The following is a 56925-nucleotide window of genomic DNA, read 5'->3' as shown; positions in this document are numbered from 1 at the left end:
CAAGGCAGCTGTGGAGCGGACCTTGAGGCTCATGCCGATGACCGCAAGGCTCAAGCCGTAGGTGAGCGCGTCGCCGAGAAAATCGAGCGCATCGGCCTGCAGCGCCTGCGAGCCCGCCAGCCGGCCAGCCGACATCTCGACCACGAACATCGCCGCGTTGATGGCGATCACGGTCCACAGGATGCGCTTGTAGGACCGATCCATGCCGTCAAATCTGGGATTGCCGGCGCATCCGCACGCAGAGGTGTCGGCGTTGCATGACTGCTCGGCGGCGGGGTGTTGATGTGTCATTTCATTGTCCTTGCCTGTCGGTTCGGAACAAATATAATCTCTCTAGCGGCTATAGGTTCAAGGGGTATTCTGCATGTTTTCCATCGGCGAGCTTTCCAAACGCACCGGCGTGAAAATTCCGACCATCCGCTACTACGAACAGATGGGGCTGATCGCCGCGCCGGAACGCTCCGAAGGCAACCAGCGCCGCTATTCGAAGGACGGTCTCAAGCGCCTGTCCTTCATCCGCCATTCCCGCCAGCTGGGATTTTCCATCGACGACATCAGGGGGCTTCTGGAACTGAGCCAGCACCCGGAGAAGCCGTGCCGCGACGCCCACAACATGGCGGCGCGCCGGCTTGAGGACGTGCAGGCCAGGATCGCGAAGCTCAAACGACTGGAGCACGAGCTGAAGCGGATTTCGGGCTGCGATGCCGACAACATTGCGGACTGCGCGGTGATCGAGACACTGGCCGACCACGGCCTGTGCGAAACGGACCACTGAGCCAGAAGGCATCGGATCCGTCTTTGCGGCGATCCCTAATCGTCCCGGATCGCCTGAGGCCCATCGGCCGCTGGCCGCCGGCCTGTTGATGCACATCAAGGAAAAGCAGCCCGGCGCAGGACATGCTGAGAAGCGGCAATCCGGGTGGCCGCAGGAGATGCAATGGACAGGACATCATCGGCGCGCAGATGGCTCGTGACCGGTCTGGCCGGTGCCGCTATCGCGGTGGCAGCGGGCCTGACCGCCTGCATCGCAGACATGAACCGCATCACTGAACGCCTTGCCTCAGGCAGCGATCTGGTCGCGACGCGCCACGGTCCGATCGAGTTCACAGCCTGGGGCGACGGCCCCGCCGTGCTTGTCGTGCATGGAGCGGGCGGCGGTTACGACCAGGGCCGACTGCTGCCGATGATGTTCGGCGGCGACGGATACCGGTGGATATCGGTGTCCCGGTTCGGCTATCTGCGCTCGCAATTGCCTGAAGACGCCTCAACAGTGTCGCAGGCGGAGGCCTTCGCCGATCTCATCGATGCGCTGGGCGTCGACAAGGTCGCGGTGCTGGCGATGTCCGGTGGGGTTCCGCCGGCACTCCAGTTCGTCCGGCTATTCCCGGAGCGGACGTCCGCACTGGTGCTGTTGTCCGCGGCGCCCTATACGCCGCTGACCGCTGCGGACCAGGATCTCGCCATCCCGGCCTGGGTGTACCAGGCGCTGTTCAGCTCGGATTTCATTTTCTGGACCGTTGTCAGGCTGTTCCCGTCCCAACTGGATGCGTTCTTCGACGTCAGCGCGGAGGCGCGCGCGCATCTGAGCAAGCAGGACCAGGCCTTCGTTTCGGGACTGGTCGACGCCTTCCTGCCCGTCACCGGACGGGTTGCAGGCCTGCGCAACGAGGGAGCGGCAATCGATCCGTCGACCGGCTACGATCTCTCGGCAATCAAGGCGCCGACGCTGGTGGTGCACGCGCAGGATGATGGCATCAACCCGTTCGCGATCGGCGTCCAGACGGCTGAGAGCATTGCCGGCGCCGAGTTGATGGCGCTGCCGGATGGCGGGCATCTGCTGCTCGGACATGCGGACGAAATACGGGACCGCATCGGCACCTTCCTGCGCGCATCCTATACCGCGCCCGCGGAACTGGACCCGAAGGCGTCTCCCTGAGAGACGCCCGATCGCGGACTTGCAGCAGGACTTTGCGACGAGGAGACGGATGGCGCAGCCTGGCTACCGGATCGGCGCCGGCTCGCCCGGCGAGCCCTACGCTCCCGCGGCCTTCGCACTCACCACTTCATTGAACTTGGTGAAGAACTGGCCGGCGAGCTTTTTCGAGGTGGAATCGATCAGGCGAGAGCCGAGCTGGGCGATCTTGCCGCCGACCTGGGCGTTCACCACATAGCTCAGAACGGTTTCCGTGCCGTCCTCGACGAGCTTGACATCTGCACCGCCCTTGGCGAAGCCGGCGATGCCGCCCTTGCCCTCGCCGGAGATGGTGTAGCTTTCCGGCGCATTGATGTTTTCAAGCGTCACCTCGCCGGTGAACTTGGCGGATACCGGGCCGATCTTGATCTTGACCGTCGCCGACATTTCGGTGTCGGAGCTCTTTTCGAGGCTTTCGCAGCCGGGAATGCACTCGCGCAGCACATCGGGATCGTTGAGCGCCTCCCAGACCAGCTGGCGCGGGGCGGCAATGCGTTCTTCGCCGTTCATTTCCATCGGACATATTCCTCCCTGAATGCTGCCCTATCTATGCAAACCGAAAACGGCTTTGCCAAGTGCATATCGGATTGCTATGTCCAAACTCACTTGAAATCCACGGCCATGCCGCCGCCGAGGCGCTGACCGCAGACAACGACTGGACATTTCGGATTTTGGCCGACAAGCGCACCCAGAAGCTACGACGCGGCGGCCCCGGCCAACCGGGGGATGCCAGACCGAAGGGCGGCAGACCCGGAGGCGGCAAGCCGCGTGAGGACAAGCCCAGGGACGCCAAGCCGTGGTCAAAGCCGGCCCAGGCCGGGCCGCAGCAGGACAAGCGCGCGAGACCGGAGCGCAAACCGGCGGAGCGTCAGACTGCCGAACGGCGAATGGACACCCAGCCGCAAGCGCCGATCCGGCCGCTTAACAAGCGGCAGGGCGCACTGCCACGCCAGACCGCGCCGCTGATCCTGGAAACCGGCAACGAGGACGGCTACCAGCTGCTCGACATGGGGCTGAACGAGGCCGGCCAGGGCGAGAAGCTCGAACAATATGGCAGCCTCAGGATCGTCCGCCCGGAAGCGCAGGCGCTGTGGGGCCGCGGGCTTCCGGATGCAGAATGGAACAAGGCAGACGCGGTGTTTACCGGCGACACCGACGAGGACGGCATCGGCCGCTGGGCATTTCCCAATGTACCCTTGGGCGAAACCTGGCCGATGAAACTGCTCGGCGTCGACTTTCACGGCCGGCTGACCTCGTTCCGCCATGTCGGGGTGTTTCCCGAGCAGATCGCCCATTGGCGCTGGATGGCGGACCGGATCACGGAAGCCAAACGGCCGCTGAAGGTGCTCAACCTGTTCGGCTACACCGGCGTCGCCTCGCTGGTGGCGGCCAAGGCCGGAGCCGAGGTCACCCATGTCGACGCGTCGAAGAAGGCGATCGGCTGGGCGCGGGAGAACCAGGCGCTGGCGCGCCTCGAAGACAGGCCGATCCGCTGGATCTGCGAGGATGCGATGAAGTTCATCGCCCGCGAGGAGCGCCGCGGCAATCGCTACGACATCATTCTCACCGATCCGCCCAAATTCGGCCGCGGACCGAACGGAGAAGTCTGGCAGCTGTTCGAACACCTGCCGCTGATGCTCGACATCTGCCGCGAGCTGTTGAGCGACAAGCCGGTCGGGCTGGTGCTGACGGCGTACTCGATCCGGGCCTCGTTCTACGCGACGCACGAATTGATGCGCGAGACCATGCGCGGCGCCGGCGGACGGGTGGAATCGGGCGAACTGATCATCCGCGAGAGCGGCAAGCCGGACACCGACGAGTGCCGGGCGCTGTCGACATCGCTTTACTCAAGGTGGTTGCCGCAATGAGCGATCCTGAAGTTTCAAAAGGCGGCGCGGCGCGGGTCGGGCAGGTCAAGGACATCACCAGCCTCTCCAATCCGATCATCAAGGACATCCGTGCGCTGTCGATGAAGAAGCATCGCGACGAGAGCGGCACGTTTCTCGCCGAGGGGCTGAAGCTGGTGATCGATGCGATCGATCTCGGCTGGACCATACGGACGCTGATCTACGCCAAGGCACAGCGCGGCAAGGGCCAGGTCGAAAAGATCGCGGCGCTGACGGTGGCGCGCGGCGGGCTGGTGCTGGAAGTGAGCGAGAAGGTGCTGACCGCGATCACGCGGCGCGACAATCCGCAGGCGGTGATCGCCGTATTCGACCAAAAACTCGAAGCCCTCGGCGGCATTTCGCCGGCGCGGGACGAGACCTGGATCGCGCTCGACCGGGTCCGCGACCCGGGCAATCTGGGCACCATCATCCGCACCGCCGACGCGGCGGGCGCATCCGGGGTGATCCTGATCGGCGAAACCGTCGATCCGTTCTCGATGGAAACGGTGCGCGCCACCATGGGATCGGTGTTCGCGGTTCCGCTGGTGCGGGCCAGCGAGGCGGAGTTCCTGAACTGGACGAAGAAAACCGGCGCTCTGGTGGTCGGCAGTCACCTCAAGGGCAGCGTCGACTACCGGACGATCGGTTACAAGGGCCAGCCGGTGGTGCTGTTGATGGGCAACGAACAGCAGGGCCTGCCCGATACGCTGGCCGGCGCCTGCGGCAAGCTGGCGCGGATTCCGCAGACCGGACGGGCGGATTCGCTCAACCTGGCGATTGCCACAGGCGTCATGCTGTTCGAGGCGCGCAGGCATCTGCTCGAACTTGGCGAGCCCGGCGCATGAGCGGAAGCGTGAAGACTCCATCGGCGCTCAGCCGGATCGTGCCGATGATCTCGCTTGTCGGGGGCGCGGTTGCGATCGACCAGGCGATCAAGTGGCTGGTCGAGACCCGGCTGCCGTTTCACGAACTGGTGCCGGTGATCCCGATGTTCGCGCTCTACCGCACCTGGAACGAGGGGATCGCGTTTTCGCTGCTCAAGGGTCTGCCCGATTCTGGCCTGCTGGCGTTGACGCTGCTGGTGATCGTCTTCGTGCTTTATCTGTGGTGGCGGACACCTTCGGACCGCGGCATTGCGCATCTGGGCTTTGCGCTGATCATCGGCGGGGCGCTCGGCAACCTGATCGACCGGGCCGTCTATGGCCACGTGGTCGACTACATCCTGTTTCACACAGAGACCTGGTCGTTTGCGGTCTTCAACCTGGCCGACAGCTTCATCAGCATCGGCGCCACGCTGATCGTGCTCGATGAAGTGATCGCCACCATCAGCGAGCGCAAGAAAAGAACCTGACAATCCAGCCAGCACACTGCCCTTGATCTTGAGATCCGAGCGGGCCAGTCTGGACCAACATTAGTAGAGGAGCTTCCATGCAAGACCGTTTCAAGGGCATTCTGCTCACACGCGACGAAAACAAGGTGATGTCAGTCAATGTGACCGAGCTTAGCCTTGACGATCTGATGGAGGGCGACGTGGTCGTCGAGGTCGAATGGACCACCATCAACTACAAGGACGGCCTGGCGATCACCGGCAAGGGACCGGTGGTGCGGCGCTGGCCGATGGTGCCCGGCATCGATTGCGCCGGTACGGTGGTCAGTTCCGAAAACGAGCGGTTCAAGACTGGCGATAAGGTGATCCTCAACGGCTTCGGCGTCGGTGAAGTGCACACAGGCGCCTATGCCGCCTATGCGCGGCTGAAAGGCGACTGGCTGATCCCGATGCCCGAGGGCATGAACGGTCGTTCGGCGATGGCGATCGGCACCGCCGGTTACACCGCCATGCTGTCGGTGATGGCGCTCGAACGTCACGGCATCACGCCCGGTCGCGGCCCGGTGGTGGTCACCGGCGCCAATGGCGGCGTCGGCACCGTGGCGATCGCCGTGCTGGGCAAGCTCGGCTACGAAGTCATCGCCTCGACCGGACGCACCGAGGAAGCCGATTTCCTCAAGAGCCTCGGCGCCTCGGAGGTCATCCATCGCGACGAACTTTCGGGCCCGGCCAAGCCGCTCAACAAGGAGCGCTGGGCCGGCGCGGTGGACGCAGTGGGCAGCCATACGCTGGCCAACGTGTTGTCGATGACCTCCTACGGCGGCGCGGTGACGGCCTGCGGCCTGGCGCAGGGCATGGATCTGCCGACATCGGTGGCGCCGTTCATCCTGCGCGGCGTCTCGCTGCTCGGCATCGATTCGGTTATGGCGCCGCTGGCGCTCAGGCAGGAGGCCTGGTCGCGCCTTGTCGCGGACCTGGATCTCGACAAGCTCGAGGCGCTGTCGACCGAAATCGGCTTTGACGGCATCGTCGACGCCGCGCATTCGATCATCGACGGCAAGATCCGCGGACGCGTGGTTGTCGACATGAAGAAGAGCTAATGCGCAATCTCTAAAATTTGACGGTTTCGCTGAAGTCTTTGCTCACGGGGCCCGTGCTATCACGGGCCCATGATGACAGAACCGCTACGACTGCAACAAACCCTCCAGCAAGCCCTGAGCAATCAGACGGCCGCGCAGGCGAGCACGCTGCACGCCGATCCGGCGGCAAGGCATCCGGTTCCCGACGTGTTCGTGGACAGCGAGCGGGCACAGCAGCCCCCGGTCCATTCCGCCTCGAGGCCGCTGTTTGCGGTCGCCGCGGCGCTGACCGCGGCGGCGGTTTCCGTGGCTTTCAACGCACCGGCCCTGTTGCTCGCCTCGGTCGCGGGCATCGCCATCTACGCTGCAGTCCCCTTGCTGCAGCGTTCGTTCAACGGGCCTGCATCCGCGAGCCCGGCACGTTCAAGACCGGACGCAAGCGGCTTTTCCGAACACGAGATCGACCGCAAATGGGAACTGGGCGAGTTTTCGGACCAGCTCGCCGGACTCTTCGATGCGCTTGGCGACATGGTGGTCGTCTGCGGCCTGAACGGCCAGATCATCTATGCCAACGAGACATTCAAGGAAGCAACCGGGTTTGACAATCCGGTCGGCCTGACGCTGCCCATGGCCGGCATCGAACCGGCAAAGACCGAAGGCAACGGCGCTTCCGAACTGCTGCTCGGCGAAGGCGACGGACAGACGATCTGGACCTGGCATGAAACCATGGCCCGCGATCCGGTATCCGGCCAGATCACCCGGCAGTGTATCGGTCGGAACATCACCGAGGCCAGGCACACGGAAGCCGAGCTGGTCGAGGCACGCGAGAAGGCGGAGGCCGCCAACCACGCCAAGTCACGGTTCCTGGCCACCGTCAGCCATGAAATCCGCACGCCGCTCAACGGCATTCTCGGCATGACGCACCTGCTCGCACAGACCCAGACGACGCCGGAACAGGCAAGCTACCTGAAGACCGCGAGCGAATCCGGCATGGCGCTTCTGTCGCTGATCGAGGATCTGCTCGATGTGACGTCGATCGAGGCGGGCCGCCTGCACCTGCGGCACGAGGAAGGCAACCTCGAAGACCTGGTCAACGGCGTCTGCGAACTGATGGCGTCGCGCGCCCATGAAAAGGGCATCGAGATCGCGGTCCATGTTGCGCCCGAGGTGCCGCGCATGATCACCTCGGACATCGGAAGGTTGCGGCAGGTGCTGTTCAACCTCGTCGGCAACGCCATCAAGTTCACCGAAACCGGCGGCGTGCTGATCGAGGTGACGCGCGAGGACAAGCAACTGGCGTTCATCGTTTCCGACACCGGTCCGGGACTGAAGGAGGCCGACCAGGCCCGCATCTTCGGCGAATTCGAACGCGCCAACAACGGCCCCACCCGCAAGCATGGCGGAGCCGGCCTCGGGCTTTCCATCTCGGCCCGCATCGTCGAAGCGCTGGGCGGTGAAATCGGCGTGACCTCGACGCCGGGCCAGGGCAGCACCTTCCGCTTCACGGTGCCGGTCAGGGAACTGGCAGTGCCTGAAGGCGGCGCACCGGTGCGCGGCCCGCTTGCCGACCGCGCCGTGCTGGTGATCGCTCCGCGCGGCCCGGTTTCAACCGCACTGCTGTGGACAATCCGGGATCTCGGCGGGATTGCCGAGACCGCGGATGACTCCGAGAGCATGATTGCCGCGCTGACACGGCTCTACCGCTCCGGCGCGGGACTGAGCGACATCATCGTCGACCGCCGCATTGCCGAGCGCGCAGACACCCTGCTGGCGACGGCGCCAACCGAACTGCCGGCCGGCATCGAACGCACGCTGGTGATCGCCCCGGAAGACAGCCGAGACCTGGATAGCCTTGCTGGCCATGGCGCCAACGCCTGGCTGGTGCGGCCGGTCCGCCGGGCATCGCTGATCAATGTGCTGACCCGGCGCGACGACCGGGAGGATCGCGACCGGCTGCACTCAAAGCCGCGGCCGGTGATGCTGGAGCGGTCTTCCGACAATCCGACGCTCGACATCCTTCTCGCCGAAGACGATCCGGTCAATGCGCTGGTGGTGCGCACCAACCTCGCCCGCCAGGGTCACCGTGTCACCGTGGTCGTCAACGGCCGCGAACTCGTGAACGAGGCGATGGAGCGCCCCGGCGGCGTGGCGGGCTATGACCTGGTGATCACCGACCTGTCGATGCCGGAGCTTGATGGGCGCAGCGCCATCCAGATGATCCGTGCGGAGGAAGCCGCAGGCCAGCTCGCCCGGTTGCCGATCATCGTGCTGACCGCCGATGGCCAGGCCTCGACCGCCGACGAGTTGCTGGCCGCCGGCGCTGATGGACACGCGGAGAAACCGATCGATCCGGAGTGGCTTCTGCAACTGGTGACGATGACTGCAGGAAAGAAGTTGCGCGCAACGGGGTAAGGCCCGCGGCGCACGATCAGGCCTTGTCTTGCGGCCCGGCACCGGTTTTCCGGCTGTTCTGTTTCGATCCGAACACAGATTGACCTCCAAAATACCACATACGGGATGGCAAATGTCACTCGGATGTCGCAGAATCATGGTTGAACCCCGGCATCACCACTCGGGAGATTACCCATGGAAACGCAATTGCATCAGCCTTTGTCCACTCCATTCCTCGCTCCTATTGCCGGTTTCAAACCGACGAGCCAGGTTCTCGGCCGCATCGGATCACTGGAAGTCCGGCTTGCAGCAACGCGCAGCGAAGTCGAAGCAGCGCAGGCGCTGCGCTACCGGGTCTTCGTCGAGGAAATGGGCGCCCGGCTTCCCGAAGACGCCATGCGGCAGAAACGCGATTTCGACAGTATCGACCGCTACTGCGATCACCTTCTGGTGCTCGACACGGCGCTGACAGGCGATGTCGAGGAGCAGATCGTCGGCACCTACAGGCTGCTCAGGCAGGAGGTTGCCGCCCGCCATGACGGTTTCTATTCGCAGAACGAATTCGATGTGGTCGACCTGGCCGCGCGCAATTCGGACAAGCGGTTCCTGGAGCTCGGCCGGTCCTGCGTGCTGAGCACCTACCGCACCCGCCGCACGCTGGAAGCGCTATGGCAGGGCAACTGGGCCTATGCGCTTGCCCACGGCATCGACGTGATGTTCGGCTGCGCCTCGTTTCCCGGCGACAGGCCTTATGCGCATGCGCTGGCGCTGTCGTTCCTCAACCAGACCGCCTCGGCCACTGTCGACTGGAAAGTCCGGGCAATCGCCGGCCGCGGCCTGTCGATGGACATGATGCCGGTCGAGGCGATCAATCCGCGGGCGGCGCTTGCGGCAATGCCGCCGCTGGTCAAGGGCTATCTCAGGGTCGGCGCGCTGGTCTCGGACGAGGCCGTGGTCGATACGGCCTTCGGCACCACCGACGTGCTGGTGATCCTGCCGGTCAAGCAGATCAACGGCCGCTACATCAATCACTACGGCGCCGACGCCTCACGGTTTGCCGCCTGATCAGAACAACGATCTCTGGGCGAACCCGGCTGAGTTAATCCCCGATTGATCAGGTCGGCACGCGGTTGCCGCAAACTTTCCATTTGCCTTTAGCCTCCCGCAAAGGGTAGGGCAAAGCACGTCGAAGGGTTGGCCCGGGCCAACCTTAATTATGCCGTGCCATTGCGAGGGGCCAATGGGCTACAATATCCTGCAGTTCTTTCTGCCTTTCACAGCCTATCCCTACAAGGGCGAGGCGGTGCCGTGCCCTGCCTGCGGACATGAGGCGAGCAAACCCCTGGTCTCGCTCGACCGGCGGCTGAAGCGGTTGCCGACCTGCATGTGCGGGCATTGCGGGCTGCTCTACACAAATCCGATGCCGACGGATGCCGAGCTCGCGACCTACTATCAGGATTACTACCGCTTCGACTACCAGGCGGCCACGACCGAGCCGAAGGAACGGCATCTGCGCAAGCGTCGGGCCGAGGCCGCCAGGCGCATCGCGCAACTCGAAGGCCTGCTGGATCCCGGTGCGCGGACGCTGGATTTCGGCTGCGGCTCCGGCGAATTTGTCGGCGGCATGCTGGAGAAGGGATACGATTCCCACGGTTTCGAACCCGGCGACACCTATGGCAGCTATGCCAGGTCGCTGTATGGCGAACGGATCACCGTGGCCGGCTGGCAGGACATGAAGTTCGACACGCCCTTCGATCTTGTTACCTGTTTTCATGTGGTGGAGCACCTGCGTGACCCGGTTGCCGCCATGCGGCAGATGGCGGAGTGGACCGTTCCCGGCGGGCTCGTCTATGTCGAGGTCCCGGATCTCGGGACCACCGACCCCAACAAGGGATTTGGCGCACTGCACTTCGCCCACCTGACAGGCTTCAACCGGCACAACCTGGTGGTCGCCGCCGCCCGCGCCGGATTGAAACCGGAACGGATCATCGATCCGACCGGCATCATTTTCCGGCGGGCTGAAATGGATGCGGACATCGTCGAGAACGAGGCGCGCCAGGGCCGTGAGCTGTCAGAGCAGCTCTATGGCAGCGGACGCATTGTTTCGAGCTATCTCAGGTATCAGGCCAGCAAGCTGACCGGCTCACGCCGGTCGAGACGGTAAGCCGGCGATCACGCCTTCCGGCCGACGGCTTTCTTCCAGAGCAAGCGCAGGCCACGGCGGATGAACCGGTTGATCTCGAGATGGGCACGATAGGGGAATACAGTCAGGTAACGGGCGGGTGAGAGCTTGACGCGCTTGGCCGTGACCTGGATCTGGGTTTCCATGCCGGTGTTCTGATCGATCGGCACCGGCTCGACGAAGACCGATCTCAACCCCATCAGGTATTCGATGTCGAATGCGATATCCCAGGCCACCCGTATCGGCAGCAGTTTCTTGAGGAAGACTTCGGCGCAGCGGCGGTTGACCACGTAGCCGCCGGCGCCCTTCTCGCGCGTCAGCGCAATCGCCAGGGAATGCGTCCCGTCGAGCTTGCGATAGGGGACCCGGATACCGGAATTGACCGTGGATAGTCGCAGAATGTCCCATTCGCCTCCATCGGCGATGGCAGCCTTGATGAGGGCGGACAGATCGGCGGGAAGACGGCAATCATCTTCGAGAATCAGCGCGTAGTCGGCGGAGCTGGCAAGGAAGGCCCGCAGGCAGGCGATATGGCTGAGATAGCAGGCAATTTCACCGTCGTGGAAGCCGCGGCCATGCAGCAGCCTGTAACCGGTGGCATCGAACTCCGGAACCGATGCATCGATCTTCATCCGGTCGACGGCCGCGATGCGTTCATAATCGATCCCGAGATCGCGAAGCTGCGCATCCATGAACCTGAACCGGTCGACCGCGCGATCAAGATTGATCAGGTATGTCTTGAATGGCTTTTCACCGTGCATTGCCAAGCCTTGTCCCCGGGCCGCCGATCTTTCGGGCATCCCGCTGTTTGTCTCCGCGCCCGAACCGCGATCCCTGGTTCAATCCCGCCCCACGGGATCCAAGGGGTGAGATACCAAAATCGGGCAACCGGGGCTAGGGCCGATCATCTTTAGCTAAAAGCGATTTGATGGACAGGATTATTCGTGTCCGCCGGGAAAAACAGCAAGTGCGATACAGCGCATTGTGCGAGGATTCTGACGACGCTGGCGCGGAAATGACGTCCAAGCCCTACGAAGACGGTCAGTTAGACCAAGCTCAGGCGATTCCAGCTAAAGATGATCGCTTCTGGAGCTACACCCCGGTTATCGACTGACTGTGCGCGAACGATGCGCTGACAGGCACTCGTCCTGGGCCGGACATCCGCCGCTGACCAGCTGTATTTAAAGGATAATTAACCATAAACAGCCAGTCTGGGGCGTCATAGCGTACGCGAACCAGCGTGGAGCCAATCCGCTGCGTCTGCTGCAAGTCAAGAAATGCGATGTGAAGGTTTGAGTTCGTGCAGCAATTGCGAGAGATCCGGCAGCCAGAAGACTGGCGTGCGCCAGCTGTGGACCGACCATGAAGCGGGTTGACCGGTTGCGGATCCGCAAGGACGAAGAAATCGCCACGCTTATGCAGACCGAGGCAGGCCAGGCCGAGTACTGGCGCCGGCTCGATGCGGAGTGCAGCGAGAGCCCGCTTATCGAGCTGCTGGAAGAGAGCCTCGGGCTGGAAGGCGACGTGATCGAGTGCGGCGTCTACCGTGGCGCCACTACGCGGCTGATGGGCCGCAGGATGCGTGACCTGGCGCCATCAAAGAAACTCTTCGCCTGCGACAGTTTCCAAGGGTTTCCCCAGGACCGGATACTCGACGCCGACCTCGGCCCGTTCCGCTTCCGCTTCAAGGTCCGCCGCAAGTTCAGGCACGCCTCCGACGTGCCCGAGCGGCTGATCGCCTATTTCGACGCCTACCGCATCAACGGCTACGTGGTGAAGGGCTTCTTTTCCGACACGCTGCCGCAAATGAAGCCGCGCAAGTACTGCTTCATGTTCATCGATTGCGACATCTACGAATCGCATCTCGACTGCCTCAACGAGCTTTACGAGCAACTGGTGCCGGGCGGTATCGTGGTGTTCGACGACTACGCCGAGCCGAAATGGCCCGGCGCCTCGCGCGCGGTGGACGAGTATTTTGCCGATCAGCCGGTCAAGCCGGAGCTGATCGATGGCGGCCGGAAGCCGCTCTGGTTCGTGCGCAAGCCGCTGGCCGAGGAAGAAGTTTACTCGATCCCGGAGCCGCTGCGGCTCTGCGGCTGAGACGAGCGCCATTCACCGAGCGGTATCTGTCCCGCGCTCGACAACCTTTCTAGCCGGGTGCGAAACCCGGCAGGTCGATGCCGAAGACCTGCGCCAGCAGCACGAAGTTGAGCAGCAGCACTATCGTGGCGCCGAGAATTGCCAGCACCCGCAGCAGAGGTCCGCTGGCGAATTCTCCCATGATGTCCCTGCGCCCGGCGAACAGGATCAAGGCCACCATCGGCACCGGCAGCGCGATGCTCAGCACCACCTGGCTCATGACAAGTGCATTGGTGGCGTTGACGCCGAGCGCCACCACGACGAAAGACGGGATCATCGTTATCAGACGGCGGAACCAGATGGGCAGGCGCCAGGTGGTGAAACCCTGCATGATCATTTGCCCGGCCATCGTGCCCACCACAGAACTCGAAACGCCCGAAGCAATCAACGAGACGAGAAAGACGCTGGCTGCAGCGCTTCCCAGCAACGGGGTAAGCAGGTGATAGGCGGTCTCGATCTCGGCCACTTCGCTGTGGCCGGAATGGAATGCGCTCGCCGCCATCATCACCATCGCCATGTTGACCATCCCGGCGATCGAAAGGGCCACCACGACTTCGATGTTGGAAAAGCGCACGACCTTGCGGCGCGCTGCCTGATCCGGAATGATCACCCGGTCCTGCATCAGCCCTGAATGCAGATAGATCGCATGCGGCATGACGGTGGCCCCGATGATCCCCACTGCGATGGTAACGGCATTGATATCGGCGAGCTCCGGCGTCACGACGCCATAGGCGGCGTCACCCCATGCAATCGGCGCGATGAAAATCTCGATGACATAGCTCAGGCCGATGATTGCCACGAGGGTTCCGATGATCAGCTCCATGGTCCTGAAACCGCGGGCCTCGAACAGCAGGATTCCGTAGGTGACGATTGCGGTGACCACCATGCCGGCCATTAGCGGCATGCCGAACAGCAGTGCCAGCCCTATCGCTCCGCCGAGAAACTCGGCGAGATCGGTGGCCATGGCGGCAATTTCACTCACCACCCACATCACCCAGACAACCGGCGCAGGGAAATGTTCCCGGCACAATTCGGCAAGATTTCTCCCGGTGACGATGCCGAGGCGGGCCGAGAGCGCCTGAAACAGCATCGCGATCAGGTTGGCGACAAGCACCACCCAGAGCAAGCCATAGCCATAGCCGGCGCCGGCCTGGATATTCGTGGCGTAGTTGCCCGGATCCATGTAGGCGACCGAGGCCACAACAGCCGGCCCAGCGAACAGCAAAGCTCCGCGCCCACGCCGGCCCTTGCCGGCGAGAACGTCCGCGAACGCCGCCTGCGTCCGTCCCGACAAGGTCGAATCCATCATTCAAGTCCTCAATCCGGTGCGCAGGTCATGAATATAGTGCTTCATGGTATTTTTAAAGCCTTGGCTACATTCTTGTCAACAAGGTTCAATTGAACGGCGCGATGTCAGAATCCTGGAGACAAAGGTTGCACCAACTTTTCAAAGTGTAGCCGTGTCTGTATTCTGTTTTTGCGATTTCAAACCCGGCAGACAGACGTGGGAGCAGATGGAATGACAAAGGACCCGGAAGACAACGATGCTCCTCCGAACCAGCCTGAGCGGTTCCAGCAGGCCCGCGCGGCGCAGGCCATGGCGATCCTTGAAGACTATGCCGAAATGATCAGCGACCTGATCGAGGAAATGGGCGAAGCGCGGATAACCGACATTGCCAGCCGGATGGGGGTCACCCACCCGACCGCCACCAAGGCCGTGGCCCGGCTGAAGCGCGAGGGCCTGGCGGTATCCCGACCCTATCGCGGCGTCTTCCTGACCGATGAGGGCGCCGACCTCGCCGAGCGTGTCCGGGCGCGGCATCGCACGGTTGTCGACCTGCTTGTTGCCGTGGGCGTGCCGCCGGAAACGGCGGAAATGGATGCCGAGGGACTGGAACACCATGTGTCGGAGACAACGCTCAAGGCGTTCGAGCGTTATCTCGATGCCGCCGCGGCGAAGTGAGCTTGCCGCGGCTTAATCCAGCTCTACAAACTCAGTTCGACGCGTTGTAGGCGGCGATGGCCGCCATGTTGACGATGTCGGAATCCTTGGCGCCCATCGAGACGATCTGGATCGACTTGTCGAGGCCGACGAGCAGCGGGCCGATCACGGTGGAACCGCCGAGTTCCTGCAGCATCTTGGTCGAGATCGAGGCCGAGTGGAAGGCCGGCATGACCAGCACGTTGGCTGTGCCCGACAGGCGGCAGAACGGGTATTGCTCCATCACCGTGGCGTTGAGCGCCACGTCGGCGGCCATCTCGCCATCATACTCGAAATCAACCCGGCGCTTGTCGAGGATCTTGACCGCGTCGCGCACCCGCTCCGAGCGCTCGCCGGTCGGGTGGCCGAAGGTGGAATAGGCCAGCATCGCCACCCGCGGCTCGTAACCGAGGCGCCGCGCCATTCCGGCTGCTTCCTCGGCGATGTCGGCCAGTTCCTCCGAATTGGGCATGTCGATGACCGCGGTGTCGGCGACAAACACGGTGCGGCCGCGGCAGAGCGCCAGCGACACGCCGATCATGCGATGGCCCGGCTTGACGTCGACGCAGCGGCGGATGTCCTCGAGCGCAGTCGAGTAGTTGCGCGTGGTGCCGGTGACCATCGCGTCGGCATCGCCGAGTGCGACCATGCAGGCGCCGAAATGGTTGCGGTCGGTGTTGATCAGCCGCTGGCAATCGCGATGCAGATAGCCTTTGCGCTGCAGGCGTGCGTAGAGATAATCGGTGTAGGCGTCCACCCGGCGCGAGACGCGGGCATTGACCAGTTCGATGCCGGGACGGTCGAGATCGATGCCTGCGAGCTTGGCGGTTTCGCGCATCTGCTCCTCGCGGCCGAGCAGGCAGGCGGTGCCGAGCCGCTGGTTCACATAGGACACGGCGGCGCGCATGACCTGTTCTTCCTCACCCTCGGCGAAGACGACGCGGCGCGGATGGCGGCGGACGCGCTCGTAAAGCCGCTGCAGCGTCGAGGCGATCGGATCGCGCCGGGCCGAGAGTTCCTGCGCGTAGGCATCCATGTTGAGGATCGGCTTCTGCGCCACGCCCGAATCCATCGCGGCCTTGGCGACGGCGACGGGAATCGCCGAGATCAGCCGCGGATCGAACGGCACCGGGATGATGTATTGCGGGCCGAAGCGCGGACGCACGCCCTGGTAGGCGGCGGCGACATCGTCAGGCACATCTTCCCTGGCGAGGGCTGCCAGCGCATTGGCGGCGGCGATCTTCATGTCCTCGTTGATGGTGGTGGCGCGGACATCGAGCGCGCCGCGGAAAATGTAAGGGAAGCCAAGCACGTTGTTGACCTGGTTGGGATAGTCCGAGCGGCCCGTCGCCATGATCGCGTCGTTGCGGATCCTGGCCACTTCCTCCGGCGTGATTTCCGGGTCCGGATTGGCCATGGCGAAGATGATCGGGTTCTTGGCCATCGAGGCGACCATTTCAGGGGTCAAAGCGCCCTTTGCCGAGAGGCCAAAGATCACGTCGGCACCTTCCATGGCATCGGCCAGCGAGCGTGCCTTGGTCTCCACCGCGTGGGCCGATTTCCACTGGTTCATGCCTTCGGTGCGGCCCTTGTAGATCACGCCCTTGGTGTCGCAGAGCGTGATGTTCTGCGGTGCAAATCCCATGGCCTTGACCAACTCGACGCAGGCAATGGCAGCAGCGCCGGCGCCGTTGCAGACCAGCTTGGTGGTCTTGAGATCTCGATCGGTCAGGTGCAGCGCGTTAATGAGGCCCGCAACCGCGATGATGGCGGTGCCGTGCTGGTCGTCATGGAACACCGGGATGTCCATGAGCTCGCGCAGGCGCTGCTCGATGATGAAGCAATCCGGCGCCTTGATGTCCTCGAGATTGATGCCGCCGAAGCTGGGGCCCAGGAACCGTACCGAGTTGATGAACTCGTCAACATTCTCGGTGTCGACCTCGAGATCGATGGAGTCGACATCGGCGAAGCGCTTGAACAGCACCGCCTTGCCTTCCATCACCGGCTTGGACGCCAGTGCACCGAGATTGCCGAGCCCGAGAATCGCAGTGCCGTTGGAAATCACAGCAACGAGGTTGCCCTTGGCGGTGTAGTCGAAGGCACGCGAGGGATCTTCGGCAATGGCCTTGACCGGGACGGCGACGCCGGGCGAATAGGCCAGCGACAGATCGCGCTGCGTCGACATCGGCTTGGTCGGGGTGATCTCGAGCTTGCCGGGCCGGCCGCGGGAGTGGAAATCCAGCGCCTCCTGATCGGTCACTGCTGAAATCGAGCGATCTGACTTGTCCGTCCCTGGCATGTGTCTCCATCCCGTTGTGGGCGACCTGATATATGGCGCCTCAACCCTGTTGTCTTTGTCCTCATCCCACCGTTAGGGTGGTTGGCACGGCCTGTAAAGCCGCGCGGCCGGTGAAGCTTACATCGCAAACATTTGAAAACCCAAGACAGGCATTTGCTCTTGAACGCCGAAAATCCGTTTAATCCTGCTATTTTGACAACCGCCCAGCTTGCCACGGCGGAAAGCCGTGCCTCGGCGACGCCGATGATGGAGCAGTTCATCGAAATCAAGGCGAACAATCCGGATTCGCTGTTGTTCTACCGGATGGGGGATTTCTACGAGCTGTTCTTCGAGGATGCGGTGGATGCTTCGCGGGCGCTCGGCATCACGCTGACCAAGCGCGGCCAGCATCTGGGCCAGGACATCCCGATGTGTGGCGTACCGGTGCATGCGGCGGACGATTACCTGCAGAAGCTGATCTCGCTCGGCTTCCGGGTCGCCGTCTGCGAGCAGACCGAGGATCCGGCCGAGGCCAAGAAGCGCGGTTCGAAATCGGTGGTGCGGCGCGACGTGACCCGCCTGGTCACGCCCGGAACGCTGACCGAGGAGAAGCTGCTCGATCCGTCGCAGTCGAACTTCCTGATGGCGATGGCGCGGGTCAAGGGCGCCGGCGAAGCACAGTTCGGACTGGCCTGGATCGACATTTCCACCGGCGCGTTCCACGTCTGCGAAAGCCGGCTGGCGCGGCTGATGGCCGACATCGCCCGGGTCGAGCCGCGCGAGCTGATCCTGGCCGACAGCGTGTTTCACGATCCGGAAATCCGTCCGCTGATCGACCAGATCGGCCGGGTTGCGGCTCCCCAGCCCTCGGTTCTGTTCGACAGTGCGTCCGCCGAAGGCCGGATCGCGCGGTTCTTCGATGTCGGATCGCTTGACGGGTTCGGCAGTTTTTCGCGCGCGGAACTCGCGGCGGCGGCGGCGGTGATTGCCTATGTCGAGAAGACCCAGATTTCCGAGCGGCCGCCGCTGGGACGACCCGAGCGGGAAAGCGACGGCGCGCGGATGTTCATCGATCCGGCGACGCGGGCCAGCCTCGAGCTGGTGCGGACGCTGTCGGGCGAGCGGCAGGGCAGCCTGATCAAGGCGGTCGACCGCACGGTGACAGGCGGCGGCGGGCGCAAGCTCGCCGAGTGGCTGATGGCACCGCTGACCGACCCGGACGCGATCAATGCGCGGCTCGACGGGGTCTCGCACCTGATCGCCAACCCGGCGCTTGGCGACAAGTTGCGCCGCGCGCTCAAGGGCGTCTCCGACATGCCGCGGGCGCTGTCGCGGCTGGCGCTCAATCGCGGCGGACCGCGTGATCTCGGCGCCATCCTCGCCGGGCTCCGGGCCGCCACCGACATCGCGGCACTGTTCGGCGACGGCGAAACCCCTGCCCACCTCAAGAAAGCCGTCACCGCGCTCGGGGCGGTTCCGGGCGAGATCGGCGAGCGGCTGGCCGCAACACTTGACGACGAGTTGCCGCTGATGAAGCGCGACGGCGGGTTCGTCCGCGCCGGGTTCTCGGCGGAACTCGATGATCTCCGGGCGCTTCGCGACCAGTCGCGCCGTGTGATTGCCGGGCTGCAGCTGTCCTATGCCGAGGAAACCGGCGTCCGCTCGCTGAAGATCAAGCATAACAATGTGCTGGGCTATTTCATCGAGGTAACGGCACAGAATGCCGGGCCGCTGACGGAAGGCGACGAGGCCAAGAGCCGCTTCATCCACCGGCAGTCGATGGCCAACGCCATGCGGTTCACCACCACGGAACTTTCCGATCTCGAAACCCGCATTGCCAATGCGGCGGGCGAAGCACTGGCGATCGAGCTTGCCGCTTTCGACGAACTGGTGCTGATGGTTGTGGCCCACGCCGATGCGATCAGGGCGGCCGCCGATGCGCTGTCGGTCATCGACGTGACGGCAGCGCTCGCGGAACTGGCCCAGGAACAGGGATATTCCCGCCCGAAAGTGGATGACAGCCTGGCCTTCGAGATCGTCGCGGGACGCCATCCGGTGGTCGAGCAGGCGCTCAGGAAACAGGCGGCGCAGCCGTTCGTCGCCAATGATTGCAATCTCTCGCCACCCGATGACAACGATGACGGCGGCGCTATCTGGCTGCTGACCGGTCCCAACATGGGCGGTAAATCGACCTTTCTGAGACAGAACGCGCTAATTGCCATCCTGGCGCAAATGGGCTCCTTCGTGCCGGCAGGCTCGGCCCATATCGGCGTGGTCGACCGGCTGTTCTCGCGCGTCGGCGCATCCGACGATCTGGCGCGCGGGCGCTCGACCTTCATGGTCGAGATGGTGGAGACGGCGGCGATCCTCAACCAGGCCGGTCCGCATTCGCTGGTGATCCTCGACGAGATCGGCCGCGGCACCGCGACCTTCGACGGGCTGTCGATCGCCTGGGCGGCGGTCGAGCACCTGCATGCCGAAAACCGCTGCCGCGGCCTGTTCGCCACGCATTTTCACGAGCTGACGGCTCTGTCGGAAAAACTGCCGCGGCTGTCGAACGCCACCATGAAGGTCAAGGAATGGCAGGGCGACGTGGTGTTCCTGCACGAGGTGGGCACGGGCGCCGCGGACCGTTCCTACGGTATCCAGGTGGCGCGGCTAGCCGGGCTTCCCGATGCGGTGGTGGCGCGCGCCAAAGAGGTGCTGCGGCTGCTCGAGACCAGCGAGCGGGAGAACCCGGCGGCGCGACTAGTCGACGACCTGCCGCTGTTTGCCGTGCCGGTGCACAGGGAACCGGCGAGGCCGGCCGCTGGTCCATCCCGGACCGACGCGTATCTTGGAGAACTCAACCCCGACGACATGAGCCCGCGCGAGGCGCTGGAGGCGCTTTACGAGCTCAAACGACGGTTGTCGGAGAGCACGAAGACCTAGCTCCGGACTATCCAGCTGAAACAGCCGACCCGGTGCAGAAACACCGCGCTGGTGCGGATATCTTTTTACAAAAGCAGATTACGGGTTAGACAGGCGATGCCTAAATTCGCGATCACCGGGGCTTCCGGCGGCGGCAAGTCGACACTGATTGCAGCGCTGGCGGCGAAGGGTCACAGGACCGTTGCCGAAGCCGGACGGCAGATCGTCGCCGGCCAGTTGGCGTCCGGTGGCACTGCCCTGCCCTGGGCGGACCGGGAGGCTTTTGCCCGACTTCTGTTCGAGCAGTCGATTGCGGCCTTCGACCAGGCGCCCGCGGACCGCGACGTGTTTTTTGACCGGAGTTTCATCGAGGCCATCGCCTATTGCGCGGTGATCGGCATGCCGGTCCCCGAGGAATGGGCCGGGATGGCGGCGGTGCGACGGTTCGACACGCCGGTCTTCGTCTGCCCGCCGTGGCCGGAAATCTTTATCCAGGACCGCGAAAGGCGGCATGATTTCGACCATGCCTGCCGGGATCATGCAGCCAATATCGCCGCCTATGCCGAAGCCGGCTACGATCTCATCGAAATTCCGCGTGCGCCCGTGGCCGATAGGGCCGCTTTCGTGCTTCGAACGCTTGGCACTTTGCCAGGCTCCGAGCCTTCCAATCCGCGTGAAAAACGCTAAGAAGGGCTTCACCCCTGACGCCGCCAACCAAAAGAGCCCTTATGAGCCAGTTTGACGTCCTGTGCATCGGCAATGCGATTGTCGATATCATCGCCCGCTGCGACGAGGCCTTTCTCGTCGACAATGCCATCATCAAGGGGGCGATGAACCTGATCGACGCCGACCGCGCCGAACTGCTCTATTCCCGCATGGGACCGGCCATCGAGGCCTCTGGCGGCAGCGCCGGCAACACCGCGGCAGGCATTGCAAGTTTCGGCAGCCGTTCGGCCTATTTCGGCAAGGTCGCCGACGACCAGCTCGGCGGGATCTTCAGCCACGACATCCGCGCGCAAGGGGTGCATTTCGAGACCCGGCCGCTGAACGGCACGCCGCCGACCGCCCGATCGATGATTTTCGTCACGCCGGACGGCGAGCGCTCGATGAACACCTATCTCGGCGCCTGCGTCGAGCTCGGCCCTGAAGACGTGGAGGCCGACGTGGTGGCGAACAGCAAGGTCACCTATTTCGAAGGCTATCTGTGGGATCCGCCGCTGGCCAAGGACGCTATCCGTCTGTGCGCCGCGATCGGGCACAAGCACGGCCGCGAAATGTCGATGACGCTGTCGGATCCGTTCTGCGTCGACCGCTACCGGGACGAGTTTCTCGAGCTGATGCGCTCGGGCACCATCGATATCGTGTTCGCCAATTCGGACGAGGCCAAATCGCTCTACCAGACCGACAATTTCGAACACGCGGTGTCGCAGCTGCGCAATGATTGCAAGCTTGCAGTCGTTACCCGCTCGGAACATGGATCGGTGGTGATCCGCGCCGACGAACGCCATGACATCGACGCCATCGATATCGAGGAGGTGGTCGACACCACCGGGGCCGGCGATCTCTATGCCGCTGGCTTCCTGCACGGCTACGCCAATGGCCAGCCGCTCGATGTCTGCGGCAAGCTCGGCAGCCTCGCCGCCGGTCTGGTGATCCAGCAGATTGGCCCGCGCCCGCAGCTCTCCCTCAAGGACGCCGCGCGCGACGCCGGGCTCCTGTGATCCCTGCCTGCCTCACATGACGTCTTCGGGCGGACGCCCTGCGCGCGAGCGGTAGGGCGAAAATGCCCAACCATAGCGGATGGCGCCGCCGCGCACGGCAAAGGCGGCGATGACGCCCGCCGCGGAGGCCACAATCAGCGGCGCGCCAAGCAGGCTGGCGGCGACAAAACCGCCGGCGCCGACAAGGGCTGCCGATACATAGATTTCCGGGCGCATCAACACCGAGGGTTCGCCTGACAGAAGATCGCGCAGAATGCCGCCGAGCGTCGCCGTCATCATGCCGGTGACCAGCGCGACGATCGGGGATCCCGTCAGCGTCAGGCCCTTGGCCGCGCCCATCACCGCATAGGCGGAGAGGCCGACCGCATCCAGCCAGAGCAACAGGCGATAGCGCGATTCCACCAGATGGGCGGTGAAATAGACGATCACCGCAACGATGACGCAGACAATCAGGTAGGCGGGTTTTTCAACCCAGAACACCGGTGTGGCGCCAAGCACGATGTCACGGAAGGTGCCGCCGCCGATGCCGGTCACGGCCGCAAGGAAGACGAAACCGATCATGTCGAGCTGCTTGCGCGAGGCGGCAAGCGCGCCGGTGGCGGCGAAAACCGCGACACCGGCATAATCGAGTGCTTCGAGCGGGGTCATGGGTACTTCCTTTCCCCGCCGGGGATGACCTTAAACGTCGTAGCCGGACGCGGGATCGGGTCCGTCGGAGCCGGGCTGGGCGGATTCGGGCTGCGCCACTTCCTTCGGGCCGCCCTTGGAGACGCCGACCATCGCCGGGCGCAGCATCCGGTCGCCGATCACGTAACCGGGCTGGACCACGTCGAGGACGGTGTTGTTGGGCACATCTGTGTTGGGGACTTCATACATGGCCTGATGGAAGTTCGGATCGAACTTCTGGCCCATCGGCTCGAGCTTGCGCACGCCGTGACGCTCGAGCGTCGACAACATGGCGCGCTCGGTCAGCTCGACGCCTTCGACAAGGGTCTTGAGGCCGTTGTCGGAGGCAGCCTCGGCCTGTTCCGGCACGGCAGCCAGCGCGCGCTGGAGATTGTCGGAGACCTGCAGCATGTCACGGGCAAAGCCGGAAATGGCGTAGCTCTTCGCGTCCTTGATCTCGCGGGCCGTCCGGCGGCGCAGGTTTTCCATCTCGGCGGCCATGCGCAGGCGCTGATCCTTGAGTTCGGTCACTTCGGCCATCAGCACCTGCATCGGGTCGAGTTCCTGTTCGGTTGCAGGGTTGGCAGCCTCATCAGCCTTGGGTGCGGCGTCTGCCTGCGGGTTTTCGTTTTCGCGGCCCTGGCCTTCATCGCTCATGGTGTGCATGTCCTGACTGTTAGAAACAATTTTAGGGAGTTGCCCCGCATATCGACGTTCGGGGGGCAAAAATCAAGGCCTGAGACGCCGTGCATCCGATCAAACCCACAAGGCCGGGCAGGCAATTGAACCGGCCGGCAACGTCTCAGCCAGGCTATTTGCGAACCAGCCGCGAGACCAGCTGCGCGGTGTAATCGACCATCGGAACGATACGGGCGTAGTTGAGCCGGGTCGGCCCGATGATGCCGACAGCGCCAACGACCTTGTCCTCGCCATCGCGCCAGGGGGCGACGATCAGCGACGATCCCGACAGCGAGAACAGCTTGTTCTCCGAGCCGATGAAGATGCGGACGCCGGAGCCCTCTTCGGCAAGCGTCATCAGTTCGATCAGGCTTTCCTTGCGCTCGAGTTCATCAAACAGCAGCTTGAGGCGATCCAGTTCCTCGCCGGCGGACAGGCCTTCGAGCAGATTGCCGCGACCGCGGACGATCAGCCGCGCCGCATTGGCGCCCTCTCGGCTGCCGGCCCAGACCGCCAGCCCGCGCTCGACCAGATCGCGCGACAGCACGTCAAGCTCGGAGCGGACCTCGGCGGTAATCCGCTCGAGTTCCTTGCGCACCTCGCCCATGGTCCGTCCGGCAAGATGGGCATTGAGGAAATTCGCCGCCTCGGTCAGTTGCCCGGCGGTGACGCCGTCCGGCAGTTCCATGACCCGGTTCTCGACCTGGTCGTTGCCGCCGACCAGCACCACAAGCGCCCGCTTCGGGTCAAGCCGGATGAACTCGATGTGGCGGATGGTCGAATCCTGCTTGGCCGCAATCACCAGCCCGGCGCCACGGGTCATGCCCGACAGCATCTGGCTCGCTTCGGTGAGCAGGGTCTCGACCGGTCGGCTGGTATCCTCGGAATGGACCTGGCGTTCGATGGTCTGGCGCATCTCCGGCTGCAGGTCGCCGACCTGCATGAACGCGTCGACAAAAAACCGCAAGCCCTTCTGGGTCGGCAGCCTGCCGGCGCTCACATGCGGTGCATAAATCAGGCCCAGATCCTCGAGATCGCTCATCACGTTGCGGATGGATGCCGGCGACAGCGACATCGGCAGCATGCGTGACAGGCTGCGCGAACCGAGCGGATCGCCGGATTCCATATAACTTTCCACCAGCGCGCGGAAAATCTCCCGCGAGCGTTCATCGAGCGCTCCGACAAGATCGGCAGGAATGGATGGCGTGTTCATGGTCATGTCTTTGTCATGGTCATGCTTATTGTCCTACAGGCCGCCCGCGGCAGTGCCTAGCGGGAATATAGGGATTTGCGGAACAACACGAAAGAGGCAACCCGGGCCCGGCGCGGATTGACGGAGCATTCAGCAATAGACTCGAGCCGAACGCTTTTTCTTTGCATCGCGCCGCGCGCGCCGATAGAAGGCGGCAACACTGAAATCAGGAGAGAGACGATGCGCCCCTCGGGACGGAAAACAGACAGCATGAGGGCGGTCAGCTTTGAACGTGGCGTATCCAAGCATGCCGAAGGCTCATGCCTGGTCAGGTTCGGCGACACGCACGTGCTGTGCACGGCAAGCCTCGAAGAGCGGGTTCCGCCATGGTTGCGCAACGGCGGCAAGGGCTGGGTGACGGCCGAATACGGCATGCTGCCGCGCTCGACCGGCGACCGCATGCGGCGCGAGGCGACCTCGGGCAAGCAGGGTGGCCGGACGCTCGAAATCCAGCGGCTGATCGGACGCTCGCTGCGTGCCGTGGTCGACCTCAAGGAACTCGGCGAGCGCCAGATCACCATCGACTGCGATGTCATCCAGGCCGATGGCGGCACCCGCACCGCGGCAATCACCGGGGCTTGGATCGCGCTGCACGATTGCCTGAAATGGATGGAAGCGCGCGCCATGGTGAAGACCGAGCGGGTGCTCAAGGATCATGTCGCCGCCGTCTCCTGCGGGATCTTTGCGTCCCAGCCGGTGATCGATCTGGATTATCTCGAGGATTCGGCAGCCGAGACGGATGCGAATTTCGTCATGACCGGATCGGGCGGCATCGTCGAGATCCAGGGCACGGCCGAGGCCGAGCCGTTCACGCAGGAACAGCTGCTGGAACTGCTGGAGCTGGCCAAGAACGGCATCTCCGATCTGGTTGCCATGCAGAAGGAAGCGGTCGCGGGACCGCTGTGACACGATGCCGAACGCGCCCCTGACCAAGCTGCTGGTTGCCAGCCACAATGCCGGCAAGATCTCGGAAATCCGCGATCTGTGCGGACCGCTCGGCGTCGAGGTCACCTCGGCGGCCGAACTCGGTCTTCCCGAACCCGAGGAGACCGGCGACACGTTCGAAGCCAATGCCGCCACCAAGGCGCTGGCCGCAGCAAAGGCGTCCGGGCTGATCGCGCTGTCGGATGATTCCGGTCTCGTGGTCGACGCATTGGACGGCGCGCCGGGTGTCTACACAGCGGACTGGGCGACGCTGGAAGACGGCAGCCGCGATTTCATGATCGCCATGCAGAAGGTCGAGGATGCCCTCAAGGCGCGCGGGGCGGACAGCGATGCACAACGCACCGGCCGCTTTGTGAGCGTGCTGTGCCTGGCAACGCCCGAGGGCGAGACGAGCTTCTATCGCGGCGAAGCGCCGGGCGTGCTGGTCTGGCCGCCGCGCGGATCGCTCGGTTTCGGCTACGATCCGGTGTTCCGGCCCGATGGACATAGCCGCACCTTCGGCGAGATGCCGGCCGAGGAAAAGCATGGCTGGAAGCCGGGTCAGGCCACGGCCCTGTCGCACCGGGCACGCGCCTTCAAGCTGTTTGCGGAACAATGCCTCGGTGTGCCCGCCACGTGACCACGCCCTCTCACCCAATTGACGGGAGTACATCCGCCGTCGATGCCAATGCGCCCGATGCCATTGCGCCGGACACCGGCAAGCCCGGTTTCGGCGTCTATCTGCATTGGCCGTTCTGCGCCGCCAAGTGCCCCTATTGCGATTTCAACAGCCATGTCCGGCATGCCGACATCGACCAGCAGGCCTATGTCTCAGCCTTCACCCGCGAAATCGCGGCGATGCGGGCGCTCTCCGGCCCAAGGGTCGTCACCAGCATCTTTTTCGGCGGCGGCACGCCGTCGCTGATGTCGCCCGACACGGTCGGCGCCATTCTCGACGCGGTGCGCCAGGCCTGGGTGGTGCCGGAAGGGATCGAGATCACGCTCGAGGCCAATCCTTCCAGCGTCGAGGCCGGCCGGTTCCGCGGCTACCGGCAGGCCGGGGTCAACCGCGTGTCGATGGGCGTGCAGGCGCTCAATGACGCTGACCTGAAACGGCTGGGACGGCTGCACGACCGGGCCGAGGCGCTGAAGGCCATCGGGCTGGCGCGCGATATCTTCCCGCGCATGTCGTTCGACCTGATCTACGCCCGCCCCGAGCAGACGGCCGAAGCCTGGGCGGCGGAACTCAAGGAAGCAATTTCCCTGGCCGCCGATCACCTGTCGCTCTACCAGCTGACCATCGAGGAAGGCACGCCGTTCTACGGCCTGCACAAGGCTGGCAAGCTGATCGTTCCCGACGGAGAGCTTTCGGCCGAGCTTTACGAACTGACCCGCCAGGTCTGCGAAAGCCATGGGCTGCCAGCCTACGAGGTGTCCAACCATGCCCGGCCGGGCGCGGAAAGCCGCCACAACCTGACCTACTGGCGCTATGGCGACTATGCCGGCATCGGTCCCGGCGCGCACGGCCGGCTGTCAACCAGGACCGGCAAGATCGCCACCGCGACCGAACGGACGCCGGAGACCTGGCTGAAGCTGGTGGCGGAAAGCGGCCACGGCATGGTCGAGACCACCGAGCTGACCGCCTCCGAGCAAGCCGACGAATTGCTGCTGATGGGGCTGAGGTTGCGCGAGGGCATCAACCTCAAGCGCTGGGGCGCTCTGGCCGGTCGCGGTCTCGACCCCGACCGCACCGGCTTCCTGATCCATCACGGAATGATCGAACAGATGGACGCGGACCGGATCCGCTGCACACCCGCCGGCATGCTGGTGCTGGACGCGGTGGTGGCCGATCTGGCGTTCTAGAGCCGATCATCTTTAGATGGAATCGTTTGAACGCCGGAATTTCGTGATCTGGCTAGGAGCGGGAGGCGACGCGGCGCGAGCGCCGTTAGCCTCGCGCGACGCAGTCCAGGGCGCGAAAGGCCAAGTCCAGACGATTATGATGGATTGATTCCGGTCTAGCTGTCCGATTCGCCAAGCTTGGACGTCTTTTCCGCGCCAGCGTCGTCAAAATCCTCGCACGATGCGCTGCATCGTGCTTGCGGGTTTTCCTCGCTGACACGAAAAATCCTGTCCATCAAATCGCTTCCAGCCAAAGATGATCGGCTCTGGCCGGCAAGACGGCAAACGCTGATTCGGTTCCGGCAACCAGGCCGGCATGAGGTGGCGGCGATTCGGCCACGGCAAGCATTGTGCTTCATTTGAGGAAATTGCGCCGGCTTGCATGGCCAACAAGCTTCAGCACTATTTGCCTTCACTGCGCCAACGGACAGTATTCATCTGAAAATTCTTTACCGGATCACTTCGATCAGCAAATTGACAAACATTAAAAATGTTCTCTTCTCGCTTCATTTTCGCGCAAGCTTTATCCGCTACGTATTCATATGCTATTTAAACAATTTGTTGTGGTAGCCGAATATGTCCAGACTATTCTGGTTTATCAAGGGAACAACCGCCAGAGCGACAGCTCTTCTGGTGCTGATCGTATCTGTTTCAATTCTGATTACCGCCACACTCGGTTACTTCAAGCTCTACGAAGTGACAGCGACCCATTCCGCCATCCGTATCGACCGCGCGGCACGTACGGCGGCGGCCCTGTTCGCGGAACGGCTGGCACCCGAATTTGCCGCCATCCGCGATGAAAGCGGCCGCCCGCAGGCCCTGCAGCTCAAAAGTACGGACACCGAAGCAGCGCTCTCGTTCCGGCAAGACCACGACACGCTTCTCAAGGAAATCGGCGCTATCAACCAGGGTGCCGCCAACCTGTTCAGGCTCAATCCTGAAACCCAGGCTTTCGACCGTTTCGCCACGACCTTCAGGAAACCGGACGGATCGATGCCGCCGCCGATGTCGATCGGCATCCTGCATCCCGCCTACGACAATCTCATCAACAACCGGCCGCACCTGGGCGAGGTGCCGGTCATGGGCCGGATGCGTCTGGCCCACCTGACGCCGATCCAGGCCGCCAGCGGCGCCATCGCCGGCGCGCTGGCCGTCGATGTCGGCTGGGTCGACGACCTGGTGGCGGCAAAGACCGAGCTGCGCTGGCAGATCATCGTCGCGACCGGCCTCATCCTGATGCTTGTCGCGGCCATCGGAGCGGCCATCATGGGTGCGGAGATGAAGCCTCTCAGGGTGCTGGCGAGATATGCAGACGATCTTGCCGCCGGCGCGCCGGGCGGCGCGGTGCCCTACAACAGCAGAGACGACGAGATCGGTGCGCTGGCCCAGGGGCTCGAACGGGTGGTGGCGCTGCAGGGCAAGCTTGCCCACCTGGCCTACACGGACACGCTGACGGGGCTGTCCAACCGGGGCCGCTATCTCAGCGATCTCGACACCGCGCTGAGCGAAAGCCTTTCCGGCAAACGCAAATGGACGCTGGTGCATCTCGATATCGACAAGTTCAAGAAGATCAATGACGCCTACGGGCAGACGGTAGGCGACGCCCTGCTGAAAATGGTCGCCGCCAGGATCGAAGATACCGCCGGGCACGGAGCCCGCATTGCCCGCCTGGCTGCCGACCATTTCACCATTCTGATCGGGGATGGCAGGTCGACCGACCAGATCTCCGCGCTTGCCCAGGAACTGCTGAGTGCGCTTCATCAGCCGGTCCATCTGAGCGCCGGCGAGTTTCACATTACCGGATCAGCCGGCATCGTTCTGCTGCAGCATGATGCCAGGGATGCGGACGAGGCCCATCGCAACGCCGGGTTGGCGCTGCGCAAGGCAAAGGCCACCGGCGACCAGGCGCTGATCTTCTCATCGGAACTGCATGACGAGTTCGAAAACAACATCCGGATGGAGCGGATGCTTCGGCTGGCCATACAGGAGCGCGAGATCGAGATCCACTTCCAGCCGCAGATCGACCCGTCGACAAACCAGCTTGCCGGTGTCGAGGCGCTCGCCCGGTGGACCCATCCGGCGGAAGGGCCAATTTCCCCGGGGCTTTTCATTCCGATCGCCGAGAGCAGCGGGCAGATTATCGATCTGGGCACCATTGTTCTCAACCTCGCCTGCGAACAGGCCGCGAAGTGGCGCGAGAAGAACTTCGATTTCAAGCACATCTCGGTCAATGTGTCGCCGATCCAGTTGTGGCAGTCCAACTTTGTCGCGGTGGTGAAAGACGCACTCAAACGTCACGGGCTGTCCGGCAGCGAGATCTGCATCGAAATCACCGAAGGGGTGTTTGTCGACCAGAGCGAACGGCGGATCGAGACCGTTCTCTCGGCAATCCGGCAGCTCGGCGTATTGCTGTCGCTTGACGATTTCGGCTCGGGTTATTCATCGCTCTCCTATCTCAACCGCCTGCCGTTTGACCAGTTGAAAGTCGACAGGAGCTTCGTCTCCGACATCGATACCGATGTGCGCAAGCAGAAGGTGCTGCGCGGCATTCTCGAACTGGGCCGCGGCCTCGGTTTCAGTATCGTCATTGAAGGAGCGGAGACCGGCGAAGAGGTGGCAGTGATCAGGAACATGGGCTGTGACGCCATTCAGGGCTTCTACTATTCGAGGCCGGCGCCTGCCCTGCTGATCCCGGAAGTGGTCAAGAAGATCGCACGGTCGCAGCCCGCATCCGAGACCCGCACGGCCTGATCCGCGCACTGGCCCCGTCTGCCAACCGCAAGGCCGGTAGCCCTATCCCGCCATGCGGACCGGAGTACGGCCCGGCAGAAATCCGGCGATTTCGGTTTCCGCGACCGGCGGTGAATAGAAATAGCCCTGGACCAATACGCCGCCGAGCTTTTTCAAGGCATCAAGCTCCTCGCTGGTCTCGACGCCTTCGATGACGCAACCCAGCCCCATGTCGGAGCTCAGCGCCAGCAGCGACTTGACAATCTTGTAGCTGGCCGGGTTCTTGTGAATGCCGGAGACGAAGCTGCGGTCGATCTTGATCTTGGTCAGCGGCAGGGCGTGCAGCTGGCTGAGGCTCGAATAACCGGTCCCGAAGTCATCGAGCGCGATGCCGCAACCGAGGATCTTGAAGACTTCGATGGAGGCCTTGGCCTGGCCGAAATCATATATCATCGCCGTTTCGGTGATTTCGAGATCAAGCCGCCTGGGATCGATGCCGCTCGACAAAATGATGCTGGCTATGGTCGCCACGCCGTCGGGAGAGCTGATGTCATGGGTCGACAGATTGAATGAAAGCCCGACATTGTCCGGCCAGCGGCAGGCCGCGGCCAGCGCCTTTTTCAGCAGCACGCATGTCAGGTCGCCGATCAGGCCGATCCGTTCGGCAACGGGAATGAAGAGACCGGGCGACACCGATCCCAAAACCGGGCTGTTCCAGCGGGCAAGGGCTTCGAAGGCCATCGTCCGTCCGCTCTGGATATCGATGATGGGCTGAAACAGGACGACGAGTTCGGCATCGAGATCCGCCCTGCTCAGCACCTGTTCAAGCTGCTGGTTCTGCTCGATGGCAATGACGTGCTCGCTGGTGAACAGCAGCGCATGGCCGCGGTTGCTGCGCTTGCCCTGATACAGGGCGTAATCGGCCCGCTCATAGAGCTGGTGCACATCGTCGGCCAGCTCCGGGTAGACGGAGAATCCGACCGAACCGGAGATCTGAACCGTCGCCTCGGTCAGCACGAAGGGGGCCCGCAACGCCGTGCAAATCTCTTCGCCCAGGGCCAGCAGTTCCGCATCATCTGGGCAATCGGTTACAGTCAGGGCAAACTCGTCGCCGCCAAGCCGGGATATCTGCGCATTGCTGCCGGCAAGACCGGAGAGACGCTGCCCGACTTCGTAGAGCAGGGCGTCGCCGACGGTATGGCCATAGAGGTCGTTGACAGGCTTGAAGCCATCCAGATCGATAATGCCAACGGCCAGGCGCTTGCCTTCGGACTGAGCAAAGGCCGCCTCGAGCTGGGTGAAAAACTGGCGGCGATTGGCGAGGCCGGTCAGGCTGTCGAGGTTTGCCAGTCGTGCGTTTTCCCGGTTGGCGAGCTCAAGCTTGGTTCGTGCGCTCACCGCAGCGGAGAAATGCCGATACTGCACGGTCACGATCAGAAGCATTGCTGCAGAGACAAGCACCAGGTTGATCGCCATTCCGAGGAAATACGGAATGCCCGCTATGCTGAAATACAGGACGAACAGGGTGTTGATGACAATGGCGACCATAAAGGCCGCCGATGGCAGCTGCTGCAGGCAGATGATCACTCCAACCCCGGTGATGCCGACGAAGAAGGCAATATTGCCATGCATGTAGGCATCGCCATAGGGGTAGAGAGACAATGCCCAGACAGCAAGGCCGGCGGTCAGAATGAAGCTGAACTGGTTGGTCCGGGTCAGCGCCTTGTGAGCGGCTTCAGCCGTGGGGATGCTCCGCCGCGAGCGCCACCAGGCCGCGATACGGACACCGCAGACCAGCGTGATCACGACGGGAAGCCAGAATGTGAGCCAGACGGGCGCTTCCGGCGTGAAGGTAATGGCGAGCGCCCAAGCGTTGATCAGCACAATGGAGTACATCAACGGGACCTGGCTCGAGAAGACCTCGAACTGGGCCTTGAGCAGATCGGCATTCCCTGCGGGTACCGTTACCAGACGTTTCAACCGGGAATACACTGACTTCATCACTTGTGGAGGCCGTCATCAAATTGAGAAAAGAAACACTCCGACTGATAATACAAGGTGTATATTAAATTAGAGTTTCCGAAACCCGCCCTGACCACGTGCATCCGGCCGGCCCCCGAAAACCGGTCCACGCTGACACCGCCGGCAGGCCATCCGCGCCCCAGGCGCTCACATGAAGGAACAGCCTGCCTGATGCTTGCCACCCTGACGCAGTACACCGGGCTTGCCGCGGCTGACCTCCTGATTGTCCTGGCTGCGGTGTTCATGGCCGGGCTGATCCGCGGTTTTGCCGGCTTCGGCCTGTCGGCCATCGTGATGGCGTCGGTCGCCGTCCTCATCCCGCCGATCGAACTGATCCCGATGTGCTTTCTGCTCGAGGGCGCGGCAAGCCTGGCGATGTTCCGGGGCGGCATGGCGCACGCCAACATGAGGATCGTCTGGGGCCTGGTGATCTGTTCGGCCATCGGCATGCCGTTGGGGCTGCTCGCCACCACGAGCATCGATGTGGAGCTGTCGCGGAAACTGGCGTTGAGCCTGATCCTGACGTTGACGCTGGCGCAGTTCTTCAAGCTGAAACCGGCCTTCCTGAGCACACAAAAAGGCCTCTATGCCAGCGGACTGACCGCCGGGATCGCCACCGGGCTCGCATCCGTCGGCGGCATGGTGATCGCACTTTACGTGCTGGCCAGCGAAGCGCCCCCCAGGCAGATGCGGGCATCGCTGGTGATGTTCCTGGCGATCAGCATGTTCACCTCGCTGGTTTCGCTCATCGCCTATGACCTGATGACCATGCAGGCGATCTGGCGCGGCGTGCTGATGACGCCGGTGGTGCTGATCGGCGTCTTCGCCGGAATACGGCTGTTTCGCCCGGCTTACGAGCACCTCTACAAGATCGCCTGCCTGGCGCTTCTCACGCTCCTGTCGGCGGCAGGCCTGATCAGCCAGTTGAGCTGAGGCCGTCTCGTAGCCTCATTGCTGATCAAGCAACAGGCGCCGGATTCTCACGGCCTTCTCGAAATGGTCCAGCCGGTGCGTGCGGATCCACCAGGTCGCGGCCTCCATCAGCAGGTCGGGATCGTCATTTTTATTGGCAAAGAAGGCGTAGAAGGAAAGCCCGACGCCCTCGCCTTTTTGCGCGATCTTCGCATCACAGACGGCAATGGCTTTTTCTCTCAACGATGCGCGCATGGGGGCTCCGGTCCTGTCCCGCCCCATAGCAGAACGAGCGGACAAGACCTGTCAGCAGTGATGCGCGTCGACGTGGCGGGAAGGCATTCATCGCCTGCGAGGAAGCGGGTGTCAGCCAGGCGTTCTGAAAACGGCGGCCGCACCGGCGCGCCGCTTTGGCGGACTGCGTTCAAGCCGCGCACACGGCAGCACGGCCGGCTCCCGGCAGGCATCAGCCGATCCATTCGAATGCCTTGGCCAGATAACTCCTGCCACCGCTTTGCTGTATTCTTCCGTGGGCCATGACAACGCGCTTCGGGTTCCAGCCCAGAACCTTGTCGCGCGCGGCGCGCAAAGGGCCGCGGGACAGAAATGACCAGCGCACCTCCAAGGGGGCATAGCCTTTCCCTTCCACGATGCCCCATACCCGGGCAATACAGCGCTTCCAGCCGGACCAGTGCCGGCGCAGGAAATCCTCGGTGAAGTTCTCCGACATGTCGGCAATGATTGCGGTTTGGGATGCCCGGTGGAAAAACACGTTTTCATCGAGGAAACCGGATCCGCGGAACCATGCCTGGTCGATGTCCTGCCGCCAGACTTCCGGCGGATTGTCTTCCAGCGGCGCTTCGAATGCCAGATCCGTCCGCTTGCTGATCGTCGATTGCGGCCCCCAAAGCCGGGCTTCCGGATAGGCGGCGTGCCAGTCCTGCAGATAGAGGTGGTGGATCTTGTTGGGGCTGACGAGATGCGCCGGTTGACCCAGTTGTTCAATCTCGGCCCTCAATCCGGATGTCAGGGCGATCGGCGACCACACCCAAAGACCGCCATCGGCCAACCGGACAACGACGCAGCGGGTCGGATAGGGAAATCCGTAGAAATCGACGATGTCCCCGTCAGCGATCCATATGTCATTTGCCAGTTGCTTCAGAGTACCCATGATACTTCCCGGACCCGTTCCTCATTTCATTATAGCCGCCACGTTGCACCCTGTTTGTGACAATAGTCAGAGGATCGAGGCGGATCCTCATGAACAAGAAGGCATGACCGGTCCGGTATTCAACTACATTGGGCGCAGGGCGGTTGGAGAAAGGGCCAGTTTCCGTTCGCACACCTCTCGCGCCGCGTTCGAAAAACCTGCTAAACCGGGACCGTATGAAACATGGCCCGCTTGACTGACAGCTCAAGCCGGGTTGCGGGGCACCGATGGCAGGCAGGAAATCAACGGCTTCGGCCGACAGCGGCAACATGGCGACGGCGGAAGGCGGCCAGCCGGCGCGGTCTTTCCGCATCGGTGCGCACGAGATCGCCGCGCGGCCGCTTGCGCCGGGGCTCTATCTGGTTTCCACGCCGATCGGAAACCTGGGCGACATGACGATCCGCGGGCTGGAGACGCTGGCAGGCGCCGACATCATCGCCTGCGAGGACACCCGGGTGAGCCGGGTGCTGCTCGACCGTTTCGGCATCGCCACCCGGCCTTACGCCTATCACGAACACAATGCCGAGCGCGCCGGGCCGAAGCTGATGGCAGCCCTTGAAGCGGGCAAGAGCGTGGCGCTGATTTCCGACGCCGGCACGCCGCTGGTCTCCGATCCCGGCTACCGGCTGTCGCAGACCGCCATCGAGGCCGGGTTGCCGGTGATCCCGATCCCCGGGGCGTCTGCGCCGATGGCGGCCCTGGTGGCCTCGGGCCTGCCGAGCGACACCTTTCTGTTCGCCGGCTTCCTGCCGTCGAAAGACAAGGCGCGGCGCGACCGGCTGGCGAGCTTCGCAGCGACGGAGGCGACGCTGATGTTCTTCGAAAGCCCGAACAGGCTGGCGGCCTGCCTGAAATCCGCGGCGGAAGTGCTCGGCCCTGACCGCCCGGCCGCCGTCTGCCGGGAACTGACCAAGGCCTATGAGGAAATCCGGCGCGGCACGCTGGGCGAGCTTGCCGCCAGTTACGTGGACGAAAACGTCCGCGGCGAGATCGTGCTGGTGATCGGTCCCGGCTCGACGCCGCCGCCCTCGCAAGACGATGTCGAGACGCTGCTGGCGAGGCTCGCGCGCGAGCTGCCCGCCGGCAAGGCGGCGACGGAAGCGGCGCGGCTGACCGGGCTCAACCGCAAGGATCTCTATCAGCGCTTGCTCGCCATGAAGGCCACCTCGCCCAGGGACGGGGCGTGAGCGCGGGCGACAGGCTCGACAGGAAACGGCGCTCCGAGCGCAAGGGCCGCCGCGCGGAGTGGCTTGCCGCGCTGGCCCTGATGCTCAAGGGCTACCGCATCGCCGCCCTGCGCTACCGCACCCCGGTGGGGGAAATCGACATTGTCGCGCGCAAACGCGATCTCGTTGCCTTCGTCGAGGTCAAGGCGCGGCGCGACCTGGCCGCGGGCGTCGATGCGGTGAGTTATCCGGCACAGCGGCGGATCGCGGCGGCCGGCGAGCTGTTCATCAGCCGGCAGAAGGACTCGGCCCGGCTGTCGTGGCGGCATGACGTTATCGTGGTCAGCCCGTGGAAGTGGCCCAAGCATCTGGAGGATGCGTTCTAAAGGATAGCCTCTCTTGCCGGGATAGAAGCTGAACCGAACGGGTTCATCCCGGATGACTTGATTGCTTTCCGCGTCGAGCGGGCTTCTGCACGCTTTGTCGCTATTTGCTATTGCGCCGAACAAAGGACGCTTGAAGCGCCACAATTTATCTTTGTATACTTCGCAATATTAACTTGACATATACATTGCCGGAATGAATTTTATATGCAAAAACCTTACCATAAGCTATACTATAAATGAAATAGATCAGATTAATTCCAATCTTAAAAATCCCGAACGGCGGAGGGCACCTTCATGCCGGGTTCCGAAAGCAAGAGTGAACCGTCAAATGTACTGGCGGACTTCGAAAAGGTAGTCAAAGCGGAACGCGTGGCGATCCGAAAAAGGCGTGGTGAAAACGAACAAGATCCAGAAGCCTGCGAGGAAATTACCGATCTTGTCGGGCTTGCCCTGTCTGGCGGAGGTGTCCGGTCAGCATCATTCTGCCTGGGCGCATTGCAGGCTCTCGGGGCAAACGACCTGGTAAAGCGTATCGATTACTTGTCGACCGTTTCCGGTGGTGGCTACATCGGCGCCAGCATGATTGCGGCAATGACTCGCGGTGCCAAAGAAGTGCCGTCGGAAGTCAAATTTCCGTTCCTGGCAATTGCGCCGGATGACTACAAGGACAGCCCGCAGTTGAGACATATCAGGGACCACAGCCGGTATCTCATGCCGCACGGGTTCAATGACGTCTTGAAATCGACGGGAGTCCTGCTTCGTGGCCTTGTCGTCAATATTATTCTGGTTCTGGCTGTAATTCTTCCCCTCGCAACGATGGTGATTCTGGCGAATCCGACCGTTGACCATTTGAAGTACAGTTTCGCCGCAGACATCTGGCTAGACTGGGTATCATCGGATCCGAATGCGGCAGTTTACGAGCTCTTGCACCAGCGTTTTCTTGTGACAAAGATTACGCTGATAACAGGTTTCTTCTTACTTTCTCTTTGGGGCGTTGTGAGGTCTTACCGTGAGATAACCGGAAGCCGGTCCAAGCATGCCAAGCCAGACTATCGGGGCTTTGGCGCGTCACTCACCAAGTTTGGAGTGGTGTCCCTCCTGCTGGCATTCATCGCCGAGAGCCAAACCTACGCCATCGAAAAATGGATCGTGGTGTTTGGATCACCCGATTTCAGCTGGGGAGCAGAACTATCAACAGTTTCTGCGAGTATCGCGGCCGCCGCATCGGCCGTGGTCGCGTTCAGGCAACAGTTGGCAAGTGTAATAGCCAACGCAACAGATTCACCGACAATCGGCGCGATGTTCAAGGTCATTCTGGCAAAGCTGGTCATTGTTTTGGCAGCGTTTGTAATGCCGTTCGCCCTCTATGTCGCGTTTATCGGGATCGCGGCAAGCGGCATCGCAACAAACTCCCTACCTTCTAACTATGGGCCAACTGAACAATATCCATTGCTCCCAAACATGTTCCTTTCGGGAGAGCGCTTTCTTTTCATTGGCTTTGTCTTGTCCTTTTTTGCCTGGCTCATTTACGCGTCTTGGAGAGCCCGGGGCTCGTGGGACTTTATCAAGGCATCCTCCAAAAAGATTCGGGAAGAGAAGGGAGCTACTGCCCGGAAGCTGGCCTATTTTTTTGCTCTCTTTGGTACTCTCTATCTGGCAATGATTGCAACGCGAGACAATCCTGCGGGACAGCAACAATACTGGGATGCACTGCGGTGCTTTGCCTGGATAAGCGGTATCACCATATTCGTCAGCCTCACATTCTCCGAGAACGCAAATACTCTGCACGGACTGTACCGCGATCGACTAAACACCGCATTCGCGCTCGGGCCCAACAAACCCGGAGAAGCAAAGGATCGCAAGAAGGAGGCCCAATCGCTGGCATTGTCGGAGCTTGAAACGGATGTAGCGCCGTTGCTGCTGATCAATGCAACGCTGAACGCCACGCGCTACAGCGACAAGGAATATGATGAAGATGAAATCAAGCGTGATGCTTTTGACCCGGCGAAGCGGGGCAGACGGGCGGAATTCTTTCAGTTCTCCAAAACCCATATAGGCAGCGATGCGACTGGTTACGTTTGCCCGGGCCAGTACGATCAATCCAATCGCAAGGTGGATCTGGCGACTGCGGTCGCAATTTCCGGGGCCGCTGTTTCCTCGAATTCCGGCCGGGTCGGTACGCCTCTTCTGTCTCCTACGCTTGCGCTTCTGAATTTGAGGCTGGGATACTGGCTGGACAATCCCAACTCGATTGCTGGAGAATACAATGTTCCAAAATGGACTGAAATATTTTCCCTCTATCTTCTTCAGGAAGCGTTTGGGTTGCTGCGAACGAGTAGCCGAAAGCTGCTGCTCAGCGATGGTGGCCATATCGACAATATCGGTCTGTACCAGTTGCTTAAGCGCAGATGCAAAGTGATTATTGTCATAGATTCGGAAGCCGACCCTGCGATGAACTTCGGCGCACTCGCCGACGCCCAGCGCTTCGCCAGAATAGACCTTGGTCACAGAATAGACATCGATTGGATGCCCATCCGTGCATCCGCACGAAATCGTAGCGCCAATCGCACCGAATCGGTCTCCAAATCGGATCCGTCCCATGGCAATCACTTTGCTATAGGCAAGATTTTGTATTCGGGACCCAACAGCGCGGTCAAGGACGGGGTGCTTCTCTACATAAAGGCTAACGTGACTGGCGATGAGGCAGATTACGTTCTCGATTACGAGCGGCGCTATCCCAACTTCCCGCATGAATCGACCGCTGATCAGTTTTTCTCCGAGGAACAGATGGAGGTTTACAGAGCCTTGGGATTCCACAGCGTATCCCGTGCCCTTGAAGAGTTGAGGAACACAGAGAGCAGAACACATGACGAACTCAAGGAAATGCTAAGAGAACATTTGAGGCTTTAGACTGTTCCTGTCGCACCCCATACCCTCTTAAGGGGGCCCGCCACCTGGGATCCAACTCCGGAAGCGCCGAAATCTTGTTCCGATTTTGTCCGGAAATTCGCACGCCTTAAAATAAAGCGCTATGGTTCGTTCGTTTCGCGCGCTGTTCGAGGCGCGATATGCAACGCTCATTGGATGGGACGGCGCATGCGAAGAATTGTCTCGCCCGTTAATCCTGACCCTTTTGAAGGCAGGCTTCCGGATGCTTCGACACCAGCTCCAATTGCCGACTTATCAAAATTGATCAGATCGGCTGATGTGAGTTTGGGGAGTACATTCAGGTTAACTTGTGCCGAGATTTCCCGCTCCCTGCCCTTATGAGAAGTCGGGAACGTAACCTTTTCGACAAGTATCTCCACATGGTTCCGCTAGCTCATCCGACACTGAATGGTCATTCCCCCATTTCCATCCCCTCCCCCGTTGCAATCCCCCCCACCCACGCCCTATGTGAGAGCCAACAGATTGGCGGAGAGACCCTACCCATGAGCAAGATCCGGAATGTCGCGGTCCAGATGGACCATGTGAGCTCGATCAAGATCGCCGGCGATTCCACCTTCGCCATGTCGCTGGAGGCGCAGGCGCGCGGCTATCACCTGTTTCACTACACGCCGGACCAGCTGTCGATGCGCGACGGGGTCGTACAGGCCATCGCCGAGCCGATGATCCTCAGGGATGTCGAGGGCGACCATTTCGAACTCGGGCCGCAGGAAAAGATCGATCTTTCGAGCATGGACGTGGTGCTGTTGCGCCAGGACCCGCCATTCGACATGTCCTACATCACGTCGACACACCTGCTCGAGCGGGTGCATCCGAAGACGCTGGTCGTCAACGACCCGGCCTGGGTGCGCAATTCGCCGGAGAAGATCTTCGTCACCGAATTCCCCGACCTGATGCCGAAGACGCTGATTTCCCGCGATCCGGCGACGATCAACGCCTTCCGCGCGGAAGTCGGCGACATGATCCTCAAGCCGCTCTACGGCAATGGCGGCGCCGGCGTGTTCCACATCAAGCCCGACGACCGCAACATGTCCTCGCTTCTGGAAATGTTCGCGCAGATGTACCGCGAGCCGTTCATCGCGCAGGAATACCTGCCGCATGTGCGGGCCGGCGACAAGCGCATCATCCTGATCGACGGCGAGCCGGTGGGCGCCATCAACCGGGTGCCGGCGGAACACGATTCACGCTCGAACATGCATGTCGGCGGCCGCGCCGAACACAGCGAACTGACGGATCGCGAGAAGGAAATCTGCGCCCGCATCGGGCCGTCATTGAAGGCGCGCGGCTTCATCCTGGTCGGCATCGACATCATCGGCGACCTGATGACCGAGATCAACGTCACCTCGCCCACCGGCATTCGCGAAATCAGGAATTTTGGCGGGCCCGACATCGCGGCCCTGTTCTGGGACGCGGTCGAATCCAAGCGGCGGTAAAGCCGTCAGCGCCCGGGAAACCGGCTACCTCAAGGCAGCAGCGACATTGCCGGGGTCGAATTCGGTGATCTTGTAGCGGGCGACGCCGGCCATGTGAAACGGGTCGGCGGTGATCAGATCCTCGATATCGGCGACGGACTTCCCGCGGGCGATGATGACGCCGCCGGTGCGTGGCACCTTGGCGCCCGAGGCCAGGAACAGGCCTGCTGCATAGTTGCGCTCGATGAAGGCCATGTGGGGAGCGACCAGCGGGTCGATGGTTTCAAGTGCGGTAATGTAGGTCAGATCGATGACGAAGAGATGCTCGCCATCCTTGAGAAATCCCATTCTACTGCTCCGTGCCGAAATAACTGCGGGCGACTATCCGGCCGAGTGCCGAGCTGCCGGGCAGCGCCCGGACCACGGCTCTGACCTAATTCAGATTTCGCAGAATTTGTACCCCGCGGGGCAACAATCATGTGTACAGCCCCCGCATTTCCCTGCCGGTGCCGCCCGTAGCCTCCGCGCGGGCCGGTTTCGCCGGGATCAATCCCGCCCTCGCCAGCGGGCGGCGTGACGCAGCATGGCCGGATGAAGCGGCCCCGCATCGGAGCTTCGAGTGGCCCGCAGCGTTCCATCAACGCAACCTGGTACAACCTTTTTTCGCCTTAATGGTGTAATTGTTGCCATATTGTTCTTGTTTTACCCCGCATACCGTGTTTCAATCCCCTCCGGATCGCGCATAACGGGAACTCCGGTGACGCCCGGCGCAGGTGGACAGGCAACATGAGGGGGCAGGCACACATGGTCGCGCGGGTCAGTACGGTTTCGTTCCAGGGCATCGAGGCGGTGCCGGTCGATGTTCAGGTGATGATCGCGCCGGGCAAGGTGAACATGCACATCGTCGGGCTGCCGGACAAGGCGGTGGCCGAGAGCCGGGAGCGGGTGCAGGCGGCGCTGCACGCCTCCGGACTGTCGCTGCCGGCCAAGAAGGTCACCGTCAACCTGGCGCCGGCGGACCTGCGCAAGGAAGGCAGCCATTTCGACCTGCCGATTGCGCTGGGGCTGATGGCGGCGCTCGGGGCCATCCCCGGCGATGCGCTCGACGGCTACGTTGTGCTGGGCGAGCTGTCGCTCGACGGCACCATCGCCAGCGTCGCCGGCGCGCTGCCGGCGGCCATCGGCGCCAATGCGCTGGGCAAGGGGCTGATCTGCCCGGCGGGCAGCGGGCCGGAGGCGGCCTGGGCCGGCGAGGAGATCGACATCCTGGCGCCGCGCTCGCTGATCGCCATCGCCAATCATTTCCGCGGCACGCAGGTGCTGGGTCGCCCTGTGCCGGCGATGCGGGCCGCCCCCGCCAACCTGCCGGACCTCTCCGACATCAAGGGCCAGGAAACCGCCAAGCGGGCGCTCGAGGTGGCGGCAGCCGGCGGCCACAACCTGATCATGGTCGGGCCGCCCGGCTCCGGCAAATCGATGCTGGCCGCGCGGCTGCCCTCGATCCTGCCGCCACTGTCGGCGGCCGAGCTGCTGGAAGTCTCGATGATCCATTCCATCGCCGGGCAGCTGGCGGGCGGCAAGCTTTCGGACCGGCGGCCGTTCCGGGCGCCGCACCATTCCGCCTCGATGGCGGCGATGGTCGGCGGCGGGTTGCGCGCCCGGCCGGGCGAGGTGTCGCTGGCGCATAACGGCATCCTGTTTCTCGACGAATTCCCCGAATTCACCCCGCAGGTGCTCGATTCGCTGAGGCAGCCGCTGGAGAACGGCGAGAGCGTGATCGCGCGGGCCAACCACCGGGTCAGCTACCCGGCCAACATCCAGCTGATCGCGGCGATGAACCCGTGCCGCTGCGGCATGGCGGGCGAACCGGGGCACAGCTGCTCGCGCGGGCTGCGCTGCCAGGCCGATTACCAGGGGCGCATATCAGGCCCGCTGATGGACCGGATCGACATCCGCATCGATGTGCCGGCGGTCAGCGCGCAGGACCTGATCAAGCCGCAAGCGGCGGAGGCAAGCGCCGACGTGGCCGCCCGGGTGGCGGCGGCGCGGCGCATGCAGCAGGCCCGCTACCTCGATCTCGGCCGGCCCGACATCCGCACCAACTCGCAATGCACGACCTCGCTGGTCGAGCAGGTGGCCCAGCCCGACCAGGGCGGACAGGCGCTGCTCAGCGACGCGGCGGAGAAGATGCGGTTTTCGGCCCGCGCCTATCACCGCATTCTCAAGGTGGCACGGACGCTTGCCGATCTCGACGGCGCGGAAACGGTCGGACGTATCCACCTGGCCGAGGCGATCTCCTACCGGATCGGCGCCGAGCGGGTGAGCCAGGCGGCGTGAACGCGGGAGTACGACGCGTCGTACTCCCGGCACGCGCCGGGTCACCGGACGGCGATGTGCATCGGATCGTCCATACGTCGAGTATGCCCGGTTTCAAGCGGGGCGAGACAGCCCTCAGCCGCCCAGCCCGTCGAACAGGGCGGTCGAGAGATAGCGTTCGGCGAAGGACGGGATGATGACGACGATCTGCTTGCCGGCATTTTCCGGCCGCTGGCCGACCCGGACAGCGGCGGTGAGCGCCGCGCCCGAGGAAATGCCGACCGGCAGGCCTTCGAGCTTCGCCACGCGGCGGGCCATGTCGAAGGCCTCGTCATTGGTGACCTTGGCGATCTCGTCGTAGATGCCGGTATCGAGCACGCCGGGGGCGAAGCCGGCGCCGATGCCCTGGATCTTGTGCGGGCCGGGATTGCCGCCCGACAACACCGGCGAATCGGCAGGCTCGACGGCAACAACCTTGAGGCCGGGCTTCTTTGCTTTCAGCACCTGGCCGACGCCGGTGATGGTGCCGCCGGTGCCGATGCCGGAAACCAGGATGTCGACGCCGCCGCCGGTGTCGTTCCAGATTTCGAGCGCGGTGGTGTTGCGGTGGATTTCCGGGTTGGCCGGGTTCTCGAACTGCTGTGGCATCACCGAATCCGGGATCTCGTTCAGAAGTTCCTCGGCCCTGGCAATAGCGCCCTTCATGCCCTTGAGGCCTTCGGTCAACACCAGCTCGGCGCCGAGCAGCGCCAGCATCTTGCGGCGCTCGACCGACATGGTTTCCGGCATGGTCAGGATCAGCCGGTAGCCCTTGGCGGCGGCGGCGAAGGCCAGCGCGATGCCGGTGTTGCCAGAGGTCGGCTCGACCAGCGTGGTCTTGCCCGGCGCGATCTTTCCCTGAGCTTCCAGGCTCTCTATCATGGCGACGCCGATGCGGTCCTTGACCGAGGCGATCGGGTTGAAGAACTCGAGCTTGGCGAGGATTTCGGCCTTCACACCGTCGGCGCTCGCAAGCTTGGCGAGCCGGACGATCGGCGTGTTGCCGATGGTGTCGATGATGGAATCGTAGATACGGCCGCGGCCGGGCGTTTCACTGGAATAGGCGGACATGAAAATGCTCCTTCTGGTTGGCGTGACTCTAGCAGAGCAGCGTCCGCAGACGAGTCATCTCCGCCAAGGACGCGTTCGGTTTCGCGCAATACGATACCTTGAGAATTAGGAAACGTGGAAAATATTTCCAACTAGCCGGCCGGCGTCAACGCACGAGAAACCCCGCCGCCAGCGGGTCACCCTCCTCGAGGATGAACTCCGCCTTGCCCGAGTAAAACGCCCGGCCGGAGACGCGGGCGGTGATGGCGGGGTGCGGCCCGCAGCTCGTCAGCGAGGCGACCGATCCCGAAAACCGGCTGCCGACGATGCTCTCGAAGATCCGCGTCTGCCCGGCCGCGATCTGGCCGCGGGCCTGCATCGCCGCCAGCCGGGCGGTGACGCCGGAGCCGGTGGGCGACCGATCGACCTGGCGGTCGGCGAAGACGCAGACATTGCGCGTCGGACGATCCGAATAGGCATCATTGCCGTCGGTGAGGATCGAGCCATAGAGGAAGGCCAGATCCTCGGCACCGGGATGGCTCAGCGGGATTGCCGCCTGAGCCGCCCTTGTCAGCTGATCGGCAGCGTCGACGAAAGCCGCGACCGGATCGCGGCCGAACCTGAGACCGAACTGGCGGGCATCGGCCAGCGCATAAAACGCGCCGCCATAGGCGATGTCGAAGCTGATCTTGCCCCAATTGCCAAGCGCAAGTGTCTGATTGCGGGCAAACAGGAAGGAGGGCACGCTTTCGAAGCTGACATCGGCGGCCTTGCCGTCGCGGATGGCGACCTCGGCGCGGACCAGCCCGCAGGGGCACTCGATGTTGACCGTGGCGCGGTCGCCGTCGGGCTCCACCAGGCCCTGATCCACCGCATAGCGGCCGAGCGCGATGATGGCGTGGCCGCACATGGTGGAATAGCCTTCATTGTGCATGAACAGCACCGCCAGATCGGCGCCGGGCAAATCCGGCTCGACCAGCAATGCGCCATACATGTCAAAATGACCGCGCGGCTCGAACATCAGAATCTTTCTGAGGTGATCGAGATTGTCGCGGACATGGGCGCGCTTTTGCAGGATCGTTCCCGCAGGCAATTCGGGATAGCCGGAGGTGATGATCCTGAGCGGCTCGCCGCCGGTGTGCATGTCGATGACGGTGAGCGGGCCGCTCATGCGGTTCCCGTCGAGCCGAAGCCGCCGGCGCCGCGGGCGGTTTCGCTGAGGCTGTCGTGCAGGACAATGCGGGCCTGCACCACCGGGGCGATGACCAGCTGGGCGATGCGCATGCCCCGCGTCACGGTGAAGGCGTCAGTGCCGAGATTGGCGAGGATGACCTTGACCTCGCCGCGATAGTCGCTATCGATGGTGCCGGGCGTGTTCAGGCAGGTAATGCCGGACTTGAGCGCCAGCCCGGAGCGCGGACGGACCTGGCCCTCGAAGCCTTGCGGGATTTCCATGACCAGCCCGGTGGGGACGGCGAAGCGGCCGCCGGGCGCGATCTCAAGCGGCGTGTCCTCGGCAATTGCGGCGCGCAGATCCATGCCGGCGGAACCCGGCGTTTCATAGGACGGCAGATCGAGGCCTTCGCCGTGCGGCAAGCGGAGGACGAGGAGCGCGGGACGCGCATCCGGGGCAGGCTGGGACAGGCGAACGGTGTTGGTCATCGTGCGAGCTTTTACTCTTGCCGGGTTCAGGTCAATTGCATGGCGGGCGGCAAGACGGTAGAAGGCAGCGCAATCAACAGGAATCCGCCCCCGATGCCCGAACCACTTGCCGAGGAAGTCGGCCGCCGCCGCACCTTCGCCATCATCTCGCACCCGGACGCCGGCAAGACGACGCTGACCGAAAAGCTGCTGCTGTTCGGCGGCGCGATCCAGCTGGCCGGCGAGGTCAAGGCCAAGAAGGACCGGATCCAGACCCGCTCGGACTGGATGAAGATCGAGCGCGAGCGCGGCATCTCGGTGGTCACATCGGTGATGACGTTCGAATATGACAATCATGTCTTCAACCTGCTGGACACGCCGGGCCACGAGGATTTCGCCGACGACACCTACCGGACGCTGACGGCGGTGGACGCGGCGGTGATGGTGATCGACGCGGCCAAGGGCATCGAGCCCCGGACGCTGAAACTGTTCGAGGTCTGCCGCTTGCGCGACATTCCGATCATCACCTTCGTCAACAAGATGGACCGCGAGGCGCGCAATCCGTTCGAGATCCTCGACGAGGTGGAACAGAAGCTGGCGCTCGACTGCGCGCCGATGACCTGGCCGATCGGACAGGGACGGTCGTTCGCGGGCACCTATCACCTGGCGAAATCGGCGATCCGGCTGTCGGACCGGGAGACCGCGCTGACGCCGGTCAACGGGCCGGAATCGGACGCCGTTGCCGGGCTGCTTCCGGAAAACGAACGCGAGACCTTCATCGAGGAAACATCGCTTGCGGTGGAGGCCTGCAAGCCGTTCGACCTGGAGGCGTTCCGCGAGGGGCACCTGACGCCGGTCTATTTCGGCTCGGCGCTTAAGAATTTCGGGGTCCGCGACCTGATCGACGCGCTCGGCGAATATGCGCCGCAGCCGAGGGCGCAGGTGGCGGACACCCGCACGGTGGAGGCCACCGACCCGAAGATGACGGCGTTCGTGTTCAAGATCCAGGCCAACATGGACCCCAACCACCGCGACCGCATCGCCTTCGTCAGGGTGTGCTCGGGCAAGCTCGAGCGCGGCATGAAGGCGCGGCTGGCGCGCACCGGCAAGCCGATGAGCCTGTCGGCGCCGCAGTTCTTCTTCGCCTCGCAGCGGCAGATCGCCGACACGGCCTATGCCGGCGACGTGGTCGGCATCCCCAATCACGGAACCTTGCGGATCGGCGACACGCTGACCGAGGGCGAGGCGCTGGTGTTCCAGGGCGTGCCGAACTTCGCGCCGGAAATCCTGCGCCGCGTCAGGCTTGAGGACGCAATGAAGGCCAAGAAACTCAAGGAAGCGCTGCAGCAGATGGCCGAAGAAGGCGTGGTGCAGCTGTTCTCGCCCGAAGACGGCTCGCCGGCGATCGTCGGCGTGGTCGGCGCGCTGCAGCTCGACGTGCTGAAGGAACGGCTGTCGGCGGAATACGGCCTGCCGGTGAGTTTCGAGATGGCGCGGTTCTCGGTATGCCGCTGGATCTCGTCCACCGACAAGGCCGATCTCGAACGCTTCGTCACCAGCCATCGCGGAGACATCGCCCGCGATCTCGACGGCGATCCGGTGTTCCTGGCGTCGGACCAGTTCTCGCTCAATTACGAGGCGGAGCGCTGGAAAATGATCGATATGGTGGCGATCAAGGAGTATCATGTCGCCAAGGCCGCCTGAGGCGGCTGGGCCGCGGCGCGGCGCAGACACACCCAATCCCCGCGTGCGAAAACTCGCCGGCGGTTGAGGGCATTCGGGTTTCCGGGTCAAACCGGTGTGCGGGGCGCGTGGGCCATTGGCCCGTGGTTGCTGGAAGAAGGGGCTTGGCACCCTTGCCCGCTCCGGTTCCGGCATTCAAAGCGGTGCAGCGTGTTTTGCCCCCAAAATTGGATGCGCTGCCATGCGGGGGTGTCCGCACGCGCCGAGCTTTCGGCAACACGGGTACTGAGCCCGCGCGCCAAACTCACCGCCTCCCGCCGGCCCGGGCTCCGTCAAGCTCCGGCTTTCCGTTGTGGTGGAAGGTGGGGGCAGTATCGCATTGAGGGAAAGGGTGGCGCGCGCCGGGCAACCGAATGCAGGACACATCAATGTTTATTGCATAATCAATGACTTCCGGAAGCGGGCAAGACGAAATACCGTGTCGCCATGGAAAACAGTTCGGCCTGCGATGAGACGCCAAGTCTGGCATAGGCATGGTGGCGGTGAACCTTGACCGTTCCTTCGGATATGCCGAGGTAGGCAGCCGCCGACGGGGTGGAGTGGCCCTGCAGGATCAGCCTGACAACCTCCGCCTGCCGCGGGCTGAGCACATCGGCGCCGAATGTTTCAAAACTGTCCTCGAGTGCTTGCAGGATTCCGGGTTGGTCTTTGGGCTCCCTGTCTCCCCAGGTTCTTTCGACCGCGGCCGAAATGATAGGAAAAAGAACCTTCAGGCGATCGATATCCGGTGATGAAAAGTCCGTTTTCCGCTTGCTCAACGCAAGCGAGATGATGATCCAGTCATCACCGTTGAGTTCAATCAGCAACCCTGCTTCGTCCCGAATGCGGATATTGCGGTAGAACGTGCGGAAATATTCAGACCGGAAAAAGGCTTCAGGCGCGATGTCCAATGTCCTGTAGACCCCCGCGCTGCGCCCGGTCCTGCACGCAATGTAAAGCGGGTCGAGCAGATAGGGGCCTGTAGCATAGAACTGGACTGATATGGCGGCCTGAACATCATCCAGATCATGAAACAGCGTTACCGGCGGCGCCTTGGCCCGGTAGCGCGTCACAATCATGGAATCGAACGGGCAAAACGCATTCAGGAAGGTTCTGAGCGAAGAGGCGAAACGTTCGGTTCCCGCTGTTTTCAGGAGGGGGGCAATGGCGTCCGCGCATCCCTCATCGAGCGGCAACTGGCCGTTTTGCTTGGAGTTTGCTGAGTCCGGCAACAGGTCCCCCTCATGCGATAGATATATATCCATGCGCAAGTTTACTAACATAGCTCACCTCCCGCAATCTCTATGTGCACCGCAACAAATTATCAGGATTGCAGATGACAAAGGATTCAAGCGTCAACCCCTGCACCGGGGATCAGGCATTCACCCGGCAATCAGACCGGGGAACAGTGGCCGAGGCGACATATGCGGGTGCGCTCAGCTTCATGCGACGCCGCTATACCCGTGACTTGTCGTCGGCCGATGTGGCTATCATGGGAATACCTTTTGACCTTGCTGTCTCCAGCCGCTCGGGAACACGGCACGGGCCGCGGGCCGTACGGGCAGCCTCGAGCCAGATCGCATGGTCCGCACCATGGCCCTGGGCGGAGGATCCGTTCGAGCAGCTTTCGGTGGTTGACTATGGCGATTGCCAGTTTGACTCCGGCTACCCGGCGAACGTGCCCAATGAGATAGCCGATGCCGCGCGTGCGGTCCTGGCAACCGATACCGCCCTGCTTTCGATCGGCGGCGACCACTTCGTCACCTACCCGTTGCTTAAAGCGCATGCCGAAAAGCATGGTCCGCTTAGCCTGATCCAGTTTGACGCCCATACCGACACCTGGGCCGACGAAGAAGGCCGGATCGACCATGGAACAATGCTGTGGCACGCCACCCGCGAAGGTCTCGTCGATCCGGCGCGCTCGGTTCAGGTCGGCATTCGCACGCACAACCCGGAACCGCTGGGCTTCAACATCATCGACGCCGTCGAGGTGCATCAGACCGGGCCACAGGCGGTCGCCGACAAGATCAAGCGGATTGTCGGCCGCAACAAGGTTTATCTGACGTTTGACATCGACGCATTGGAACCCGCCTCAGCACCGGGAACGGGCACTCCCGTCATCGGCGGCCTGAGCCCTTATCAGGCGCAGGAGATCCTGCGGAAAATCGTCGGCATCAATTTGGTCGGCATGGATGTTGTCGAAGTCTCCCCGCCCTACGACGTCAGCGAAATTACCGCATTGGCCGCGGCGACCCTGGCTAACGACTTGCTGTGCCTGCATGCCGCTGCGCGGGTCAGCAAAGACTGAAAGCATACTCTCCCAAGACGAGTAGAACCTGCAAAGACCGAACAAAAAGGGGAATACCATGAAACATACCAGGCGAGCGCTGTTCGCAAGCACCGTACTGATCTGCCTCGGGCTGCAATCGGCTGCGAAGGCGGAAGAAACGGTCAATATCTTCAACTGGTTTGAGTATTTCGGTGAAACCACGCTTTCCGATTTTGAAGCGAGAACCGGAATCAAGACGATCTATGACACATTCGATTCTCCGGAAATTCTGGAAACCAAAATGCTGATCGGCGGCAGCGGATATGACGTCGTCTACCCCGGTTCCAGTCAGTTGGCGCGGCACATTCCCGTCGGCGCATACCAGAAAATCGACAAGAGCAAGCTGACCAACCTTGGCAATGTCGATCCTAAATTCATGGACATTCTCGCCATCACCGATCCTGGCAACGAATATGCGATCCCCTACACTTGGGGAACAACCGGCATCGCATACAACGCCGGCGAGGTCATGGCCCGACTTCCCGACGCACCGGTGGACAGTCTTCAGATGATTTTCGACCCCGAGATCGTGTCGAAGTTCGCTGATTGCGGCGTCTTCGTTCTCGATTCACCCACATCGATCGTGGCCGCTGCGCTTACCTATCTGGGCAAGGATCCAAACAGCGAGGACGCCGGTGATCTCGAGGCTGCAATGGACGTCCTCACGAAAATCCGCCCTTACTTGCGGCACTTCAACAACAGCCTGGTAATCAACAATCTGGCAGATAACGAATTATGCCTGGCTATGACCTATAACGGCGATGTCGGGACTGCATTTGTCCGGGCCGAAGAAGCCGGCAAGGGGGTCGATCTCGGCTATTCCATTCCCAAGGAAGGGGCGGAGATTTATTTTGACGTCATGGCGATCCCAGCCGATGCTCCACATCCCGAGGCGGCCCTCACGTTCATCAACTACATTCTGGAGCCGAAGGTGGCAGCCGGGATTACCAATTTTACCTATTTCGCAAACGCCAACCGAGCGGCGACCGAACTGGTCAACGAAGAGATCCGGAATGATCCCGGCACATATCCGCCAGCCGAGATCCGGGAAAAGCTCTATTCGGTCAACGCACACTCCCAAGAGTACACACGGTTGCTCAATCGCGCCTGGACCAGCTTCAAGAACGGCCAATAAACGTCTTGACCGCAGACCGCCGCTCCCGGAGTTTTTCGGGAGCGGCACAAGATCCCCATTGGGCGGCGTCAGGGGTATCAAGCCGAAGCCAGTATCGGCGCTTCACACGCTGTGTCCCGGCAGCCACAGGAGGACGGTATGACCATTCCGATTGCTGAGAGCTGGTTCGAGAAAGCCAGGATCGACGATGATGTCACACTGATCTACGAACCCCATGTTGTTCCGTTCCTGAGATGCAATATCTGGCACATTCGCGGGCGTGACCGGGATCTGATGATCGATACGGGAACCGGTCTTGCCAGCCTCGCCACCTTTGCCAGGGACATTTTGGGCCAGCGTGTCTCCGCTGCGGCGACACATGTCCATCTCGATCATGTCGGGTGCCATCATGAATTCGGCGAATGTCTGGTGCATCCCCTTGAGGCGGAGGGGCTTCGCAATCCGAACAAGGAGATGAACCTTGCCGACAGCGGCTTTGACCCCGCAGACTTGGCAACGCTTTATCTGCCTTCAATAGATGACCCCGAGATTTCCGGGTCCATGGTGACCGCATTGCCCTGTAAAGGGTTTGACCTGTCTTCCTATCAATTGCGGCCAGCAAGCGGGATCAGATGCATCGGCGAAGGCGATGTTGTCGACCTCGGCAACAGGGCGTTCGAAGTGCTGCATCTGCCCGGTCATTCCCCGGGAAGCCTGGGGCTTTGGGAAGCAAAGACCGGAACGTTGTTTTCCGGCGACGCAATCTATGATGGCCCATTGATTGACGACCTGCATCATTCCGACCGCACCCACTACAAAAGGACGCTTGAGCGGCTGAGGTCCATGCCAATCAATGTCGTCCATGCAGGCCACGACCCCAGCTTTGGCCGTGAACGCCTTCATCAACTTATAGACCAGCAGATGAGACAGTGGGACGAGGCTGCGCCTTGACCGGTGCAACTCGAGGCAGAAACGTGGCCGCTGGCAGTATCTATTCGGCCGCAGAGCCGGATGCCCAATTTTGAAATTGCCTCCCCCTCCCCTCCCCAATCCCCGTTACCCGGTGTAAACCCTCCCCCTATCCTGCCTCTCTCAGCCCGGGACATCCGTCATGAAAGCCGTTCTCTACGAAGCCTTTTCCGCGCCGCCGAAGCTGGTCACCTTGCCCGATCCGTCGCCGGAGGCGCACGGGGTGGTGGTGAAGGTGGAGGCGACGGGGGTTTGCCGGTCGGACTGGCATGGCTGGGTCGGGCATGACCCGGACATCGAGCTTCCGCATGTGCCGGGGCACGAGCTCGCCGGCACGGTGGCTTCCGTCGGGCGCGAGGTGACGCGGTTCAAGGTGGGCGACCGGGTGACGGTGCCGTTCGTCGGCGGCTGCGGGCATTGCCCCGAATGCCATGCCGGGCACCAGCAGGTGTGCGACCACCAGTTCCAGCCCGGTTTTACCCATTGGGGATCGTTCGCGGAATTCGTATCGATCCACCGGGCCGATCTCAACCTGGTGGCCCTGCCCGACAGCCTCGATTTCACTACTGCGGCAAGCCTCGGCTGCCGCTTCGTCACCTCGTTCCGCGCCGTGGTCGACCAGGGCCGGGTGTCGGGCGGCGAGTGGGTGGCGGTGCATGGTTGCGGCGGGGTGGGGCTGTCTGCGGTGATGATCGCAGTGGCCTCAGGCGCGCAGGTGGTGGCGGTCGACATCTCCGCGGCGGCGCTGAAGCTGGCGCGCGATCTCGGGGCGGTGGCGACGGTCAACGCCCGGGAGGTGGACGACGTGGCGGGCGCGGTGCGCGAGATTACCCAAGGCGGGGCGCATGTGTCGCTCGACGCGCTCGGCGCGGTGAGCACTTGCGTGAACTCGATCAACGGGCTGCGCAAGCGCGGGCGGCATGTCCAGGTCGGGCTGATGGCGGGCGAGCACGCAGCACCTCCGGTGCCGATGGGGCGGGTGATCTCCCACGAGCTCGAAATTCTCGGCAGCCACGGCATGCAGGCGCACCGCTACGGCGCGATGCTGCAGATGATCGAGGCAGGACGGCTGAAACCCGAACAGCTGGTGGGGCGGAGGATCAGCCTCGAGCAATCGATCGAGGCGCTGACCGGCATGGACCGGTTCGAGGGCGTCGGCGTGACGGTGGTCACCGAGTTCTGAGGAACGCGCGGGGCGGTTCGTGGGGGCGGTTCGCAGCCTGAAGGAAGACCCCTCCCCAACCCCTCCCCACAGGGGGGAGGGGCTACGGGTGCACCGGGCATTCGCGGAACCATGCCGGGGCTGTGGCGTTTTCCTTCGATGAAAGGAGACTGTCATGCGAAACCAAACCTGGCCAACTCGAACCTGGATTGCATTGCTGATTTCCCTGCCGGTCAACGCCGTGCTGTTCGGCGCCGGCGCCATCGCCGTGCTGTCGATCCCGGCGCTGGCCGAGCAGGCCAAGTACCTGCTGCCCGCGGTCATCGTCACAGGCCTTGCCGCGACGCTGCCGCTGGCCTGGGTGCTGGCGCCGCGGCTGCGGCAGGGCCATGCGGGCGCCCGTCACGGCGCCTGACGTCAGGCTGACTGATACAGGCGCGTCCGCTCAGGCCGCAACCTCGGCATTGAGCCTGGCGAGGCCTGATTTCAGCGCTGCGATGCAGGCGGGATCGAAGGCGGTTCCGGCGTCGGCGTCGAGGATCGCCAGTGCTTTCGAAATCGGCATGGCTGCGCGGTAGGGCCGGTCGGCCGACAGCGCGTCGAAGACATCGGCAACGGTGAGGATGCGCGCCTCGAGGCAGATCTCGTCGCCCGCAAGTCCGTTGGGATAGCCCTTGCCGTCAAGCCGCTCGTGATGGGCGGCGGCGACCGGGGCGATGTCGCAAAACGCCGCGACGCGGGCGAGGATGGCCTCGCTCTCGGCCGGGTGACGGCGGATCGACTGCCACTCTTCCTCGTCGGGCTTGCCGGGCTTGTCGAGCACCTGGTTGGAAACACCGAGCTTGCCGAGATCATGCAGCAGCGCGGCGCGGCGGAGCCAGCGGCGGTGGGCCGCATCGAGCCCCAGCTCCTCGGCGATCATGTCGGTGTAGAGAGTGACGCGGTTGGAATGGTCGGCCGTGAACGGGCTCTTGGCGTCCACCACCTCGGCAAAGGCTGCTGCGATGTCGTCAAGATAGTCCTCGTCCACCGGTTCGGACTGCAAGGCCGGCTGCATGGCGAACACCCGGGCTTCCAGATCGGGTGCTCCGAGCGCGGCCCAGAAGTCCGGATCGGCCTGGGCCGCCAGGAAAGCTTCGACCAGGGCGGGATCGAACCAGCTTCCGGCGCGCGTCTCGGCCTCGTGCAGTGCTGCAGCTGCACCGTTCTCGGTGTGGAAGATGTCGACCACCTGAGCGAGCAGGGCGATGCCCGAGATCATCGGGACCTCATCTGCCTTCAGACCCTCGGGCTTGCCGGAGCCGTCCCAATGCTCGTCGAGCGACAGGATGCCGTCCTGCACCTCCTGCGAGAAGCGCATGCGGGCGGCAATGTCGGCGCCGCGATGGCAGCGGGTCTCGATCAGGCTGCGGGAGATCTCGCCGCCGTTCTGCAGGATGTTGACGATGGCGCGGATGCGCTCGCTCAGGCCGGATTCAAGGCCGGTCTTCTTGAAGACGAAGCGCAAGGCGGAGGAGAGGCTGCCGTCGATGGTCTTGAAATCGCGCTTGAAGGAAATGTCGTCGGCGAGATAGAGCTCGCAGATCCGCGCCGCATTGCTGGAGCAGCCGAGATCCTTGAGCAGCAGGGTGTAGTAGAGATCCTTGAGCACGTCGCCGGACAAGCCCAGCGCCTCGCCGATGCGGGTGCCGATCCAGCAGCAGCGGATGCAATGACCCTGAGGCTGGCCCTCGGTCAGGTCCAGCGCATAGCTCAATGCACCAAGCAATTCGGCCAGCCTGAAGCTTTGCGGACGGGCGCTGGCGGAGTGGTCGAGGTATAGGCTCTGGCTCATCGGCAGGCTCCCGGTAGACCCGTTACCTACCAGAGAGGGCTTAACAAGGGTTTACGCATGGAGCCAGTGCGGCGGCGGCTTGACGAAATCCGTTGATTCTCGTATCCCTTATTCGAGAGTTATTCCCACATACGGAAATATGCGTGACAGACCTCAACGATAGACTGGCGGAGCGGCTCAGGCAGATACGCATGGAGCGCGACTGGTCGCTGCAGCAGCTGGCCGACGCCAGCGGGATCAGCCGCTCGACGCTGTCGCGAGTGGAGAACGCCGAGGTCAGTCCGACGGCGGAGACGCTGGGGGCGCTCTCGACCGCCTACCGGATGACCATATCGCAGTTGCTGGCGCCGATCGAGGCGCCGTTCACGCCGCTGGTGCGGCAGGCGGAGCAGAGCCTCTGGCATGACGCCGAAAACGGGTTCTTACGCCGGGTGGTGTCGCCGCCCAGTGGCGGGCTGTCGGCGGAAGTGATGCGCTGCGAGCTTGAGGCCTACCAGATGATTGCCTACGCGGCGCCCTCGGTGCCGGGGCATGAGCATCACCTGGTGATGCTGTCGGGCACGCTCACCGTGACCGTGGATGGCGAGGAGCACCGGCTCGAGGCCGGGGACTGCCTGCGCTACCAGCTCTACGGCCCGTCGCGGTTCCAGACCGGCGTCGATCCCGCATCCTATTTCATCGTTCTCTTGTGAGGCAACATGACCGGCATCAGCATTCATTCGCTTGCGCCCGACCAGCTGGACGCCCACGCGGCGGCACTGGCCGGGATCATGACCGAGACCGTCAATGGCGGGGCCGCGATCGGCTATGTGCAACCGTTCTCGCTCGATGACGGACATGCCTTCTTCGCCGCCTCGGTGTTCCCGGAGGTCCGCGCCGGCAACCGCCGGCTGCTCGTCGCGAAGCTCGATGGCGAGACCGTGGGAACCGTGCAGCTGATCGTGGCGCTGCCGCCGAACCAGCCGCACCGCTGCGAGGTGGCCAAGATGATGGTGGCGCCGTCAGCACGCCGCAGGGGCATCGGCCGGGCGCTGCTTCAGGCGCTGGACGCGGAAGCGCGCGCTGCGGGCAAGACGCTGATCACGCTCGACACCAGGACCGGCGACAACGCCGAGCCGCTGTACCGGGCGGCCGGATTCAAGGTGGCAGGCGTGATCCCCGGCTTCGCACTCGATCCTGACCGCGCAGGGCTGCACGCCACCACCTACATGTACAAGACGCTGTGAGGGCGGGGATGCTGCTGGCGCTGGCGGTTATCCTGGGGGGCTGCCTGGTGGCAGCGCAGGGGCCGATCTATGCGCGGATGGCGGCGGGGCTCGGCGCACATCCGCTGGTGCCGGTGTTCCTGGCCTTTGCCAGTGCGGCGCTGGTGCTGGGCGTCTGCCTGCTGATCGGCCAGATCCGGCTGCCCGAGGTCAAACAGGTGCTTGCCCTGCCCTGGTGGGTGTGGCTCGGAGGATTGTTCGGCGCCTGCCAGGTGATGATCTCGACGCTGGCGGTGCCCCGGCTAGGGGTGACGCTGTTCCTGATGCTGGTGATCCTGGGCAACATGGCGGGCGCGGTGATCCTCGACCATTTCGGCTGGTTCGGGCTGCCGCGCCGTCCGGTGTCGCCGAATGCGATCATCGGCATTGCGCTGGTTCTTGCCGGCGCCTTCGTGACCGCCAGCAGATCCTGACCGGCTCTAGTCTCCGGGCACCGGTTCGCGGTTTTCGTGGAGCAGCTTGCGAATTGCAATAAGCGCAGGAAGGGTGTCAAGCATCATCCGGCGGTGGTCATCGCTGAGAAAGCTCCCGAAGGTCCGCGCAGAAGCAGCAAGCGCCTGGTCGTGAAACTCCCTGCCGGCGTCGGTGAGGAACACCTGCTTGGAACGGGCGTCGTCTTCGCACGGGCGCAGCTGAATGAAACCGCGCTTTTCCAGCACTTTCAGGGAGTGGCTCATGGTGGCCTTGCTTACCTCCATGGCGCCGGCAAGGCTGAGCGGCGTCTTGCCGTCTCCCAGCCGGACAAGATACAGAATGATGGCGAAATGGGATGGATGGACGCTGTCAGGCAATATCTTTCCGACCAGCGTCTTGCACAGCAGGTCAATAATGTTGACTTCGCTGAAGAACAGGTAGGCTTCGTCTCGTAGGTTTCGGGAGTTCATTCCGTTCATTCTTCCCCTTGTTCCGGCTCCAGCATTGAGGACAGGCCGAAAGGAACCTGACGATAATCCAACCACCAGGACTCTTGACCTGTGCCACCCTCAAGCGCAAGCGGCATATGTGCATAATCTTAACCGTATCGAGAACCTGGCTTTTGCTCAAGAAAGGGCCCGAAACCGCTGATAACTGGAATTCATTCGCTCCGGGAGCCAATGCCGGCACCCTAATCTTACGGTCACAGGGCGCGCGCCTCGCCTCCCCGCAGGCATCGGAATTGCGGGTCCCTAGTCTATTAGCGGTTTGCGGTTTTCATCGAGCAGCTTGCGGATCATGACGAGCCCCGGCAGCAGTTCGGATACGGTCTCGATATGCGTAGCGCGTATGAACTGACTGAATGTCCGGGCCGCAGCCATGGTCGCCTCAGCCTGAAAGGTGCGGCCGGCGTCGGTGAGGAAGACATTCTTCGAGCGCGCGTCCAGTTCGTTCGGCCTGATTTCGATGAACCCGTGGCGTTCCAGCACCTGAAGCGA

The 56925-nt window shown here is 62.9% G+C and carries 53 protein-coding genes (2 of these 53 only partly in view); 34 read left to right on the top strand and 19 right to left on the bottom strand.

What is annotated here, in order from left to right; all coding sequences use genetic code 11:
- Nucleotides 1-291, bottom strand: the beginning of a protein-coding gene (locus tag O4H62_RS19970; protein WP_269390535.1) for a cation transporter. It extends 414 nt beyond the left edge of the window; 291 of the gene's 705 nt are visible here — the first part of the coding sequence; its start codon is at nt 289-291; its stop codon lies beyond the left edge, outside the window.
- Between the two features lie 73 nt (nt 292-364).
- Here O4H62_RS19970 and O4H62_RS19965 point away from each other — a divergent pair, with 73 nt between their 5' ends.
- Together O4H62_RS19965 and O4H62_RS19960 are read left to right on the top strand one after the other, a co-directional pair.
- Nucleotides 365-775 (top strand): MerR family transcriptional regulator, encoded by a 411-nt coding sequence (locus tag O4H62_RS19965; protein WP_269390533.1) that lies wholly within the window; start codon nt 365-367, stop codon nt 773-775.
- Nucleotides 776-937: 162 nt separating this feature from the next.
- The gene (locus O4H62_RS19960) at nt 938-1936 is read left to right on the top strand and encodes an alpha/beta fold hydrolase (protein WP_269390532.1); all 999 of its coding nucleotides are present in this window, start codon (nt 938-940) and stop codon (nt 1934-1936) included.
- A gap of 96 nt (nt 1937-2032) precedes the next feature.
- On the opposite strand, the gene O4H62_RS19955 is transcribed toward O4H62_RS19960, so the two are convergent.
- The gene (locus O4H62_RS19955; RefSeq protein ID WP_269390530.1) at nt 2033-2488 is read right to left on the bottom strand and encodes an SRPBCC family protein; all 456 of its coding nucleotides are present in this window, start codon (nt 2486-2488) and stop codon (nt 2033-2035) included.
- Nucleotides 2489-2643: 155 nt separating this feature from the next.
- On the opposite strand from O4H62_RS19955, the gene O4H62_RS19950 reads away from it, so the two are divergent.
- The 7 genes from O4H62_RS19950 to O4H62_RS19920 all read left to right on the top strand — a co-directional run bounded on the left by O4H62_RS19950 (nt 2644) and on the right by O4H62_RS19920 (nt 10819).
- Entirely contained in the window at nt 2644-3840 is a 1197-nt protein-coding gene (locus tag O4H62_RS19950; protein WP_269390528.1) for a class I SAM-dependent methyltransferase, read from the top strand.
- Nucleotides 3837-4703 carry a TrmH family RNA methyltransferase gene (locus tag O4H62_RS19945; RefSeq protein WP_269390527.1) on the top strand — a complete coding sequence of 289 codons (867 nt, stop codon included), beginning with the start codon at nt 3837-3839 and terminating at the stop codon, nt 4701-4703. Before O4H62_RS19950 ends, O4H62_RS19945 begins: the two co-directional genes overlap by 4 nt.
- Nucleotides 4700-5209, top strand: a complete 510-nt coding sequence (lspA, locus tag O4H62_RS19940; protein WP_269390526.1) for a signal peptidase II — start codon at nt 4700-4702, stop codon at nt 5207-5209. The genes O4H62_RS19945 and lspA overlap by 4 nt, the downstream gene beginning before the upstream one ends.
- Nucleotides 5210-5286: 77 nt before the next feature.
- Nucleotides 5287-6285: an MDR family oxidoreductase gene (locus O4H62_RS19935; RefSeq protein WP_269390524.1), complete on the top strand. Its 999-nt coding sequence runs from the start codon at nt 5287-5289 to the stop codon at nt 6283-6285.
- Nucleotides 6286-6357: 72 nt separating this feature from the next.
- Entirely contained in the window at nt 6358-8676 is a 2319-nt protein-coding gene (locus O4H62_RS19930) for an ATP-binding protein (RefSeq protein ID WP_269390523.1), read from the top strand.
- Between the two features lie 174 nt (nt 8677-8850).
- On the top strand, nt 8851-9720 hold the full coding sequence (locus tag O4H62_RS19925) for a GNAT family N-acetyltransferase (RefSeq protein ID WP_269390522.1): 870 nt from the start codon (nt 8851-8853) through the stop codon (nt 9718-9720).
- Between the two features lie 175 nt (nt 9721-9895).
- Nucleotides 9896-10819, top strand: a complete 924-nt coding sequence (locus O4H62_RS19920) for a class I SAM-dependent methyltransferase (RefSeq protein ID WP_269390521.1) — start codon at nt 9896-9898, stop codon at nt 10817-10819.
- Between the two features lie 8 nt (nt 10820-10827).
- Here the strand turns inward: O4H62_RS19920 and O4H62_RS19915 are convergent, their stop codons facing one another.
- Nucleotides 10828-11598 (bottom strand): glycosyltransferase family 25 protein, encoded by a 771-nt coding sequence (locus O4H62_RS19915; protein WP_269390519.1) that lies wholly within the window; start codon nt 11596-11598, stop codon nt 10828-10830.
- 167 nt (nt 11599-11765) lie between these two features.
- On the opposite strand from O4H62_RS19915, the gene O4H62_RS19910 reads away from it, so the two are divergent.
- A complete protein-coding gene (locus O4H62_RS19910) occupies nt 11766-11951 on the top strand; it encodes a hypothetical protein (protein WP_269390518.1) in 186 nt (61 codons plus the stop codon).
- A gap of 248 nt (nt 11952-12199) precedes the next feature.
- Entirely contained in the window at nt 12200-12937 is a 738-nt protein-coding gene (locus tag O4H62_RS19905; protein ID WP_269390517.1) for a TylF/MycF/NovP-related O-methyltransferase, read from the top strand.
- A 49-nt stretch (nt 12938-12986) separates the two neighbouring features.
- Here O4H62_RS19905 and O4H62_RS19900 read toward each other — a convergent pair whose 3' ends face one another.
- A complete protein-coding gene (locus O4H62_RS19900; RefSeq protein WP_269390516.1) occupies nt 12987-14285 on the bottom strand; it encodes an Nramp family divalent metal transporter in 1299 nt (432 codons plus the stop codon).
- A 210-nt stretch (nt 14286-14495) separates the two neighbouring features.
- Between O4H62_RS19900 and mntR the strand changes: the two genes are divergently transcribed.
- The gene (gene mntR / locus O4H62_RS19895; protein ID WP_269390515.1) at nt 14496-14939 is read left to right on the top strand and encodes a manganese-binding transcriptional regulator MntR; all 444 of its coding nucleotides are present in this window, start codon (nt 14496-14498) and stop codon (nt 14937-14939) included.
- A gap of 31 nt (nt 14940-14970) precedes the next feature.
- On the opposite strand, the gene O4H62_RS19890 is transcribed toward mntR, so the two are convergent.
- Nucleotides 14971-17256: an NADP-dependent malic enzyme gene (locus tag O4H62_RS19890; RefSeq protein WP_269390513.1), complete on the bottom strand. Its 2286-nt coding sequence runs from the start codon at nt 17254-17256 to the stop codon at nt 14971-14973.
- Between the two features lie 159 nt (nt 17257-17415).
- Here O4H62_RS19890 and mutS point away from each other — a divergent pair, with 159 nt between their 5' ends.
- From mutS to O4H62_RS19875, 3 genes are all read left to right on the top strand, one after another.
- A complete protein-coding gene (mutS, locus tag O4H62_RS19885) occupies nt 17416-20166 on the top strand; it encodes a DNA mismatch repair protein MutS (protein ID WP_269390512.1) in 2751 nt (916 codons plus the stop codon).
- 96 nt (nt 20167-20262) lie between these two features.
- Nucleotides 20263-20832, top strand: coding sequence for an AAA family ATPase (locus O4H62_RS19880; RefSeq protein WP_269390511.1), 570 nt, complete (start codon nt 20263-20265; stop codon nt 20830-20832).
- Between the two features lie 41 nt (nt 20833-20873).
- On the top strand, nt 20874-21866 hold the full coding sequence (locus tag O4H62_RS19875; protein WP_269390509.1) for an adenosine kinase: 993 nt from the start codon (nt 20874-20876) through the stop codon (nt 21864-21866).
- Nucleotides 21867-21878: 12 nt separating this feature from the next.
- Here the strand turns inward: O4H62_RS19875 and O4H62_RS19870 are convergent, their stop codons facing one another.
- The 3 genes from O4H62_RS19870 to hrcA all read right to left on the bottom strand — a co-directional run bounded on the left by O4H62_RS19870 (nt 21879) and on the right by hrcA (nt 24423).
- On the bottom strand, nt 21879-22514 hold the full coding sequence (locus O4H62_RS19870) for a trimeric intracellular cation channel family protein (RefSeq protein ID WP_269390507.1): 636 nt from the start codon (nt 22512-22514) through the stop codon (nt 21879-21881).
- A 30-nt stretch (nt 22515-22544) separates the two neighbouring features.
- Nucleotides 22545-23198, bottom strand: coding sequence for a nucleotide exchange factor GrpE (grpE, locus tag O4H62_RS19865; protein WP_269390505.1), 654 nt, complete (start codon nt 23196-23198; stop codon nt 22545-22547).
- Nucleotides 23199-23343: 145 nt separating this feature from the next.
- A complete protein-coding gene (gene hrcA / locus O4H62_RS19860; protein WP_430538493.1) occupies nt 23344-24423 on the bottom strand; it encodes a heat-inducible transcriptional repressor HrcA in 1080 nt (359 codons plus the stop codon).
- Between the two features lie 219 nt (nt 24424-24642).
- Here hrcA and rph point away from each other — a divergent pair, with 219 nt between their 5' ends.
- From rph to O4H62_RS19840, 4 genes are all read left to right on the top strand, one after another.
- Nucleotides 24643-25368: a ribonuclease PH gene (rph, locus tag O4H62_RS19855; RefSeq protein WP_269390502.1), complete on the top strand. Its 726-nt coding sequence runs from the start codon at nt 24643-24645 to the stop codon at nt 25366-25368.
- A gap of 4 nt (nt 25369-25372) precedes the next feature.
- Nucleotides 25373-26026, top strand: a complete 654-nt coding sequence (locus tag O4H62_RS19850) for a non-canonical purine NTP pyrophosphatase (protein WP_269390500.1) — start codon at nt 25373-25375, stop codon at nt 26024-26026.
- A 17-nt stretch (nt 26027-26043) separates the two neighbouring features.
- On the top strand, nt 26044-27249 hold the full coding sequence (gene hemW, locus O4H62_RS19845; RefSeq protein WP_269390908.1) for a radical SAM family heme chaperone HemW: 1206 nt from the start codon (nt 26044-26046) through the stop codon (nt 27247-27249).
- Nucleotides 27250-27864: 615 nt separating this feature from the next.
- Nucleotides 27865-30039 (top strand): bifunctional diguanylate cyclase/phosphodiesterase, encoded by a 2175-nt coding sequence (locus O4H62_RS19840; protein ID WP_269390499.1) that lies wholly within the window; start codon nt 27865-27867, stop codon nt 30037-30039.
- Between the two features lie 42 nt (nt 30040-30081).
- Here the strand turns inward: O4H62_RS19840 and O4H62_RS19835 are convergent, their stop codons facing one another.
- A complete protein-coding gene (locus tag O4H62_RS19835; RefSeq protein WP_331284475.1) occupies nt 30082-31998 on the bottom strand; it encodes a putative bifunctional diguanylate cyclase/phosphodiesterase in 1917 nt (638 codons plus the stop codon).
- 213 nt (nt 31999-32211) lie between these two features.
- Between O4H62_RS19835 and O4H62_RS19830 the strand changes: the two genes are divergently transcribed.
- On the top strand, nt 32212-32973 hold the full coding sequence (locus tag O4H62_RS19830) for a sulfite exporter TauE/SafE family protein (protein WP_269390497.1): 762 nt from the start codon (nt 32212-32214) through the stop codon (nt 32971-32973).
- A gap of 15 nt (nt 32974-32988) precedes the next feature.
- Here O4H62_RS19830 and O4H62_RS19825 read toward each other — a convergent pair whose 3' ends face one another.
- Together O4H62_RS19825 and O4H62_RS19820 are read right to left on the bottom strand one after the other, a co-directional pair.
- A complete protein-coding gene (locus tag O4H62_RS19825; protein WP_269390495.1) occupies nt 32989-33207 on the bottom strand; it encodes a DUF6500 family protein in 219 nt (72 codons plus the stop codon).
- 211 nt (nt 33208-33418) lie between these two features.
- Nucleotides 33419-34123 (bottom strand): DUF4336 domain-containing protein, encoded by a 705-nt coding sequence (locus O4H62_RS19820; RefSeq protein WP_269390493.1) that lies wholly within the window; start codon nt 34121-34123, stop codon nt 33419-33421.
- A gap of 308 nt (nt 34124-34431) precedes the next feature.
- On the opposite strand from O4H62_RS19820, the gene rsmI reads away from it, so the two are divergent.
- From rsmI to gshB, 4 genes are all read left to right on the top strand, one after another.
- Nucleotides 34432-35349, top strand: a complete 918-nt coding sequence (gene rsmI / locus O4H62_RS19815) for a 16S rRNA (cytidine(1402)-2'-O)-methyltransferase (protein ID WP_430538492.1) — start codon at nt 34432-34434, stop codon at nt 35347-35349.
- The gene (locus tag O4H62_RS19810; protein ID WP_269390489.1) at nt 35346-35714 is read left to right on the top strand and encodes a YraN family protein; all 369 of its coding nucleotides are present in this window, start codon (nt 35346-35348) and stop codon (nt 35712-35714) included. The genes rsmI and O4H62_RS19810 overlap by 4 nt, the downstream gene beginning before the upstream one ends.
- Before the next feature lie 294 nt (nt 35715-36008).
- A complete protein-coding gene (locus O4H62_RS19805) occupies nt 36009-38624 on the top strand; it encodes a patatin-like phospholipase family protein (RefSeq protein WP_269390488.1) in 2616 nt (871 codons plus the stop codon).
- 521 nt (nt 38625-39145) lie between these two features.
- Entirely contained in the window at nt 39146-40093 is a 948-nt protein-coding gene (gshB, locus tag O4H62_RS19800; RefSeq protein ID WP_269390486.1) for a glutathione synthase, read from the top strand.
- Nucleotides 40094-40117: 24 nt separating this feature from the next.
- Here gshB and O4H62_RS19795 read toward each other — a convergent pair whose 3' ends face one another.
- Nucleotides 40118-40420 carry a YciI family protein gene (locus O4H62_RS19795; protein WP_269390484.1) on the bottom strand — a complete coding sequence of 101 codons (303 nt, stop codon included), beginning with the start codon at nt 40418-40420 and terminating at the stop codon, nt 40118-40120.
- 456 nt (nt 40421-40876) lie between these two features.
- Here O4H62_RS19795 and O4H62_RS19790 point away from each other — a divergent pair, with 456 nt between their 5' ends.
- Nucleotides 40877-42409: a YifB family Mg chelatase-like AAA ATPase gene (locus O4H62_RS19790; RefSeq protein WP_269390906.1), complete on the top strand. Its 1533-nt coding sequence runs from the start codon at nt 40877-40879 to the stop codon at nt 42407-42409.
- Between the two features lie 114 nt (nt 42410-42523).
- Here O4H62_RS19790 and cysK read toward each other — a convergent pair whose 3' ends face one another.
- The 3 genes from cysK to dut form a co-directional block, all read right to left on the bottom strand.
- Nucleotides 42524-43498, bottom strand: coding sequence for a cysteine synthase A (cysK, locus tag O4H62_RS19785; RefSeq protein ID WP_269390482.1), 975 nt, complete (start codon nt 43496-43498; stop codon nt 42524-42526).
- Between the two features lie 145 nt (nt 43499-43643).
- Entirely contained in the window at nt 43644-44648 is a 1005-nt protein-coding gene (locus tag O4H62_RS19780; RefSeq protein ID WP_269390480.1) for a proline racemase family protein, read from the bottom strand.
- Nucleotides 44645-45139: a dUTP diphosphatase gene (dut, locus tag O4H62_RS19775; RefSeq protein ID WP_269390478.1), complete on the bottom strand. Its 495-nt coding sequence runs from the start codon at nt 45137-45139 to the stop codon at nt 44645-44647. Before dut ends, O4H62_RS19780 begins: the two co-directional genes overlap by 4 nt.
- Nucleotides 45140-45232: 93 nt before the next feature.
- On the opposite strand from dut, the gene O4H62_RS19770 reads away from it, so the two are divergent.
- Nucleotides 45233-46822, top strand: a complete 1590-nt coding sequence (locus tag O4H62_RS19770; RefSeq protein WP_269390476.1) for a peptide chain release factor 3 — start codon at nt 45233-45235, stop codon at nt 46820-46822.
- A 422-nt stretch (nt 46823-47244) separates the two neighbouring features.
- Here the strand turns inward: O4H62_RS19770 and O4H62_RS19765 are convergent, their stop codons facing one another.
- The gene (locus O4H62_RS19765) at nt 47245-48072 is read right to left on the bottom strand and encodes a helix-turn-helix transcriptional regulator (protein WP_269390475.1); all 828 of its coding nucleotides are present in this window, start codon (nt 48070-48072) and stop codon (nt 47245-47247) included.
- A gap of 104 nt (nt 48073-48176) precedes the next feature.
- Between O4H62_RS19765 and speB the strand changes: the two genes are divergently transcribed.
- The 5 genes from speB to O4H62_RS19740 all read left to right on the top strand — a co-directional run bounded on the left by speB (nt 48177) and on the right by O4H62_RS19740 (nt 52829).
- A complete protein-coding gene (gene speB, locus O4H62_RS19760; protein WP_269390905.1) occupies nt 48177-49148 on the top strand; it encodes an agmatinase in 972 nt (323 codons plus the stop codon).
- A gap of 79 nt (nt 49149-49227) precedes the next feature.
- Entirely contained in the window at nt 49228-50304 is a 1077-nt protein-coding gene (locus tag O4H62_RS19755) for a polyamine ABC transporter substrate-binding protein (RefSeq protein ID WP_430538491.1), read from the top strand.
- Nucleotides 50305-50442: 138 nt separating this feature from the next.
- Nucleotides 50443-51234, top strand: coding sequence for an MBL fold metallo-hydrolase (locus O4H62_RS19750; RefSeq protein WP_269390472.1), 792 nt, complete (start codon nt 50443-50445; stop codon nt 51232-51234).
- 160 nt (nt 51235-51394) lie between these two features.
- Nucleotides 51395-52435 (top strand): zinc-dependent alcohol dehydrogenase family protein, encoded by a 1041-nt coding sequence (locus tag O4H62_RS19745; protein ID WP_269390470.1) that lies wholly within the window; start codon nt 51395-51397, stop codon nt 52433-52435.
- Nucleotides 52436-52589: 154 nt separating this feature from the next.
- Complete coding sequence (locus O4H62_RS19740; RefSeq protein WP_269390468.1) at nt 52590-52829, top strand: hypothetical protein; 240 nt, start codon at nt 52590-52592, stop codon at nt 52827-52829.
- A 30-nt stretch (nt 52830-52859) separates the two neighbouring features.
- On the opposite strand, the gene O4H62_RS19735 is transcribed toward O4H62_RS19740, so the two are convergent.
- Nucleotides 52860-54248 carry an HD-GYP domain-containing protein gene (locus O4H62_RS19735; protein ID WP_269390465.1) on the bottom strand — a complete coding sequence of 463 codons (1389 nt, stop codon included), beginning with the start codon at nt 54246-54248 and terminating at the stop codon, nt 52860-52862.
- A gap of 143 nt (nt 54249-54391) precedes the next feature.
- Between O4H62_RS19735 and O4H62_RS19730 the strand changes: the two genes are divergently transcribed.
- The 3 genes from O4H62_RS19730 to O4H62_RS19720 are packed head-to-tail and all read left to right on the top strand — an operon-like array spanning nt 54392 to nt 55926.
- Nucleotides 54392-54940, top strand: a complete 549-nt coding sequence (locus O4H62_RS19730) for a helix-turn-helix domain-containing protein (RefSeq protein ID WP_269390464.1) — start codon at nt 54392-54394, stop codon at nt 54938-54940.
- A 6-nt stretch (nt 54941-54946) separates the two neighbouring features.
- Nucleotides 54947-55474: a GNAT family N-acetyltransferase gene (locus O4H62_RS19725; RefSeq protein ID WP_269390463.1), complete on the top strand. Its 528-nt coding sequence runs from the start codon at nt 54947-54949 to the stop codon at nt 55472-55474.
- A gap of 8 nt (nt 55475-55482) precedes the next feature.
- On the top strand, nt 55483-55926 hold the full coding sequence (locus O4H62_RS19720; protein ID WP_269390461.1) for a DMT family transporter: 444 nt from the start codon (nt 55483-55485) through the stop codon (nt 55924-55926).
- Between the two features lie 6 nt (nt 55927-55932).
- On the opposite strand, the gene O4H62_RS19715 is transcribed toward O4H62_RS19720, so the two are convergent.
- Together O4H62_RS19715 and O4H62_RS19710 are read right to left on the bottom strand one after the other, a co-directional pair.
- Nucleotides 55933-56397 carry a MarR family winged helix-turn-helix transcriptional regulator gene (locus O4H62_RS19715; protein ID WP_269390459.1) on the bottom strand — a complete coding sequence of 155 codons (465 nt, stop codon included), beginning with the start codon at nt 56395-56397 and terminating at the stop codon, nt 55933-55935.
- A gap of 282 nt (nt 56398-56679) precedes the next feature.
- Nucleotides 56680-56925, bottom strand: partial view of a MarR family winged helix-turn-helix transcriptional regulator gene (locus O4H62_RS19710; protein ID WP_269390457.1) — the 3' portion only. Its footprint extends 216 nt past the window's final position; only the last 246 of its 462 coding nucleotides appear in the window; the start codon falls outside the window, past its right edge; its stop codon occupies nt 56680-56682.

The sequence above is a fragment of the Parahoeflea alexandrii genome (assembly GCF_027214025.1).
Taxonomy (GTDB): Bacteria; Pseudomonadota; Alphaproteobacteria; order Rhizobiales; family Rhizobiaceae; genus Hoeflea; species Hoeflea alexandrii_A.
The sequence above is the reverse complement of the archived record's forward strand: the minus strand, read 5'-3'. Positions and strand labels throughout refer to the sequence as shown.

What these genes read in the sequence shown, in the direction of transcription:
- O4H62_RS19930 (WP_269390523.1), top strand. Translation starts at nt 6,358, where the DNA reads ATGACAGAACCGCTACGACTGCAACAAACCCTCCAGCAAGCCCTGAGC.
- cysK (WP_269390482.1), bottom strand. Translation starts at nt 43,498, where the DNA reads ATGTCCGCCTATTCCAGTGAAACGCCCGGCCGCGGCCGTATCTACGAT.
- O4H62_RS19805 (WP_269390488.1), top strand. Translation starts at nt 36,009, where the DNA reads ATGCCGGGTTCCGAAAGCAAGAGTGAACCGTCAAATGTACTGGCGGAC.
- O4H62_RS19915 (WP_269390519.1), bottom strand. Translation starts at nt 11,598, where the DNA reads ATGCACGGTGAAAAGCCATTCAAGACATACCTGATCAATCTTGATCGC.
- O4H62_RS19830 (WP_269390497.1), top strand. Translation starts at nt 32,212, where the DNA reads ATGCTTGCCACCCTGACGCAGTACACCGGGCTTGCCGCGGCTGACCTC.
- O4H62_RS19890 (WP_269390513.1), bottom strand. Translation starts at nt 17,256, where the DNA reads ATGCCAGGGACGGACAAGTCAGATCGCTCGATTTCAGCAGTGACCGAT.
- O4H62_RS19875 (WP_269390509.1), top strand. Translation starts at nt 20,874, where the DNA reads ATGAGCCAGTTTGACGTCCTGTGCATCGGCAATGCGATTGTCGATATC.
- O4H62_RS19790 (WP_269390906.1), top strand. Translation starts at nt 40,877, where the DNA reads ATGGTCGCGCGGGTCAGTACGGTTTCGTTCCAGGGCATCGAGGCGGTG.
- O4H62_RS19935 (WP_269390524.1), top strand. Translation starts at nt 5,287, where the DNA reads ATGCAAGACCGTTTCAAGGGCATTCTGCTCACACGCGACGAAAACAAG.
- O4H62_RS19750 (WP_269390472.1), top strand. Translation starts at nt 50,443, where the DNA reads ATGACCATTCCGATTGCTGAGAGCTGGTTCGAGAAAGCCAGGATCGAC.
- O4H62_RS19900 (WP_269390516.1), bottom strand. Translation starts at nt 14,285, where the DNA reads ATGATGGATTCGACCTTGTCGGGACGGACGCAGGCGGCGTTCGCGGAC.
- O4H62_RS19955 (WP_269390530.1), bottom strand. Translation starts at nt 2,488, where the DNA reads ATGGAAATGAACGGCGAAGAACGCATTGCCGCCCCGCGCCAGCTGGTC.
- O4H62_RS19945 (WP_269390527.1), top strand. Translation starts at nt 3,837, where the DNA reads ATGAGCGATCCTGAAGTTTCAAAAGGCGGCGCGGCGCGGGTCGGGCAG.
- mntR (WP_269390515.1), top strand. Translation starts at nt 14,496, where the DNA reads ATGACAAAGGACCCGGAAGACAACGATGCTCCTCCGAACCAGCCTGAG.
- O4H62_RS19910 (WP_269390518.1), top strand. Translation starts at nt 11,766, where the DNA reads ATGGACAGGATTATTCGTGTCCGCCGGGAAAAACAGCAAGTGCGATAC.
- O4H62_RS19905 (WP_269390517.1), top strand. Translation starts at nt 12,200, where the DNA reads ATGAAGCGGGTTGACCGGTTGCGGATCCGCAAGGACGAAGAAATCGCC.
- gshB (WP_269390486.1), top strand. Translation starts at nt 39,146, where the DNA reads ATGAGCAAGATCCGGAATGTCGCGGTCCAGATGGACCATGTGAGCTCG.
- O4H62_RS19850 (WP_269390500.1), top strand. Translation starts at nt 25,373, where the DNA reads ATGCCGAACGCGCCCCTGACCAAGCTGCTGGTTGCCAGCCACAATGCC.
- O4H62_RS19820 (WP_269390493.1), bottom strand. Translation starts at nt 34,123, where the DNA reads ATGGGTACTCTGAAGCAACTGGCAAATGACATATGGATCGCTGACGGG.
- O4H62_RS19735 (WP_269390465.1), bottom strand. Translation starts at nt 54,248, where the DNA reads ATGAGCCAGAGCCTATACCTCGACCACTCCGCCAGCGCCCGTCCGCAA.
- rsmI (WP_430538492.1), top strand. Translation starts at nt 34,432, where the DNA reads ATGGCGACGGCGGAAGGCGGCCAGCCGGCGCGGTCTTTCCGCATCGGT.
- hrcA (WP_430538493.1), bottom strand. Translation starts at nt 24,423, where the DNA reads ATGAACACGCCATCCATTCCTGCCGATCTTGTCGGAGCGCTCGATGAA.
- O4H62_RS19880 (WP_269390511.1), top strand. Translation starts at nt 20,263, where the DNA reads ATGCCTAAATTCGCGATCACCGGGGCTTCCGGCGGCGGCAAGTCGACA.
- O4H62_RS19795 (WP_269390484.1), bottom strand. Translation starts at nt 40,420, where the DNA reads ATGGGATTTCTCAAGGATGGCGAGCATCTCTTCGTCATCGATCTGACC.
- O4H62_RS19715 (WP_269390459.1), bottom strand. Translation starts at nt 56,397, where the DNA reads ATGAACTCCCGAAACCTACGAGACGAAGCCTACCTGTTCTTCAGCGAA.
- O4H62_RS19925 (WP_269390522.1), top strand. Translation starts at nt 8,851, where the DNA reads ATGGAAACGCAATTGCATCAGCCTTTGTCCACTCCATTCCTCGCTCCT.
- lspA (WP_269390526.1), top strand. Translation starts at nt 4,700, where the DNA reads ATGAGCGGAAGCGTGAAGACTCCATCGGCGCTCAGCCGGATCGTGCCG.
- rph (WP_269390502.1), top strand. Translation starts at nt 24,643, where the DNA reads ATGCGCCCCTCGGGACGGAAAACAGACAGCATGAGGGCGGTCAGCTTT.
- speB (WP_269390905.1), top strand. Translation starts at nt 48,177, where the DNA reads ATGACAAAGGATTCAAGCGTCAACCCCTGCACCGGGGATCAGGCATTC.
- O4H62_RS19840 (WP_269390499.1), top strand. Translation starts at nt 27,865, where the DNA reads ATGTCCAGACTATTCTGGTTTATCAAGGGAACAACCGCCAGAGCGACA.
- O4H62_RS19740 (WP_269390468.1), top strand. Translation starts at nt 52,590, where the DNA reads ATGCGAAACCAAACCTGGCCAACTCGAACCTGGATTGCATTGCTGATT.
- O4H62_RS19920 (WP_269390521.1), top strand. Translation starts at nt 9,896, where the DNA reads ATGGGCTACAATATCCTGCAGTTCTTTCTGCCTTTCACAGCCTATCCC.
- O4H62_RS19745 (WP_269390470.1), top strand. Translation starts at nt 51,395, where the DNA reads ATGAAAGCCGTTCTCTACGAAGCCTTTTCCGCGCCGCCGAAGCTGGTC.
- O4H62_RS19725 (WP_269390463.1), top strand. Translation starts at nt 54,947, where the DNA reads ATGACCGGCATCAGCATTCATTCGCTTGCGCCCGACCAGCTGGACGCC.
- O4H62_RS19720 (WP_269390461.1), top strand. Translation starts at nt 55,483, where the DNA reads ATGCTGCTGGCGCTGGCGGTTATCCTGGGGGGCTGCCTGGTGGCAGCG.
- O4H62_RS19780 (WP_269390480.1), bottom strand. Translation starts at nt 44,648, where the DNA reads ATGAGCGGCCCGCTCACCGTCATCGACATGCACACCGGCGGCGAGCCG.
- O4H62_RS19965 (WP_269390533.1), top strand. Translation starts at nt 365, where the DNA reads ATGTTTTCCATCGGCGAGCTTTCCAAACGCACCGGCGTGAAAATTCCG.
- grpE (WP_269390505.1), bottom strand. Translation starts at nt 23,198, where the DNA reads ATGCACACCATGAGCGATGAAGGCCAGGGCCGCGAAAACGAAAACCCG.
- O4H62_RS19770 (WP_269390476.1), top strand. Translation starts at nt 45,233, where the DNA reads ATGCCCGAACCACTTGCCGAGGAAGTCGGCCGCCGCCGCACCTTCGCC.
- O4H62_RS19960 (WP_269390532.1), top strand. Translation starts at nt 938, where the DNA reads ATGGACAGGACATCATCGGCGCGCAGATGGCTCGTGACCGGTCTGGCC.
- dut (WP_269390478.1), bottom strand. Translation starts at nt 45,139, where the DNA reads ATGACCAACACCGTTCGCCTGTCCCAGCCTGCCCCGGATGCGCGTCCC.
- O4H62_RS19825 (WP_269390495.1), bottom strand. Translation starts at nt 33,207, where the DNA reads ATGCGCGCATCGTTGAGAGAAAAAGCCATTGCCGTCTGTGATGCGAAG.
- O4H62_RS19870 (WP_269390507.1), bottom strand. Translation starts at nt 22,514, where the DNA reads ATGACCCCGCTCGAAGCACTCGATTATGCCGGTGTCGCGGTTTTCGCC.